The following is a 57671-nucleotide window of genomic DNA, read 5'->3' on the forward strand; positions in this document are numbered from 1 at the left end:
CTCCAGCTACATCAAATGTTCCAAAAAAATATAGAAGAGCTAATGCAAATTAGCCGCTATCGGTTGAAGGATTACATCAAAGGACAAAGAGCAATATCGCTTGCCCTATCTACCTTCTAGCTCGCTTGTCCCCCTCTCAGGATAACGAGATTTGGGACTATTTTCAATTTCCCGATGGGGATAAATGATCACCCCTTGCCAATTGTTATTACTTTCACTCTGATGAAAATAGAGAAATATTTCACTAAAAAAGCGGGAGTAAAACCGTTCATCTTTTTGAAATTGTACCTCAACAAAGTAAATCGGGTCATTGAGGTTATCGGGAAGAAAGACCCCATCTAAACGAAAAGCGAGTTGTTTAACTTCTAGGGAGGAAAATTGATAATGATTGACGGTTTCCGGGGGAAGATTGAGCAAATCAAAGAAACTTTCAGGAAAAGTCTCAAAGAGACGATAGAAAATACTGTCCGTTTTCACTCAATTTTGTCCCTCAATGACTTGTGGTACTTGTTCAATCTCTAAGTCTAAAGCTTGGGGATAGGAAAGCCAGCAGATAGCATTTTTAGGGCAATTTGTCGAGATTTCTCTTCTTTGCCCTTTTCCTCTCCTTCCTCTAAAATATCTCGATTTAGAGGATTTTTTCTAAACCGTAAACGAGGGATTGCAGCTGAGTAACTTTGCGGATAGAAAGGAGAACCCCCGGCATATAACAGGAGCGATCGCTGGTATCATGACGAAGGGTATAGATTTCCCCGGGGGAACCGAAAATGACTTCCTGATGGGCAATTAAACCGGGTAAACGCACGCTATGAATACGGATGTTCTCGGCAGTTAAACCACCTCTAGCGCCGGGGATGGTTTCTTTTTCGGAAACTTGAGCAGGATTAAAGGTTTTACCTAATTCTGCCAGTAATTCGGCGGTTTTAATCGCTGTGCCACTGGGTGCGTCTGCTTTTTGATTGTGATGCAGTTCGATAATTTCTACATGATCAAAGTAGCGGGATGCTTGCACGGCAGCCTGTTGTAGTAAAACCATGCCAATGGAAAAATTGGGGATAACTAAACAGCCAGTGCTGGCTTTTTCGGCAAATTCGGCTAAATCTTGCAGTTGTGCCGCCGATAATCCCGTAGTTCCCACCACCGGACGCACTCCATAGGCGATCGCACTGCGGGTATTGTCATAAACACCGTCGGGATGGGTAAAATCCACCATCACCCCCTGCACTTTTTCCTGAGTTGCCAGGACTAAAACACTCTGTAAATCGTCGAGAATCGGCACTTCTAGGGGTTCACAACCGGCCACTTCTCCCACATCCTGACCTCGAAAAGCTGGATTTCGATCCACTGCACCCACTAAGATCATATCGTCGGCACGAGCAACGGCTTTAATGACTTCCCGTCCCATTTTGCCGGCTGCACCGTTGACAACTACGGGAATCGGGCCTCTATTTTCGGTCATAGTTAATTATTCTCCTTAATATATGGCGATTATAGATTGTAAATGGGTAATCCCTTGTTTTTAGGGAAAAAAATCAAGATTCAAATACTGCCCTAACACACCAAAAAAAAGTTTTTGATGTGTTACGCTTTTGTCAACCCACTATTTATAACAAAGCCATTTCTCCCACCACTTCCAAGCGGGTATAACTGCCGATTGTCAGGAATTTTTCCGAGAGAGATTCGGCCACATTGGGAGTAATCCAGCCTAACTGTTTGAGAATTTGCAAAGCGGCGGCATATTTAGCCCGTTTGGAACCATCTAAAGCTTTTATTGCTAATCCTAAACCTTCACCGACGCGCCCAATACATTGAATCCCTTCGGCCCCGGCTTTACTGACGATTTCCCCTTGGCTAACCCGCATTAATTCCGTATCAAAAGCCCCTTCTCCTGCTACCATGCGGGGATGATAGGTCATCGCCCGGACGATTCTTTCTAAGTCTAAACGGTTGCCAGAGGCTAACTGGGCGTAGAGATGGGCCATTTGCCCCAACTGCATTGAATAGGTGGGCGCGCCGCAGTCATCGTGGGCGCTGATTAATTCATCCCCCGGCATCCCCAATAATTCGGCAATTTTGCTTAAAATTAGCTTTTGTATCTGACTAGAACGCCGCAGATAGGTATTTAACGGCCAGCCACGCTGTTGACACACTGCTAACATCCCAGCGTGTTTACCAGAACAATTGTACTGTAAGCGACTGGGTTTACCTTCCGGGAGAGGACATTGCAGGGCATTAGGATCGATATCGGCACGCCAGAGAATATTAAAGACTTGACGGGCGTGTTCCACCGTGCCTTGGTGAGAACTACAGATAATGGCTAGATCCTTATCGTTGAGATCGTAGCGTTCGAGGGTGCCGGTACTGATGACAGCCAGTGCTTGAAAAGGTTTCAGGGCCGAACGAATAAAGGCGCTAGTTTCGGCGCTGCCGGCGGTGGATAATACCCGGCCGCGGTCATCGCAAATAGCGGCCTCGACATGATGAACCGATTCAATAATGCCTTCCCGGAGGAGATGAATTTCTAAGCGGTGGGTTGGTGAACGTTTTACCCTATTCATTCAGATTGGTGATTGGTTGCGGTTAGTGAGTGAAAAATAGCCAGAAAAGACCACTGATAGCGACAATTGCCCCTAAAATCAGGGCGGTTTTTTGTAAACGGCGGAGAATGGGCTGGATTTGATAGGAGACGATTAAACGATCACGGGTTAAAATGGCGGCGGTTTTTGTCCAGATTTGGCCATCGTACCAACCCGACTCTTCATAAAATACTTTCTCCGATTGCAAGCGATCATAGACGTAGATCCAGCCCAGATACAAGCGCAATAACACCAATCCTACCAAAATTGTCGAGCCAAAAATCCCCGCGCAGAAGAAGAGAAAAGGGGCTTTTTTAAGGGGAAAACTAGCGGCGGCAATCGGTCCGACAATTAACCATGTCCACAACCATAACCAGACAATTTTTTTTGTATAAGAGGCTACATCTAGCGTTGCCCAACGGAAAAACCAAGATTCTTTTAATTGTTCGTACTCGTTAACCGGTTGCTGTTCTTCCGGGACGGGACAGAAATCAAGGGAGGATTTCATGGATTCTACTCCTCTAAATGGTCGCTAGGTAGAGGAATACGTTGGGCATGACCCCAAAATGCTTCTAAATTATAAAATTCTCGCTCTTTTGGTAAAAAGATATGGACAATGATATCACCATAATCCATCAGGATCCAGCTACCTTCGCTTTTTCCTTCCACTTGTCGGGGGGATTGTTGCCATTCTAGTTCCATAGCGGCTTCGATCGCATCCTCGATCGCTCGCACTTGGGTGGTAGAATAGCCGGTAATAATCAGAAAATAATCGGTTAAATAACAGATATCGGCGACTTTCAGGATGGCGATGTCCCCTGCTTTCTTGTCCTCGGCAGCGGTAACAATTGTCTCTAGAAAATTTTCGGTCTTGAGATTTTCGGCGACAGGGGTAATAATTCCAGTGGGATTGGTCATTCAGGTTGTAGTTATCCTTTGGCTGAGGTGGTTTTAAGCGAGTCTTGAGATTATGTTAATCAATGGTTTTAGTTTCTGTTGGTTGTTCTTTAACAATTTGTAACGCCCAGTTGCGTGTTAGCACGGTGCGGGGATGAATGGGACAATGGCTACTTAAAAGATATTTTAGGGAATAATCGCAGGTTTGTTGAACGCTTTTATGGAGATTTTGATAGCTGAGTTGTCGTAGGGCGTTTAATTCGGGTGTATCGCCGCGATTGGGTTCTAAGGCATCGGCAATAAAGACTATACAGCTAAGATCGCTCATATTGGGTTTACCGAGGGTATGATTGCGAATCGCTTCGAGAATTTCCTCATCGGTAACGTTAAATTCTTTTTGGGCGACAACTGCACTGACATCGGCGTGGAGTAAGTGGGGATGGGATGCACAGATATTATCCACGTCTATTCCCGCCGATTCCGCCATTTTTAGCAGTTTTTTGGGCTTGAAAAATTTAGCCAGATCGTGTAGTAATCCCGCTTGCCCTGCTTGGACGGGATCGAGATCGTGATGACGAGCTAAATCAATACACATGGTCTCCACACCAAGAATATGGCGCAGACGGTGTTCGTTGACGTTTTCTTTTAACCAGTCGATAACTTGCTGTCGCATCTTTTTTTTGCCCTTGCTGAACCCCAAAACGATTGTAACAATTACTATACAATTTTGCCTATCGCTCCCGGGTTCGATCTTTACCAATCATCCTCGCGACTAGCTTCTAAAACTTCTTCTTGCTGCCAATCATCCTGAAAAGGTTGTACCACTTTACCGATCGCATCGGCCACAAAAGACTTAATAAATTCTTCCTTGCGACTGAGTTGAAATTGTCTTTGTACCACTTCCGTCATACCACCATCACCCCAGTCTTGATCCTGACGGAAATATTCAATAAAACTTTTGCCAGCAATGCGGGTTAAATAGGCGGCACTGACCCCTTGAATTGCCTTACCGACTATATAGGTAGTAAAATTTAATTGTAGGATTCTGGCTAATAATTCTACCGCTCCTTTCACTACTCCCAAACTAACTAGAGTTTTGCCCAAAGATAGAGCCAATTCCTTGCCTCGATCGCTGTTAATTTCACAGCCATAAACTTGACCAATTTCCCTGACCATTTGAGCATTAACCGCCGCCGTTGCTAACAGATCGAACACTGGCAAGGGAGTCACTGCAATCACTCCCGCACCGATCCACTGATAGCGATCGATAATTTTATCAGCTTGGCGACGACGTTGGCGATCGATAATTTTCCTAGCTTCTTCCCCCAATCTTTGGGATTGTAAGAGTATATTATCCGCCACTAAATCCTCCCCTTCGGCCCGTAAAACTGAAGCTAAACGTTTAATTAAAGCTAAAATATCCGGTTCTGGTGTGATCATTTGTCCCCCGGTTAACTGTAGGGGTTGGGGATTAGCGGCGACGGCAATAATATCGGCTGAAAGAACCACTCCTTTAAGACGTTCTCGTAATTGTTTTAAAATAATGTCTCGATCTTCGTCGCTATAGAGATCGATTTTATTAAAGACTAAGAGAGAACGTTTACCAATATCAATTAAACGCAATAAAGGGCCGTATTCCGATTGTCGAATATCGTTATCAATGACAAATAAAAGTAAATCTGCTTCCGTGGCTAATTGTCGCGCTAACTGTTCCCTTTGACCTCCGGCCGCACCAATTTCGAGAATGCCGGGGGTATCGGTAATTTGAATTTCCCGATTCACACCTTTCATTTTTAAACTATAGGTTTCCCCTTTTTCCGTGGTTCCCATGGTTGCCTCCACATTGCCCACCATTTGACCGATGAGGGCGTTAATTAGGGAGGTTTTTCCCGCCGATCCTGTGCCGAAAACAATGATTTTAACTTCTTTTCTGACTAAACTTCGCTCAATTTCTTGGGAACGATTAATAAAAACCTGTTGAGTTACTTTATCTTGAATTTGCTCCACTTGTTGCCGGATAGCTTTTAAGGTTTCCCCGGCGGCCTCGGTTTTTTCTACTGGTAATTTTAGGGGTGGACGGGAGGAAGAACGCAATCCGCGGCGACTTTTTTGCTGCTGGGGCAGCAGATAAAAGTAGTACAAAAGAACGTATATTAGCAAACCCAGCAGTCCGATAATCAGCAAAAGCAGAATATTAGCTAAGATAGGAGCGGTAAAGGCGATCTGGATGTAAAGACGATAGATAGAGTTGACTAACCACAACATTAATCCGAAAATAAAGCTCAGACCAATGATTAAAGTGGCAAGACGGGGTAATTTCATCAGCTTTAACGGTAGGGGGTTCCTTAATCTTGATCTTAGTTCTTTGCTGGCCGATTGTCGGGAACTAGAATAGACTATTATCTATAGTCATAATTGTTTTTATTCATCAGCCAATTTCTGTAAATCTACTAAGTTGGGATTTTTAAAGGGAAACTCTCTGCTCAAATTGGGCGTTACTTGCGATTTTATCGCTCAATCCCAGCTTTTGGGGGGTTCTACCCCCCAAACAACCCCCCGCGCATTAGTTTTTCGGTGGGATGCTTACAGGCAGCTGCTGATACATTTGTCGTCATCTAAGAGTCACTGACAATTGCTGATTGTCGGTATTCCTGCAAATGTGAGATGCAGCCGTATTCAGGGGTCAGGGGATAGCTTTTTATTTATTCTCCCTTCTCCCCACTTCCCCACTTCCTATTCCCTCGGGCCAGAAAAGGGGTAAGATAATAAGTTTAGTGATAAGATGACCGAATTGTAAGCGGGGACTTGATATGGCAGAAACCCTATTATTTAATGCTTTGCGACAGGCGATCGATGAGGAAATGGGCCGCGACCAGACAGTATTTGTTTTGGGTGAAGATGTGGGTCATTACGGTGGTTCCTACAAAGTTACCAAAGATCTCTACAAAAAATATGGCGATTTAAGGGTTTTAGATACTCCCATCGCTGAAAATAGTTTTACGGGCATGGCAGTGGGGGCAGCCATGACGGGATTGCGTCCGATTATTGAAGGCATGAATATGGGTTTTCTTCTGCTTGCCTTTAACCAAATTGCCAACAATGCTGGGATGTTACGTTATACCTCCGGCGGTAATTTTAAAATCCCCATGGTTATCCGTGGTCCGGGGGGTGTGGGGAGACAATTAGGGGCGGAACATTCCCAACGTTTAGAGGCCTATTTTCACGCAGTACCTGGCCTAAAAATTGTCGCTTGTTCCACTCCCTACAATGCCAAAGGTTTATTAAAATCGGCGATTAGAGATAATAACCCCGTGCTTTTCTTTGAACACGTTCTTCTCTATAATCTCAAGGAAAATTTACCTGATAGCGAGTATCTTTTACCCCTCGATAAAGCGGAAATCGTTCGCAAGGGAGAAGATATAACTATTCTCACCTATTCGCGGATGCGTCATCACTGTTTACAGGCATTAAAACAGTTAGAAAAAGATGGCTATGATCCAGAAATTATCGATTTAATTTCCCTGAAACCCTTTGATATGGAGACGATCGCCGCTTCGATTCGCAAGACTCACAGGGTGATTATCGTGGAAGAATGTATGAAAACTGCGGGAATTGCTTCTGAGTTAATTGCTTTAATTAATGAGCAGTTATTCGATGAATTGGATGCCCCCGTGTTAAGATTATCTTCCCAAGATATCCCCACACCTTATAACGGTAATCTAGAAAGATTGACGATTATTCAACCTAATCAAATTGTCGAAGCTGTCCAAAAAATGGTCGGTGATCGCATTTAAAAAATTCTCCTTTTGATACTGAAGTTATGCAGAGACAAAATTGGTTATTGTTACTGATCATCGGCCTGGTTGTTGCCTCGATCATCACCCTGATTAAGTTACCCCTACAATTAGGTTTGGACTTGCGCGGTGGTAGTCAATTAACCATTCAGGTTAAACCCACGGAAACCGTCAAAACCATTCAACCTAATGATTTAAAAGCCGTACAAAATGTGATTGAAAATCGCGTTAATGCCCTCGGTGTTTCTGAATCATTAGTGCAGACTGTGGACAGTAAAAATCAGGTAATCGTGCAACTGCCCGGGGTTACAAATCCCAAAGAAGCTGAGAGAAACCTAAATGTTCAGGCCCAATTAGAATTTCGTCAGCAAAAACAAGGTACAGAAGGAGAATTTCGGGCTGAATACTCGATTTTTCAACAAAAAAAAGCGGAATTAGCCGCCCTCAAAACTGAGAATAAACCCGAAAATGCCGCTAAAATTGCCGAACTAGAACAATCTCTGCAAAAATCTCAAGAGGCAATTTTAAATTTATTTGAATCGGTGGACTTAACCGGAAAAAATCTGCAAAATGCCACTATTAGTTCCACCCAAGGCACTAACTGGGAAGTGGCCATTACTTTCGATTCGGAAGGGGGCAATAAATTTGCCGAACTGACTAAAGCGATCGCGGGTACTGGTCGCAGTATTGGGATTTTCCTCGATAATGAATTAATTAGCGCCCCTGTGGTTGATGTGCAGTTTGCCCAAACGGGAATTACAGGAGGCCGGGCCGTGATTACTGGTAATTTTACCGCCGAAACTGCCAACGATCTAGCGATTCAATTGCGCGGTGGTTCTCTACCTTTCCCCGTTAAAGTGGAAGAAATTCGCACCGTCGGGGCAACTTTAGGCCAGGATAGTATCCGTCGCAGTATCTACGCCGGTTTAGTGGGTTTACTGTTAGTTTTAATCTTCATGGCGGTTTATTACCGTTTACCCGGTATTATTGCCGATATTTCCCTGATTATCTATACTATTCTCTCTCTGGGGGCTTTTGCCTTAGTGGGAGTCACCATGACGTTACCCGGTATTGCCGGATTTATCCTCAGTATCGGCATGGCAGTTGATGCAAATGTACTGATTTTTGAGCGTACCCGGGAAGAATTAAGGGCCGGAAAATCCCTATTTCGGGCGGTGGAGTCGGGATTTTACCGGGCTTTTTCCAGTATTCTCGATAGTAATGTCACTACTTTAATCGCCTGTGCTGCCCTATTTTGGTTGGGTTCAGGATTAGTCAAGGGTTTTGCTTTAACTTTAGCCATTGGGGTAGCTGTGAGTATGTTTACCGCTTTAACCTGTAGTCGTACTCTCCTGTTAATCACCGTGTTAAACGTCCCCAGCGTCCGTCAAAAACCCGAACTTTTCTGCCCCAATTTACCGGTAAATCAGTAGGGTGGGTTAGGCGACGACAAGTTATGCTGTTAACCAATAATTTCATATTCGCCGTAACCCACCGATTGCCACTCCCTACTCCCCAAATTCCTTTTTCCTTTTTACTTTTTACTTTTTACTTAATCAATATGGCATTTAACGTTACAAAACAGCGTAATTTTTGGTGGACAGTCTCGGCCTTGCTGACGATTGGCAGTATTTTGGCCATGGTAATTTCTTGGTTCACTATTCAAGCACCTTTACGACCGAGTTTAGATTTTGTTGGTGGGACGAGAATTCAGATAGAATTAGCCTGTGCTAAAAAGAATACCTGTGAGAAACCTTTAACTACTGCCGAAGTGCAAGCAATTTTAGAAGAGGAAGGATTGGGTAACAGTAGTGTGCAGGTGTTGGATAAATATACTTTATCGGTGCGGACGAAAACCCTCGCAGAAGAACAGAGAACGAAATTACTCGACACCTTAAATCAGAAAATTGGCGCCTTTGACCCCGAAACCAGTCAAATCGATACCGTCGGACCGACCATCGGTCAAGAATTATTTAGGTCGGGATTTTTAGCTTTATTAGTGTCATTTTTTGGCATTGCTGTCTATCTAAGCTTCCGTTTTCAACGGGATTACGCTTTTTTTGCCATTGTCGCCCTGCTGCACGACGTTTTGATCACTTTAGGGGTCTTTGCGGTTTTAGGCTTAATTGCGGGGGTAGAAGTGGATAGTTTATTTTTGGTTTCCCTCTTGACAATTGTGGGCTTTTCTGTTAATGACACAGTGGTAATTTATGATCGCGTGCGGGAAAATTTTGCTAATACCCCCGAATTATCCGTGGATGAAATTGTCGATAACGCGGTGAGTCAAACCCTAACTCGTTCGATTAATACCACCCTGACTACTTTATTGCCTCTGGTGGCGATTTTTCTCTTTGGTGGCAGCACCTTAAAATATTTTGCCCTAGCTTTAATTATTGGCTTCGTAGCCGGGGCCTATTCGAGTATTTTTATCGCTAGTACCCTACTAGCTTGGTGGCGCGGTCGTTCCCATCGAACTAAGATAGTACAAGCTTAAAAATAGCTTTTAGTTGTCACGTCAAATTACTTCAAGAGATTTGATTACGAACGCCACTAAAAGCGGCGTAGGCGATCGCTATAGCATCTACGGCATCATTAATAGGCATTTTTGTCAATCCGAATAAATACTTAATTTGTTCGGACACCTCAGCTTTAGTAGCCCTACCATGGCCCAGATGACATTTCCAACTAGCTTGATGGAGGAAAATCGGTTCAATTCCCCCATCGCGACAACTAACTAGATTGATAATTCCCAATGCTTGCAGGACTCCACCAGCTGCCTTGATTTGCCGGTTAAAAAAGGGCATTTCCACGGCAATTTCCCCCGGTTTATATTCTGCGATTAACTCCTTTAAATCCCGTTCAATTTCGATCAAACGCTGGGCAGTAGAAAGATTTTTAGAAGTTTCGATCGTGCCATAATCGACTAAAATCGGCATTAACTCACTATTATCCCGGAGAATAGCCCAACCGACAATCGCTAATCCGGGGTCGATACCCAACCAAGTAGTCATAAATTAAGCCAAAAAATCTTGGACGATTTGGAGGATTCTTTGGGATGCTTGTCCATCTCCAAAAGGATTAATGGCATTAGCCATACGATCATAGGCGATTTTATCCCCTAATAATTCTCCCGCTGCGGCTAAAATTTGCTCGGGATTAGTCCCAATTAATTTCGCTGTTCCCGCTTGTACTGCTTCCGGTCTTTCCGTGGTTTCTCTCAATACTAAAACCGGTTTTCCTAAACTCGGTGCTTCTTCTTGAATGCCTCCAGAATCAGTTAATAATAAATAACAGCGTTGAATCGCGCCCACTAACTCGGCATAATCGAGAGGTTCAGTTAAAAATACCCTGGGATGATTGCCCAAAGCGGACTGAATTGGTTCTCGGACGGTGGGATTGCGATGGAGGGGTAGTAATAGGGCTATATCGGCATATTTTTCTAACAACAAAGTGAATCCTTTGATAATATCCTGTAAGGGTTCGCCCCAATTTTCCCGGCGGTGAACCGTGGCTAATAAAACCCGATAATCTGACCAATTTAAGCCCGCAATTTGACATTCTGGCGCGGTTTTGGCTACGGTTAATAAAGCATCAATAACCGTATTGCCGGTGTGGTGAATATTTCCTGTCACCCCAGATTTTTGTAAATTTTCCACGGCTAAAGTAGTGGGAGCAAAATGTAGGGTAGTCAGTTGAGAAATTAGGCGACGATTAGCTTCTTCGGGATAGGGATTATAGATATCATTAGTTCTTAATCCTGCCTCTACATGGGCGATAGGAATTTGTTGATAAAAAGCCGCTAAAGCAGCAGCAAAAGCGGTAGTAGTATCACCTTGCACAATAATTAAATCTGGTTTTATGCGCTCAAAAACTGTTTCTAAACCGCGTAAACTGCGGCAAGTAATATCAGTTAAGGTTTGACGGGTTTGCATAATATCGAGATTTTCATCTGCTTTTAAAGCAAATAATTCCATCACCTGCGCTACCATTTCTTTATGCTGTCCCGTCAGAACTACATGGGTTTGAAACTGTTCCGATTCTTGAAAAGCACGAATAACGGGAGCTAATTTAATCGCTTCGGGACGAGTTCCAAGAGTAATACAAATTGATTTCAACATATTATTATCAGTTATCAGTTATCAGTTATCAGTTATCAGATGTGAGTTTTCAGTTCACTGATTACTGTTCACTGAAAATCGCTTGAATTGTGCTGTTTTGTCATTTTTCACTCGTGGGTGGTTGTTGAACGATAAATTGGGGATAGAGTTGCATTTGCTTAGGATTTAAAGGTCGAGAGATGGTCAAAACTTTTTGTTTAGCTAACTCTTGAGTCATGGTATCTAAAGTTTGAGCGATACGCAAATTATATTCTAATTGTTCCCCGGAAGAAAGCAGATTACTTAAGCCATCGATTAAACGTCTTAAATTCTCGCGAAATTGGGGATCACCGATTAACTCATCGATATCGGAGGTGATTTTTTGAGTATTTTCAAAAGTCACCCTAGCGGATTCGAGAGTTTTTTGCAGCACGACAATTGTAGCAGGATCGTTAATAGTTTTAGTAATTTCTCGTAAATTATTCGATGTTTCCACCGCATTATTCAAAATAGTCTCGATATTTTGCATGACTTGTTTAGTATCAATTTCATCTAAACCTGCATTCAACCTCATGGCGGTATTATTGAGATTATTAGCGAGACTACCAATACCTAAACTAGCTTGATTAATATTATCGAGAGTATTAACAATTTGTCCCCGATTTTCGCTGAGAACAGCATTGAGATTAGCGACTAATTGGGAAGATTGTTGAAAAGTTCTGCTGATTTGACTGCGATTTTCCTGAACGGTATTATCTAAAGTATTGACAAAACGGGAGGCATTATTAGCCGTATTAGTGACCGAGCGACTGGTGGTAGCTAATTCCAAAGATAGACGAGAGATTTCTCTTTGGGCATTACGGATAGTCTGGGAGGTATCATCGGATAAACGGGCGATTTTTTGAGCTGCTATGGCGGTATTTTTGGTGACATCATTGAGATTACCCACAAATTCAGGACTGGTAAAAGTATCAACTAAACGACCAACACTAGACATTAATTGTGTTCCTGTTGTCCCCTGTAAACGAGTATTATTACAGAGAATTAACTGTTGATCACAGTCGGGACCCAGAGGGTCGAGATTTTTGGCCTCAGCACTTAAAGAAACTAAGGGAGTGATATCGATGGCTGCCTCCCCAATTAATCCGGAAAGATTGGTAGTAACAGTTACCTTCCTAGGCATAACTAAAGTAGCAGAAGCGATCTCGGCAATAACTTCCACTTGATTACTTCCCGGGATAAAACTCGTAATTCTTCCCACTCTCACCCCGCGAAAACGCACCGGCGCCCCGACTTGTAACCCTTCCACGTCGGCAAACTCGAAGATTAATTGATAGGTTCTTTGACCAAATCCCCCCCCGCGAACCCAGATAGCGAGCGCCCCAAAGACCAATAATCCGCCTAGGGCAAACAAACCCAGTCTTCCTTCCCGTAAAGCTCGCGAACTCTGCATGATTTTTCTCTCATTCTCGATAGTTCTTAATTTAGCTTAATCTAGCTTAAACGATTGTCCTAATCGGGCCTTCAATGCTGGCGCTAAAAAATTGCCGGATCATGGGATGATCGGTACGATCGATATCTGCCACTACTCCCTGCCATTGCACTTTTCCCTGATAGAGAAATACTACTCGATCGGCGGTGCGTCGGATGGTACTTTGTTGGTGAGAAACCATTACATAAGTGTTCGCAGACCCCGATTTTTCATGGAGAGTCCGCACTAGATCCTCGATAATTGTGGAAGCTATCGGGTCTAATCCGGCGGTAGGTTCATCATACAGCAGTAATTCAGGATTATCAGCCGGATTATCGGGATTAGTGATAATAGCGCGTGCAAAAGCCACCCGTTTACGCATTCCCCCCGATAGTTCCGAAGGATAAAGGTCACTAATTCCCTGTAAACCGACCATTTCCAGACTTTTTTCCACTAATTCCCTAATTCTGGCTTTTTTTAAATTAGTTTGTTCATAAAGATAAAAACCGACATTTTCCCCGACGGTGAGAGAATCAAACAGGGCCGTTTGTTGAAAAACTAAGGAAGTTCGCATCGCTTCTCGACCATCTTCTAGCAATCCCTGACGCAATTGACCTTTAATACGAATTTCTCCAGCATTTATCCCCGTTAATCCCGCAATTAACCGTAAAACCGTTGATTTTCCCGTTCCCGACGGCCCGATAATTACCAGGGCCTCCCCTCGATAAATGGTTAAATCTAATCCGTCGAGAATAACATTATCCCCGAATCTTTTCGATACTCCTCTCAATTCAATTAACGGTTCTTTCATCGTCGCTTAATTATCTTATAACCTCTGGAATTTTAGGGAGATGGGGAAGTGGGAAGTATTTTCAGTGAACAGTAAACAGTAATCAGTGAACTGAACTCTGATAAGTGATAACTGATAACTGATAACTGACTCGATTCTGGCTGCTATAGTAGAAAAGCACCCATTGCTGACGATATCTGAGGTAGATTGCCGTGACTATTGCTTTAGACCAACTGCTTACCCCCGACATTTTTCGACCAGCGCGTTATTTGGGCAACGAGTTAGGCGCTAAACATAAAGAATGGGCAAGTGCTGTGGTTCGTTGGGTGTTAACCTATCCGGAAGTGTACGAAGTGGGGGCATCTAACCTCGGCCATATTATCCTCTACAATATCCTCAATGCTCAACCCCGCCAACTCTGCGATCGCACTTATTTACCCGCACCGGATTTAGCCCAAAAACTCAAACAGACAAAAACCCCCTTATTTGCCCTAGAATCCCGTCGTTGCCTCACAGATTTTGATATTCTGGGTTTTAGTCTCAGTTATGAGCTAGGAGCCACCAATATTTTAGAAATGCTCGACCTAGCGGCAATTCCCTTGACTTGGAGAGCAAGAGATGCGGGTAACTATCCGCTAATTTTTGCCGGGGGACAAACTGCCACCTCTAACCCCGAACCCTACGCCGACTTTTTTGATTTTATCGCCCTCGGTGATGGCGAAGAATTATTGCCAGAAATCGGTTTAATTTTAGAAGAAGGTAAACTAGCTAATCTAAGCAAAGAAGAACTATTACTAGATTTAGCCCAAATTCCGGGGGTATATGTCCCGCGTTTCTACGATGTCACCCCAATCGGTGCAGTTATCCCCAATCGTGACGATGTACCGAAAAGAATTTTACGCCGGGTAGCCACTCCTATCCCAGCCTATTCTATCGGTTTAGTTCCCTTCGTGGAAACAGTCCATGATCGCCTAGTGGTGGAAATTCGTCGCGGTTGCACTAGGGGATGTCGTTTTTGTCAACCGGGGATGTTAACCCGTCCTGCGCGGGATGTGCAACCGGAAGCAGTAATCGAATCGATTGAAAAAGGAATGCGAGCGACAGGATATAACGAATTTTCCTTATTATCTCTCAGTTGCTCCGATTATCTAGCTCTACCTGCCGTGGGTATGGAGATTAAAAACCGTCTCCAGAATGAGAATATATCTCTATCCTTACCCAGTCAAAGAGTCGATCGCTTTGACGAAAATATTGCTAACATAATTGGGGGCAATCGTCAATCGGGTTTAACCTTTGCACCGGAAGCGGGAACCCAACGAATGCGCGATGTGATTAACAAAGGGTTAACCAACGAAGAATTACTCAGAGGGATAAAAACCGCCGTCGAACAGGGTTGGGATAAGGTTAAACTCTATTTTATGATCGGTTTGCCGGGGGAAACCGATGTGGATGTGATTGGTATCGCGGAAACGGTGCGCTGGCTGCGTCGGGAATGTCGTTTACCAAAGCGGAAACCCCTCGATTTTACCCTAACTATCTCGAATTTTACCCCTAAACCCCATACCCCCTTCCAGTGGCATTCCGTCTCCACGGCCGAATTTATCCGCAAACAGGAGTTATTAAGACAGGAATTCCAAGGCATGAGAGGGGTAAAAGTCAATTATACCGATGTCCGCATCTCGGCCATGGAAGATTTTATCGGTCGCGGTGACAGAAGTTTAGGGAAAGTGGTGCTGCGCGCTTGGCAATTGGGAGCCGGGATGGATGCTTGGTGGGATAATACGGAAAAAGCCTATCAAGCATGGTCACAGGCGATCAAAGAATCCGGTTTAACTTGGAAATATCGTCAGGTAGAACAGGGAGAATGGAATATTTTTGCCGATACAGACAAAGATATTTTAGAGCGTCCTTTGCCCTGGGATCATCTCGATACTGGTATCGATAAAAAATGGCTAGAGGAGGACTTAAAACGCGCTCTAGACGCGGCAACGGTTCCCGATTGTTCTTTTGAGGGTTGTTCCCATTGTGGCGTTTGTAGCGTCGATTTTGGTCATAATATCGTCATTGAAGCGCCTCCGATTCCCGCTTTTGCCGGACATTTTCAACCTAATCAAGAACGCACCCAAAGAATTCGGGTTTGGTTTGGCAAAATTGGCGAAATATCCCTAGTTAGCCACTTAGATCTCGTGCGTTTATTTGATCGCGTCGTCCGTCGGGCTGCTATTCCCATTTCCTTTACCGGTGGATTTCACCCCGGTCCGCGCATTTCGATCGCAAATGCCTTATCCTTGGGAGCAACCAGTAGCGGTGAGATTGTCGATTTTGAATTGACAAAAGTGATGGATTTAGAGACTTTTAAACAGCAGTTAAGCGCGCAATTACCCGCAGATTTGCCAGTTTATCGGGTGGAAGAAATTCCCTTAAATGCCCCTGCTGCCACCCGTTTGTTAGAAAAAGCTGAGTATTTGCTCACTTTTAATAGCGAGGGAATTGACTGTCAACAGTGGCAAAATTGGATCGAGGCAATTAAGCAAGCAACGGTGATGGAACGGGAAAAAACCACCAAATCCGGCAAAAAAGTCACGATTAATCTGCGAGAACAATTATATGAATTAGAGTTAAAAACTGTTGACAAACAAGCCGTTTTGTGCTATGTGGGCAGTTGTCGCAATGATGGCACTTTACTGCAGCCCGATCATATCGTCGAGATGTTAGAAAGGGTTTCTGGCCAAGAGATTTCGCTGCTTAATTTTCATCGTCAGCGTTTGATTTTAGGAGCTTAACCATCGTAAATTGTTCCCTTTATGCTCTAACCCCAGAGAGTCAGCTAATCTTGATCGACTAATTCCAAGGAATCATCAACCAAAGCTGGCCGGTAATTTTGAACAACCAAAAGTTTCCTAAGACACAGATTCACCTAATCAAATAAAAGGAGATGAAAATTAAAATCTGGCTGATTTCAAGCTACCAGCAATAGTCACTGATAACTGATCACTGATAAACTTATCCCAAGGCATCGAAGATTTTAAACATAGGCAGGTACATAGACAGAAGAATAATTCCCACCATCCCGGCAATACCGACCATCATCAAGGGTTCAATGATACTGGTTAAAGCTTTAACGGCCTGTTCCACCTCATCTTCGTAGAAATCCGCTACTTTCATCATCATGGCATCTAATTCTCCCGTTTCCTCACCAATACTAATCATTTGAATGGCCAAAGCTGGGAAAACATTGGCTTTTTGTAGGGCCAAACTCATCATTCCCCCCTGCTGAATTTCCGTCTTGGCACCAGCGATCGTATTAGCAATTACCTGATTACCCACCGTATTACAAACTATATCAAGGGAACTCAAAATCGGGACACCAGAACGCATCAGAGTCCCAAAAACCCGGCAAAATCTAGCCACAGCCGATTTTTCATTCAAATCACCAAAAAGGGGCATTTTAAGGAAAAACCAGTCAATTTGCAGACGACCTATCGGGGTTTTGTAATAGCGACGCAGTAAAAAAACCGTGGCAGCAATGGTGACAATCGGAATTAAAATTAACCAACTACGCATCACACCACTTAAAAAGAGCATAAATTGCGTTAAAGCTGGTAGTGGCACCTTCAAATCGGTGAAAATTTTCGCAAACACGGGAATTAAAAAGATTGTCATCCCGAAAAACACAATTACCGCTAAAATTGCCACTGCTACCGGATAGGTCATCGCTGATTTAATCTGGTTTTTCAAGCGGGCCATATCTTCCAAAAGTTTCGAGAGACGGAGCAGCACTTCATCGAGTACCCCCCCCGTCTCTCCAGCTTCGATCATACTGACATAAAGTTCATCAAAACATTCGGTATGTTTGGCCATGGCTTGCGATAACTGACTCCCTTGCTGTACGTCGGCACTAATCGCCTGTAGTGCTTTTCTCATCTTGGGATTACTGGATTGATCCCCCAAAACTCCCAAACATCTCACAATCGGCACACCAGCATTAATCATTACAGAAAATTGACGGGAAAAAACCGCTTTATCCTTGATGGAAATCTTGGCAAATATCAACTCTAAACTAGAAAGATCGATCTCTCCTCCCGCTTTTTTGACTTTACCGACGGCAGCATATTTCGCCTTCAGCATCATTCGGGCATGATCGGGAGACATAGCTTCAACTTTCTCTCGGAAAACTTTTCCAGAGCTGCTTTTAACTTGTGCGACAAAAGTAGGCATAGGACAAATCAGTTATCAGTTATCAGTTATCAGTTATCAGTTATCAGTTATCAGTTATCAGTTATCAGTTATCAGTTATCAGTTATCAGTTATCAGTTATCAGTTCACTGTTTACTGAAAAAACTTCCCACTTCCCAATCTCCTATGCTTTTTAAACAGTATTTATCATTAGAAACGGGCTTTAGTTTTGGCGTTAGCACTGGCCCCGGCGACAAGACGTTGTAATTCATCGGGTTTACTACTTTTAGAAATTGCCTCTTCAAAGGATATAACACCGCTAACAACTAAATTAGCTAATCCCTGTTCCATAGTTTGCATTCCTAGCTTCATTCCCGTTTGAATTGCTGAGTAAACTTGGGGGGCTTTTCCTTCGCGAATTAGGTTAGCGATCGCTGGAGTTACCACCATGATTTCCTGTACCATTGCCCGGCCAAATTCCCCCGGTTTAGGATTTTTTTTCTTGACTAGGTTTTGACTAAAAACTGCTAGTAAAGAATTGGATAACATGGCGCGAATTTGTGACTGTTGGTTAGAGGGGAAAACGTCAATGATCCGATCCACTGTTCCCGCTGCCGAGCTAGTGTGTAGGGTTCCGAAGACTAAGTGACCGGTTTCCGCCGCCGTAATTGCCAAACTAATTGTTTCTAAATCCCGCATTTCTCCCACAAGGATAATATCAGGATCTTCTCGTAAAGCTGATCTTAATGCGTTAGCAAAACTCTTGGTATCTTCTCCTTTTTGTCGTTGGTGAAACAGGCTTTTGATATTAGGAAAAACGTATTCGATTGGGTCTTCTACAGTCAAAATGTGTTCAGACCTAGTCCGATTAATTAAGTCTAAAATTGATGCCAAAGTGGTAGTTTTACCTGAGCCTGTTTGTCCAGTTACGAGAATTAATCCCCTCGGTCTTTCCGATAATTCTCGGATCACTTCTGGTAAATTTAATTGTTCAAAGTTAGGAATTTTGGAGGACAAAGCGCGTAAACAAGCTGCATAGGCTCCCCTTTCTTTATAAACATTGATCCTAAATCTTGCTAATCCTTTCACCCCGTAGGAACAGTCTAATTCCCAATTCTGCTCTAACTCTTTTATTTGAGTATTATTGAGCATACTAAAAATCAATTTCTGACAATCTTGCGGGGTTAAAGATTCTTCATTAATCGGGGTGAGTTTGCCACTAATGCGAAAATAGACCGGCGCACGGGACTGAATGTGCATATCGGAACCGCCCATCTCCACCAATTGTTCCATTAAATCTTCGATCATTAAGTCCATAAGTTAAACTCCATCTATCGTATAAAGTAAAAACTGAAAAGGAGATAGGAGCCAGTCCCGATGAAAAAATTTTCACCCCCACAGATGAAAGAGGTTTCTTTCCCTACACCCCACACCCCACACCCTACACCCTCTTTTCCGTCAGGAGACAAATTCATAACACTTTTGCCTGTTCCGGACTTCCCCGATCACCGATCACTGAAAAACTGTCTTAATAACTAAATCGCGGTCTCATACAATAGGGACAATCGAGCCATTCTGGTTGTAGTTCGGCGCGACAACCACTACAGATTAAACCGCTTTTCCGTTTAGCTTTTAATTCCGCTTCCAGACCAGAATCGCTAAATGTCACCCGTTCCACTTCTTCGAGGGTGGTGTAACCCTCGCGCACCAAATTTAAACTGTAGGCTAGGAGTGTCATCATACCCTCATCGACGGCCGCCTCCTTAATGCGATCGGTGGTTGCCCCTTGGTTAATTAATTGCTGTAGTCGTTCACTATTCTGCATCACCTCATAAACACCGATGCGACCTTTATAACCGCTGCCGTTACACTTGACGCAGAGATTACCCTGTCTTCGCGCCTGTTGAATTTCCGCTATGGTCAGGGTATTAGCCTTATAAAAGGTCACTTCCTGTTCATTGGCAGCGGAAAGACCAAAACGAGCCAATTCCTCTTGGGTGGGGTGATAGGCGACTCGACACTCGGTACAGACGCGCCGCACCAGACGCTGGGCCAAAATTCCCAACAGAGAACCAGAAATCATAAACGTTTCAACCCCCATCTCATCGAGACAAGCGATCGCACCTGCGGCATCGTTGGTGTGTAGGGTAGTTAAGACCAAGTGACCGGTTAAGGCGGCCTCGATCGCTGTTTTAGCTGTTTCCTTGTCCCTAGTTTCCCCCACCAGAATTATATCTGGATCTTGTCGCATGAAGGCCCGCAGAATCGAGGCGAAATCCATGCCTTTTTCGCGAATTACCTGCACCTGGGTGATGCCCGGTAGAGAATATTCGATCGGATCTTCGGCGGTACTGATATTGACCCCAGGGTGATTTCTTTCGGCTAACACCGAGTATAAAGTGGTGGATTTACCCGAACCGGTGGGGCCTGTCACCAACAACAGACCAAAAGGATGACTGGCCAAGTCTCGGACGATTTGCAGGGTCTTTTGATCGGTGATTAGTTTATCTAAACCCAACTGGGTAGAGGAGTTATCGAGAATCCGTAAACAGACTTTTTCCCCGTAGCGACTGGGCAGGGTATTAACCCGAAAATCCACTTTCCGCCCTTGATACATCCGCCGAATTTTACCATCTTGGGGAAGACGACGTTCGGCGATATCGAGATCGGCCATGATTTTAAAACGGGCAGTGACCGCCGGGGTAATTCTTTTCGGCAGTGGATCAAAAGCTTGATGAAGAACTCCATCTTTGCGAAAGCGAATTTTCAGGAATTCGTCTTGGGGTTCGATGTGAATATCGGAACTCCCTTCCTGTAGGGCTTTAGCTAGAATTTTATTGACCAGGTTGATGACGGGGGCTTGATTAGCGTCTCCTTCTCCGAGATCATCGGCCACTTCATCGTTAGCACCAGAGACCACCTCAATACTGGCGACAATATCGGTGAGATCCGAGAGTTTTTCCAGTTCTTTTTCTTTTTCGAGTCTGGCTTTTTCCCTTTCTAGTTCCGGTTGGGCCCAGTGGAATTTTTCCAGTAATCTTTCATAATCTTCGCTGGTAATCACTAAACGCTGTAAACCTAACTCCCTGGGGCGAAGGATACGATTAATATCGTCCGTAGCCTCTAGGTTGTCGGGATCGACCATGGCTATCAAAATTGAAGCTGGCTCTCCTTCGATTCGACGCAGGGGGATGAGACGATAGCGACGACAAAGATCGATCGGAATCAAAGAATCGATTAGCCTGGCTATTTCCAGTCCATCCACATCGCTCAATTCGGGATCGAGCGATTCGACTCCGTAGAGAATTTTTAGTTCAAATAACTGGTTTTTCTTATACTGTCGCCGTAAATCCGGGGGCAAAGGTCGCCCGGTTAGTTTTTGTAATATTTCTACTAACGATCGTCCCGATTTCCGTGTTTCCACCAGGGCCTGTTGCATTTGCTCGGCACCGATATAGCCCGACTGCACCAACTTGTTACCAAAGGGGGAAAAGTAATTGCGTAGGGCAACAGCACGGGTTTTCTTGGAAGAAAATGTCATAGACGATTCCTAACCTCTCCACTACCCTTTAATTTCTCCAATTCTACCGAGAAAATTGCATTCTAGCAAAAATTTTTCCAGATCACTGATTATTTATCGGGGCTGCCTATATCTAGTTACGGATATTGTCCACAAAATGTTACATTAAGGGTTAAACCTTGATTATTAGCTGGTACTTAAAGACCAAAATCAGCATTAAACGGTCATATATTGCCAAATTCCCCACTAAAATCCTATACCATGAGTGCAGAACCAAATACCTCAGCAATTTTCGACGAAAACCAGGAATCCTTTTCTAATTCCCCTGAATCTCTTGCAAACCAATCGGAAGCTACTGTCACTGATCAAGCCAAAACGGTGAAAGACCAGGCCGCCTCTAGCGAGGGAAAATCCCTTCTGGAGGGAATGACTATCGATTTTCTACAAGAGGAAATCGACACTCTCAAACAGCAGTTAGAGGAACAAACCCAACAGGTTGATGCCTACAAGAAACGCTATATCACTCTAGCAGCCGAGTTCGACAATTTTCGCAAACGCACAGCCAAGGAAAAAGAGGAACTGGAAACAAAAATCAAGGGCAAAACCCTGATGGAAATTCTTGGTGTGGTGGATAATTTTGAGCGCGCCCGTACTCAAATTAAACCAGCTAATGATGGCGAGATGGGTATTCACAAGAGTTACCAAGGGGTCTATAAAACCTTAGTGGACAGTCTCAAGCGTTTAGGCGTTTCCCCCATGCGTCCAGAAGGTCAACCCTTTGATCCCACCTACCACGAAGCGATGATGCGGGAGTACACCGATGAACATCCCGAAGGCACGGTGGTGGAGCAGTTAGTGCGAGGATACACTCTCGGAGAACAGGTTCTGCGTCATGCTTTGGTAAAAGTGGCTGCCCCCAAAGAGACAGACCCTAATGCTGATCAGTCAGAATCTACTTCCATTCCATCCCAGGAATCGGTCTAAAATCCCGATGGGGATTAAACTGGTTTGAGGGTTAGGTATTAGCCGGTAGGGTCTGTATTCCCTCCCTATCCCCTATCCCCACTGACTTGAAAGTGGGAAGTGGGAAGTGGGGAGAAGGTTTTTAGATTTATTCAGCAAACCCTCTGGCTCTTTTAATTAAAAATGCTTCTATACCCAAGACTTTTGCCCCTTGGTAGTCCTCTTTTTTACTATCGCCAATATGCCAAGCTTGTGCGGGAGGACAATCATGTTTTTCCAGGGCAATCTGAAAAATTTCAGGAGCGGGTTTAGCTGCTCCTACCTGAGAAGAAATCGTGATCGATCGAAAAAAATATTCTAAGCCTAATTCGGCCAAAACTTGATAGATACGACTATCAAAATTAGAAATAATGCCCAACTCGATCCCCTGAATCTGCCAGAGTCTTAAAGCGGGAATGACATCCTCGTACAGGACCCAAGGCTCGGCCGTGGCAAAATGATGATAAAGTTCGCCAAAAAAAGCCTCAAAATCGGGAAATCGTTCCAGATAACCTAAATCATTAAAAACTGCTCCAGTCAGCGATCGCCACCAGCGATACTCTAACTGAGGAATTTGTGCCAGTTCAACGTTAGGAAAAGCTAGGGGGGGAGAAGTGGGGAAAATAGCGGAGAAAGACTGTTCTAGAGGCTCGGCCGCCACCTCTACCCCAAAATCAGCTGCTATTTGACTATAAATTGCTCCGACACTGCCTTTTACTCCAAAAAGAGTACCCACAGCATCGAGAAAAATAACTTGCGGTTTCTGCATGAGAGTTTTGTCTATAACGGTCGAACTGAGGTTTTTAGGGTCGGACTTTTAGCTGGCCTAACACACCTAACAATCGCTCATTTTAAAGGATTATGGCGAAAATTCTCGGATCACTTGCCAAACCCTTAATACCTCTGCCACCGTCCATGCTTGGGCAAAAGCTCCCCTAGGGGTAAAAGGAGCATTACCATCGAAAATTTCACTTAAATTACCGATACAGCTATCCCGAAGATGGTCAATCATCGGTGTTAAAAAACTCTCGGCTAGGATGGGATCGCGATAGACTTTTAGATGGGCTTCGATAAATGCCCCTAATAACCATCCCCAGACTGTCCCCTGATGGTAGGCACTATCTCTTTTTAAGCGATCGCCACTGTAAACGCCACGGTAATCAGGATGATCCACATCTAGCGATCGCAAACCGCGAGAAGTCAACAATTTTAAAGCACAAATATCGACAATGGCCTTTTTCTGTGGGGAATTTAATAACTCCTCCACCGACAAAGACACGGCAAAAAGTTGATTCGGTCGTAAACTGGCATCATTACCCTTGTCCGTATCTAAAACATCATAACAATACCCCAGAGAATCGTCCCAAAAGCGAGAAAACCCTTGTAAGGTCATTTTTCTCATTTTTTCGTAATCAGTGGCATCCATGCTCAAATACTGGGCAAATTGAACCATAATTTTTAGGGCATTGAACCAAAGGGCATTAATTTCTACGGGTTTGCCGATGCGGGGAGTAATCACCCGATCATCAACTTTGGCATCCATCCAAGTTAACTGTACTCCCGTTTCGCCGGCATAGATCAAACCATCATCATCTAGGTGAATATTGTAGCGAGTACCGCAACGAAACCAAGCGATCACTTCCTTTAAAGCGGGATAAATAGTTCTGAGAAACTCAAAATCTTGGCTTTGGTTAAAATAGGAACGAATGGCTTCAAAATACCAAAGAATAGCATCGACAGCGTTATATTCGGGTATTTCTCCGCCATCGGGTAGCAAATTCGGCAATAAACCCCGGTCTAGATAACGGGAAAAAGTTAGTAAAATCTGACGCGCGATCGCAGGTCTGCCTGTAGTCAAAGTTAATCCTCTTAGGGAGATCATCGTATCGCGACCCCAATCACCAAACCAAGGATAACCCGCGATTATCGTTTTGCCCTCTGGTTCATCGGGGAGAGGACGACTAACGATAAACGGGTCGGCAGCGAGGGTAAGTTGTTGAATCCATGGCGGCTGCTGGGGATTAATCAGACTACTCTCGTAGCGATAGCGAGACTCTAGAGAAGATTGACCGTTTAAATTCGGATCGGGACGGGTACTAGCGGCAATTGTCACCGATTCTCCCACTTTAAGAGTAGCCGAAAAACTAGCCCCATGGAGATGATTTTCCCGATCGATTAAACCACGATAACGTTCCACGGCCAAATCAAAGCGATAATACCAGATATGAGCGGGAAAAACCTCTCCTTGACTGATTAATAGATAAAAAGGTACAGCATGGTCATAGGCAATCACTCTTACTCCTTTTTCCAGAGGAATAATATCCATTTGCCAGTTAAAACCCTGGGTATTGCCGTGAAAATCACGATAATTGACAAAAGCAGTCAGATTGAGAGTTAGGGGAGAATTGCCACGACGGTAGGTATAGTGAGTATAGGTGGTATTTTCTCCCTGTTCCATCCAAATGCGCTTTTCTAGTAAGGCATCCCCACAGGTAAAAGTCCAGACGGGAATTGTGCCTTCCAGATGAAAACTTTCGATATTAATATAGCCTTGCGGTTCGATCGTAGCACCTAACCAGCGATTGCTGGCCAGATGATAAATTTTCTGGTTATATTGTACCGATTCATCGATTTTAGTCACAAGAAGCGTTCTTTTCGTCGGTGGAGCCAAAGCAGCGATCAACAGGCCATGATAACAGCGAGTTAGCAATCCGGCCACAGTTCCCGCAGCAAAACCCCCAATACCATTAGTGACTAACCATTCCCGCTTTTCAGCCACCGGGAGACAATTACATATATCTCGACCAAAACGGAGCTTGACCATGGGCTTCCAAATTCCTAGTAATTTTGTTATAATTAAAAATTGTGTCTTTATATCTATAGAGTAACTCTATCTTAAGGAGAAAAATCACCAGTGAGTAAACGTACTTTAGAAGGAACCACGCGCAAACAGAAGCGCACTTCCGGATTTAGAGCGAGAATGCGTAGCGTCAACGGACGTAAAGTAATTAAAGCTCGTCGGAAAAGAGGGCGCTATCGTTTAAGTGTTTAGGTTATTCTGGGAACCGACTAATTTTCGTGGGACTACCCCAAGTTCATCGCTTAAAACATCGACAGGATTTTCAAGCTGTCTATGGAAAAGGGAGGCGTTATCACGGTTCCCACTTAACCTTAATTAGTTTAGAGGATTCTTGCCCAGATGCCCCCGGCCCCAGTCGTTTTGGTATCTCGATTAGCAAGAAAGTTAGTAAAAAAGCGGTGGTTCGTAATCGACTAAAAAGGCAAATACGAGCGGTAATTCGGCAGTTATTGCCAGAAATAGCGGCAGGATGGCGAGGGATAATCATTATCCGTCCAGGGGCGATCGAGTGCAATTATGAACATTTTTTGCGAGAATTAAAGCAGTTGTTAGTGAAGGCGAATATAATTCATGGGCATTAAAGAAGAAACTTTTTATGAAGGCGGTCCGCACATCGGCGACCTAATCATCAATATCCTGCTAGGATTTACGGTGATTTGTTTGCCTTTAACCGTTGGGGCAGTGGTACGGGCAATCTGGTTAAGATATAAGATAACCGATCGGCGGATTTCGATCACCGGGGGTTGGATGGGACGCGATCGCACGGATATTATCTATTCAGAAGTGGCAAAAGTGGCAAAAATGCCGAGAGGAATTGGTGTTTGGGGGGATATTGTCGTAACTCTCAAGGATAGAAGTCGTTTAGAAATGCGCGCGATGCCGAAATTCCGGGAAATTCATGACTATATTGCCGAAAGAGTCGCCGATAAAACCGGTCGTCCCCTAGAATCGATCATCAGTCAATAAAACAAAATAATCGATCGCCGCGATTCGATAAATTAGATTTGTCAAAGTGAACCCCCATTAAACGAGAAGGCATAGATTAAACCCATGGATTTTGGAGTCGGATTTATTTCCACAAATATCATGTTGCCAATCCTAGATTTTTTCTTTCGGATTGTGCATAGTTACGGTTTCGCCATCATTGCTTTAACGCTAGTGGTGAGATTTGCCGTCTTTCCCCTCAGTGCCGGCCAGATTCGCAATATGAGAAAAATGCGAATCACTCAACCCTTGATGAAGGAAAGACAGGCAGAAATTCAACAACGCTACAAAAATGACCCGCAAAAACAACAGGAGGAAATGGGCAAATTAATGCAGGAGTTGGGCAATCCCCTAGCCGGTTGTTTACCCCTGTTATTACAAATGCCGATTCTTTTGGCTTTATTTGCGACGCTGCGGGGTTCCCCTTTCTCGGATATTAACTATACCGTCGATTTACAAGTGCTGCCAAGCGAACAAATCGCCCTCGTCCAGCGCCAACCCTATGGCACCAAACCCCAAAACGTCTATATTGACGAGTCTCTCCACTATCCCATCACCGCTTTTTTACCCCAAGGCAATAAAATCGCCCCGGGAGAACAGGTAAAAATCGACCTGCAAAACGACCAGGGCAAGTCTTTAAGCCAATTAGCCACGGAAGCACCCGAAAATAACCTAAAACCCACCTACGAGGTGGTTAAAGGTCAAGAACTGGTGCAAGTTAATGAAGACGGTTCCATCGTCGCTTTAGCCCCCGGAGATGCCAGTATTAAAGTTATCGTGCCGGGGATTGCCGCTAATACGGGTTTTCTCTTTATTGAGGCCCTGGGAAGAATTGGGGCAACCGGTGCGAATGGTGAAATTCACTGGGATATCTTGGCGATGGTGATCGCTTTCGGCATTAGTATCTATGTTAACCAAGAGTTATCCGGCGCCGGTGCGCCTTCGGGGGGAGCAGCCCAACAACAGCAAACGGTGAATAAAATCACCCCGATAATTTTTAGTATGATGTTCCTGTTTTTCCCCTTACCGGCGGGGGTATTGATGTATATCTTAACTGCGAACATCTTCCAAACTATTCAAACGGTGATTTTGATGCGGGAACCGTTACCGGAAAACCTGCAAAAATTGGTAGCGGAACAGGAAAAAACGGAAAAATCCCGCGATGCTCTCCCCTTTGAAAAACGTTCTAGCAAGAAAAAGGAAAAAACATCGTAATGAGTATATGGGAGCAAAATAGCGAGAAAGCTAAACAATGGCTGGAAAAACTGCTAAAGTTGATGGCCATGCCCGCAGATGTCCAGATTGGTGTGCAGGAATTGGGAACTGGACCTTCCTCCTGTTGGTTGATTATTGATAGCAGTCAATTGAGTCCCCAACAAGTGGAACTCCTCCTCGCTAACAAGGGTGAGGGACTAGATGCGATTCAATCCCTAGCTAATACGATTCTAAATATTGGTGTCGAGTCAGCAGAACATCAGTTCTATATTGTCGAAATCAACGGCTATCGTCAACAAAGACAGTCAGAACTCTTCGACTGGGTGAATCAAGCGGCGACGCAAGTGCGGCAAACAGGGCAGGAAATAGAATTAAAAGCCCTATCTTCGGCGGAACGTCGCCAAATTCATGCCTTTTTTCAGGAAGAAAACGATTTAACCACGGAAAGTCGCGGCGTGGAACCCGATCGCAGATTAGTGATTCGTTTAAAGTAGGATCAAAGGGTGGGGTAAAACCTGCCCTCTTTTTTATTTTAGGCTTTAGCCTTCTTGCTCACTCTAAAATTGAGTTGAGAATTACCACAGCCAGGGAGATATAAAATTAGAAAATCCGACCACCTCGACGGTTGGGGGCTAAACCACGATTACTGGGTGTAAAGCAGTAGGCATCGCGATTGATTCGTCGAATATTCTCTTGTAAAAATCGATCACAATTGCCCTCTGGAACGATAATTGTTTGATAGAGCGATTTTCCCGATAGATTACTATAGTAAGGAATCCAAAGAATACCCAGATTTTGAAATCCATATTTGAAGTGTAGTTCTTCCCCGCGTTTCTTTGCTTCGTATTCGGTCTTCCAAGCTGACTCGGCAATTACTCGCAGACCTTCAAAATCGGCACTGTGCCAGTCAAGACGTGGAGCAGCGAAAACCTCACCGAAAAATGTACTCGAAAATGCCATGCACATCATCAATAAAGTGATTTCTTGTCTGATATTCATGAAAAATTGATAACTGAAATATTTTTTATTTTAACCTCAGTTCAAGATAAGCCGAAACCCTAATTTTACCTTAGCCAGTCAGTCCTATTCTTTCCTGAAAGTCATGGTAAAATCTGCCTAACCCGAACTGACGTTATTTTAGCCAGATATCTCCTTTCTCTTCTGTCTTTTCGCCTGTTTTTGCTCTCAAAGCTCTGGCAGCCAAAATTTTGTCATCGATTGACGTTGTTAATAGTGGGATTAACTCCCTATTCAACTTTAAAAACACCCCACACCCACGCAAAACTTTTTGCCGCAAACCCTAGTTAATAACTTAACTTCAGAGCATTTACTGGTACATCATCCCAGGATTCTACGGTTCTTAAAACTGCCACCCATCCCGCTTGTTTTTGTTCGTCCGTAAGATTGGTTAACCAACTTTGATGACAATCTTTTGCTGCTTGTTCATCTTGACAGGCAATACAAGCTTGTACTAAACCGCAGGGGTCAATCTGTTCATTTACCCAAATAATCATAGTTAATAGCCCTACTTAACTTTACTATTATAATCCATTGATCGCCCACAGAGAAACTTTTGATATTCATAACCTGTTACATAATTGGAGGATAACTCTGAAGGTTGACAGTCCGATAAATCTATTGAAGAATGGAAATTAATTAACCATAATTCAAAAGGAAGAGAAGATGACAGATTAAAATTTGGCTTTTGTTCTGGGTTAACTAAGATAAACTTAGGGTTTTTATCGGGAAATCTTTGGTTAAATTCCCAAGCAATTCCCATCATTTCTCCCACCTGCACCAAACTCCTATAGCTAGTGGCAATTACTAACGGATAACGGCTATTATTTTCGATGGTGGTAACTAATTTATCTGGGCGATAATACTTACGATAGCCTAAATTAAAAGTCACACTTAGGGAACTAACTAAAGCCATGATAATGACAATAATTACTATTCTTTTCTGCTTCCTTTGCCAACAATTATCTAATAAAATTGCCAGAATTAAAATTACCGAGGGAAAGTAAACAAAACTATATCTAGCTCCCCGGGTAATATCGATCGAAAGCAGATAAGTGATGACAAAGAAAATAGCAATTGAACTGAGAAAAAATGCCGAGAGAATGCCTAATTCTGGTTTATAGGAGTCTAGCCACGCTGTTTTTAATTGTGGGATAATCCAGAGAAAAAACCCGATCATTATTGCCCCAGAAATCAAAATAATTATTAAAGATTCTGATTCAACGGGGAGCAGGGAAAGCATAGTAATTAATGTTCCCAGCAATTGAAAAAAGGGGCTAATTACGGACAAAAAACTATCATTGTCTCTCTGAATCCAACCAGTCATCTGATTGCCATAATCTTTGGGGACAAACGTGATAAACCAAATAATAATAAAGCTCAAGTTACCTAAAAAAACTAAACTTAAACGCCACCAATTAGTTATCCAAAAGTTTTTTTGTTTGAATTGATTGGATAAAATCAATAATAAAGTTATCGCTTCCGCGAGGATAGTTAAACTAAAAAAATAGTGAACTAATAACCCGAGACAGTTGACAATTAACCAGAAAAAAACCAAAGTATGGGATATTCTCTTATGGTCGATAATTTTGCTGCTTGCCTTAAGAAAACAGCCTAAAGATATGAGGACAAATACAACCGCTAAAGTATAATGACGCGCTTCTTGGGAGATAAAAACCCCATAGGGAGAAACCGCCATTAAAATCGCCGCCAGAAAAGCGATCGAGCCTGATTTAAAGACCAATTTACTGATAAAATAAATTAGAGGAATCGAAATAACTCCCCAAAAAACTGCCAGCGATCGCATTCCTTCTAAAGATACATATTCTCCCCGATCAAAGAATAATTTATTCCAGAGATAGGCGAAAATAAAATATAAAGGTGGATGATTGTCCTCCTGAATAACTAATTTAATTACATCGGCAATAGTTGCCTGATGGTTGCTCTGGAGAGGTGCTAATAAAGTGTCTAGGGAAATTATTTGATTTAACGGCACTATCTGGTAATTATTGCCAATACTAAAAACCATAGTGGCAAATTCATCCGTCCAGGGAGGTTTGCTCGTTAATTGTATTAACCTAATAACCAGTCCCAAAATTATTACTAATCCTAACCAGCAAAAATCAGACCAAGCTAACCGCTCCTTGCCTTTTTGTTGTAGATTAGAAATGACTGTAGATAAATTCAATTTAATTGTTATCTCCAAAAGATTCGATTATTTTAACCGCTTCCGATGGGGAAATATCTTGACGGCAATTAGGATAATCATACTCCTCCCGGGCAATTAATGCCCCACTGAGACGATAAAAATATTCTCCCATTTTCATCCAATCGGAATACAAATCGGGTTCGGGAAATTGTTGCCTTAATTCCGAGTCTTTGGGTGTACCATAATTAAGCCAGTATCCTTCTCCAAATAGTGGGGAATTGAGCGCTAGGGTTCCCTCTAATTCTAAACCATCATCGCCCCTGGCGTTTTCGATTCCTTCCACCAAAAAACAGCTATTCTCGGCATTTTCAAAGAGGACTGCGTATCCTTTCCCCTCTTCTGCGAGGATTTTAATCTCGCTGGCCCGAAATCCGGGGGGGATATAGTTAGGTAAAATAATCTTAGCATCTAGCGATCGCAGTTGTTGCCGTTGACTGGCGCTCAAAGTTACCGTTTCTGCTCTCAAATATTGCCCATTGTCAATAATAACAATAGATAATCCTAAAACTAAAGGCCAGAAAAATTTTATGGTCATAATCGCTGTTTCTAGGGTCATATTCTGGAGAATATGTCAGTTTTTAGGCAATTTACTGATTATTTAACCAGATTAATGACGAATATTGCCCTTTTCCTGTTCCCGATTCCCTATTTACCGATTCTAATCGACAAAAAATCATAGCTTGTCTGTGGATTCCACTTTTTTCCACTTCTGTCACCCGGAATTATGGGACTGACATCACCCCAAACCCTCTCGTATTCTAAGGTTATCGACAGGAAAGAGAGGTAACAACCATGTTAGTCAGCCACCAAAATCCAACTTTTGTCCGTAACTACTTAATCGCAGTTATCTCCGTGGTGATGATGGGTGTGGGAGTTGCCGATCTCGTCAATAATCCCTCCCGAATCGCTCAACAAAACCGTCTTGATGGTTATGGTCGCTATGTTAGCGCTGGTTTGGTTAGTGGTGCGGTCAATAATATGCGTTAATTTGCCTCTGATTCTCAATCCTGTTGAAAAGGTGTGGGGGAGTGGGAAGTTTTTTCAGTGATCAGTAAACAGTGATCAGTAAACAGTGAACTAATAACTCAAATCTGAAAACTAATAACTGATAATTGATAACTGAAAACTGATAAGTAGCTGGTTATAATTAAATTAAAAATAGATTTTAGGTTCGATCCCCCCTTAATCCCCCCTTAATAAGGGGGGCATCTGATAATTTTTAACGCCTACCTACTCAACTGATAACTGATAACTGATAACTGATAACTGAAACTGCCTAAACCCAAGAATGGAGAGCGCGTAATTGGGGCGTTTTTTTAGCTTGGTGGCTCTGCATTCTTTGTAAAACATCATCGAGAATTGCCACCGCTTCTCGGATATATTCCCCCTTATTCAGCATGACACATTCGGCCCTTTCGGCCATAGCGGCATCGGTAATCTCGGCCCGGGAGGGAATACTTTTCTTGACCAGATTTTCTAGGACTTGGGTAGCCCAAATTACCGGAATATGGGCCGCTTCGCATAACCAGAGAATTTCCTCTTGAATTTCTGCGAGTCTTTGATAGCCAATTTCTACGGCCAAATCACCCCGGGCAATCATCACCCCAAAAGGTTGTTTACCGGCGGCATGAATGATTAATTCCGGTAGATTTTTTACGGCTAAAGGTGTTTCTATTTTGGCCACGATTGCTTTTTGTCGCCAAGCATCCCCCAAACGACTTTGTAACTCTAGCTGTAGTGTCTCGATATCGCTGGCTTTTTGTACAAAAGAGTAACCGATAATATCGGCATTTTCGGCAATAAAATCTAAATCTTGCCGGTCTTTTGCGGTCAAAGGATCGATATTTAAGACGGTATCGGGGAAATTTAGGCCCTTATCTGCTTTCAGTTTTTCCCCTTTCTCTCTGGCGTGGGTAATTTTTAGTAAAAGACCTTCCGGCATTATGGCAATAACTTCAGCCCCGATATGACCATCATCAATCCAAACTTTCGCCCCGACGGGAATTTGGGGAATAATTTCCGGTTGGGAACAATTAGCCTGAAAATACTGAGGATGGGCAGTATGGGGCGGTTGGGTGGTTAAGAGGAGAAAATCCCCTTGATATAGTCTGGTTTGGGACTGGGGGGCTAAAATCTCTTCTAAACGGATTTTTGGCCCAGCTAAGTCCATATAAACTTTACAGGTATGTCCATTGATTAAATTTTCGGGATTTTTGACCGCCTCGCGCAGATTTTCGATCATTCCCTGCCACTCTTTCGGGCCATCATGGGCGCAATTAATGCGAATACAGTCCATCCCGCAACGCAGTAATTGAGCGATAAAATCGGGGTCAGTTGCCGCCTCCGTCGGCATTGTCACCATAATTCGCACCCGACGCCGGGGGGAAGGCAGACCGAAAACTTCGGCGCTATGGGAGGCTAAAAGTTGATCGCCTTGAAAAAATGCCTCTAAAGGCGGATGTTTTGGCAATAATGAGGCTTCTTGATGACAAACCGCCCCTAAAGTGGCAATTACGGCATCGAGGGTCGGTAAAACTTTCGATTCAATCCGACCTAGGGAAGATAATCCCCAGGGCATTAAAGCTAATTGTAAATCCCGGATATCTTCTTGTCTCAGGGCGAGATAATAGGCTAAATTACGGGTGCTAGGTTGAAAATTCTCCTTTTCAATCAGGTTTTTCCACTGCTGCAATTTCTCCTCTCCTTCTACTGTCACAAAATGCCGTAACTTTTGCAGATGATGGAGGAGAGTTTGAGGGTAGGATAATTGTTCTCGTTTGAGTTGTTCTGAGAGAGTTAAAGACATAAAATTGAGTAAAAAGTAAAAATCGTCAATTACTCGCCTAGAAAATGATCACTTTCGCCGCTTATATTGCTTTTGGGCGGTTATGGGGTCAGTTCTTAGGTATAATCTCTCTGTTTCTATACTAAGCAAATATCTCGTCTCTAGAAGTTAATTTTTGCTACGATTTATGTCGGTTATCTTCATGGTGAGTTGGGAAGTTTTCGTTTTCGGGAGTCGGTGGTCGGTGGTCGATACTAGAAAGGCTAGGTTTATCGGTGAAAAATTATCGATAAGCTTCTTTAATCTTATGCCTTTGATCAAATTAAAAATAATGGCGGACATTGGTTGAATAAATTATCTTTTTTGGGCTATATTAAAGGTGACTAAAGTGATTAGTAACTACATTATTAAGTTTTATGAAGGGAGGGAATGCTCCAGAATCGCGACTATAATGATTAAACAGATCATTCCTGTGTCGGCGAGAGCGAGAAAATATGTCTGCCACTGAATACGAAGCAATTATCGGTTTAGAAACCCACTGTCAACTGAACACCAGAAGCAAGATATTTTGTTCCTGTCCCACCAACTTCGATAGTCCCCCCAATACTAACGTCTGTCCCATCTGTTTGGGTTATCCGGGGGTATTACCCGTCCTTAACCAAGAAGTCCTGGCCAGTGCCGTTAAACTGGGATTAGCTATCGATGGTAAAATTACACCTCATAGCAAATTTGATCGCAAACAGTATTTTTATCCCGACCTGCCGAAAAATTATCAAATTTCCCAGTATGATCTCCCTATTGTCGAACAGGGTCAACTAGAAATCGAGATCGTCGATAAAAAAACTAAGGAAGTTAGCCGCAAAATTATCGGCATTACCCGTCTGCACATGGAAGAAGACGCGGGAAAACTGGTTCATGCTGGCAGCGAACGTCTCTCCGGTTCCACCCATTCCCTCGTGGATTTTAATCGTACAGGTGTACCATTATTGGAGATAGTCTCGGAACCGGATTTACGCACTGGGGCCGAAGCGGCGGAATATGCCCAAGAATTAAGGCGTTTAGTGCGTTATCTAGGCATCAGTGACGGTAATATGCAGGAAGGTTCCCTGCGCTGCGATGTCAATATTTCCGTTCGCAAAAAAGGCACTGAAAAGTTCGGGACTAAGGTAGAAATTAAAAATATGAACTCCTTTAGTGCTATCCAAAAAGCCATAGAATACGAGATCGATCGACAAATTGAAGCGATCAAAAATGGGGAATTGATCGTACAGGAAACCCGTCTTTGGGAAGAAGCTACTCAACGGACGATTAGTATGCGGAAAAAAGAAGGTTCTAGCGATTATCGCTATTTTCCCGAACCGGATTTACCCCCCCTAGAAGTCTCCCCCGAACAGTTAAAAGCTTGGGCGGAAGAATTACCGGAATTACCCGCTCGTAAACGTCGTCGTTATGAAGAAGAATTTGGTCTTTCCGCCTACGATGCCAGGGTTTTAACCGATGATCGCACCGTGGCCGAATATTTTGAAACTGCCGTAATTGCGGGGGCAAATGCGAAATTAGTTGCTAACTGGATCAGTCAAGATATCGCCGCTTATTTGAATAATAATAAGCTGACGATCACAGAAATCGCCCTGCAAGCGTCAGACTTAGCTGAATTAGTTAAACTGATTGAAACCGGAACAATTAGTGGCAAAATTGCTAAGGAAATTTTACCCGAACTTCTCACCCAGGGCGGTTCACCCAAAGCGCTGGTGGAAAAGAAAGGATTAATACAAATTTCTGACAGTTCTGCGATCGAAAAACTGATCGAGGACATTATCGCCGCCCATCCAAGTGAGTTAGAAAAATTCCGTGCTGGTAAAACCAATCTTAAGGGATTTTTTGTCGGTCAAGTCATGAAAAAAAGCGGCGGTAAAGCCGATCCTAAATTAACTAGCCAAATCTTAGATCAAAAACTTTCTGGTTAGTTATATTCAGTGATCAGTAAACAGTAATCAGTAATCAGTGGGGAGCTTTTTTTCAGTGTTGCCAAAGGCACGGCGTAGCCGTCCAGTAAACAGTAATCAGTGAACTTAAAACTCAAATCTGATAACTGGTAACTGATAACTGATAACTGATAAGTAGCTGGTTATAATTAAATTGAAGATAGATTTTAGGTTCGATCCCCCCTGCCCCCCTTGATAAGGGGGGTGCCGGTAGGCGGGGGGATCCCCCCTTAATAAGAGGGGCATCTGATAACTTTTAACGCCTACTTACTTAACTGATAACTAATAACTGATAACTGAAAATGACCTCGCAATTAAAGCCTAATAGCCCAAAAATTCTCGCTGTTGTCAACGGTAAAGGTGGTGTGGGTAAAACCACCACTGCGGTTAATTTAGCGGCAATTTGGGGACAGAATCAGCGTGTTTTGCTGGTGGATGCGGATCCGCAGGGTTCCTCCACTTGGTGGGTAGAAAGAAATCAAGCGGGTATGGTATTTGATTTAGCCAAGCAAATTAATACAGAGAAATTAGGAGAATTGCGTCAAATTATCGAGTATGATCTGATCGTGATTGACACACCACCAGCTTTGCGTTCCGAATTACTTACGGCAGTAATAGCAGAATCAGATTATTTAATTTTACCGACTCCTCCCGCACCGATGGATTTAATGGCTTTAATTGACACGGTACGCACGGCAGTTAAACCCCTAGGAATTGCCTATCGGGTTTTGTTAACAAAAGTGGATTCTCGTAGTCTTAAGGAAACTTTGGAAGCACAAAATACTTTATTAGAATTAGGTATTCCCGCCTGTCATGCTTTTGTCAGAAATTATAAGGCTCACGAAAAAGCCGTTTTAGACGGGGTAGCTATTACCAATTGGCGCGGTAAAAACGCCCAAGAAGCCAGCGCCGATTATCGTCGTGTAGCCGAAGAATTAGAACGGGATTGGTAGATTTATGGACAGGTTTTCTAAGGACAATATTTTTGCAGTAAAGAAATCACTAAATCTAGACCATCGGGCTGAACTTGAACAGTATAGGCTTCCGCTTCAATTTGTCGGCTAAAACCCTCATAATTCATAAAAAATCTTCTGGTCATTGCTGGGGGTTCTATGCCTAAATTAAGCGCTTTAACTGTTTTGCCTCCATGACAAAGTTGAGCGGCATGGACAGCTTCATGAATTAATGTTGGTCGGGCAATACCTAAGTCAAAAACTAGGGGATGAATCCAAATAATTCTAGTTTTACTATCAAATAAACCATAGGCTCCTCGCACTGGTGGCGGGGCAAGTTTGACGATAAAATTGTGTTTTTCTAGAGCTTTTTGCAGACGTAAAAAATCAGGATTCGCCGCTGATAAATTCTCTTCTGCAGCTAATTGCATTCCTAGGAAAACAGCAGCGATTGTGTAATAAATGCCCATCCGGTGATAGTTCCTATTAAAGAAAAATCAAAATTAGCAAGAGGTTATTCATTGATGAATCGAACCATCGGGGAGAATTGTTCCTGTTAAAATTGCTCCAGTTAATTTCACCATAATACGCTTACCAAAGCCAATTTTTGCCCCGCGTAAATCCGCCGCCGACAGATCCGCCCCGCTTAAATCTGCCCCGATGAGATTGGCTTCCTGTAAATTTGCGCCTTTAAGGTTAGCTTCGAGGAGATTGGCGCGAAAAAGATTAGCTTTGTACAGATTAGCCTTTTCTAGGTTAACTTTGTGCAGGAAGCTATCGCTTAAGTCGGCATGGCTTAAATCTGCCCCGATGAGACTGCGACTAGAGAAATCTTTTTCCTTCAGGTTGGCTCCCTGTAAATCGGCTCCGTTTAAATCCCGATAGTGAGGGCGCCAGGCGGCATGATTGTGGACCTGATGGTTATTCTGGGAGTGGCTGTGTTGACTGTGGGTTTGTTGACTGTGGGTTTGTTGACTATGGGTTTGGGAATTTTGGCTGGGTTGGCTAGGGTGAGGCTGATAGGGGGACGCAGTTTTATAGGCGTGGGCGGGCTGTTTTTCAGTTTTAGGGGGGGAATTGGAGCGTTTAGGAGAATTTTGATGAATTTGCCGCAATTGTTCCCTAGCGTGGTTAATTTCTTGCAGTTTAGCGGTGGCTTTTTCCAAAAGACGCTGATTATCTTTGGGAATGCGATCGGGATGCCAAATAAACACCAAATCTTTGTAGGCTTGATTGATCTCATCGAGAGATGCCCCATGATCTAACCCTAAAACTTTATAGTATCGCTCCAATTCTTTCATTATCGAAGTCCTAATACAAGGATAAAAGCATTAATGGCTACAATTTCTCTGAGTCTTGTCGGATTTTCTAGGAGAGGATTTCTTTCAGGATAATTTGACTCTGGGAGAGTTGCCATAAAATTTGAGAAAATGTCTGGTAATTAAGAAAATCTCGTTTTTCTATCCTGTTTTGATGCGTAACTGTATAGCATATAACAGCAAAATTAGCAAATTATTGATACAAAACTTAATTTATGCTATTGGGGGTTAGGGAGAGGGAAGTGGGGAAGTGGGGGAGTGGGGAGAGAGAATTATTAATTATGAATTATGAAGTGGGGAAGCGGGCAGGGTGAGAGCATCTCAAACGCTATTGACAATTGGCCAATTTTGTGATCCGCTTACTGCGTAGGCATTTCAAATGATACCAGTCAATTAGAATAGTTAGGAAATCGACCCATTTGGTCTATTTTTGCTTAACAATTGAGATGGTAAATTCGACTCAAATATGCTTGAATCGTCCTCTGGGTAAGCAACTCACATAAAGTTCATTTTGTCAAGGATTGTTAAGATGCGCTTACCCTGCCCGTTGATAGTATCAATCTTATACTAAATCCGTTGAGTACAGGCTACTTATCAGGAGAGGCACTCATGCAAAACGGAAAATAAATAATCACTTTTTAATAACTGGATTTAGTATTAATTGAAATGACCATATTAACCTCTCACAATAAACCGCGATAGCGGATAAAAACGAGGATTACTGCCCAGGAACCTAAAGCTACTTTAACGGCGACTAAAATGTTTAGTATCGGCAAAATACCGCCACTAAATAGCGCACCTAATTCCCCGTGGGGTAACTCAAATCCTGAGAGAGTAATGGCGGCTAAAACAATAAAAACTAAGACGGAAATTTTCTCCCATGTTGCCGCTTGCCAACGGCGATAAATTGCTTGCATCCATTCGGGAGACGAGGTAATGGCTATTAAACCAATTGCCGTACCTCCAGCGACTCCGGCGGCAAAACCTCCCCCCGGACTTAAATGTCCGCGGATAGCTAATTCAATGCCCACTAAAGCGGCAATTGTTGCCCCTAAACGGGCTAAAATAATTGAAGGTTGGTCGGTAAATTGATGGATTTTACTGGCGGGTTTTTCTGTGGCTAAAAGAAAATTCGCCCCCATAATGGCAATGGTAAAAACAATCACTTCATAGATGGTATCGTAGAGACGATTACGAAAAATAACCACCGAAACCGCATTAGGAACACCGCCGTCGCGCACCAGGGATTCAACAATGTCTAGGGATAATATAGAGGAAGCAGTATTGGGAATAATTACCATTTTGACAGCGAAGGCAATGGCGGCTAGAGTGTAAATCCATTTCATTAGTGTTTCTCCTCTAATTTTGGGGTTTCAATACAAGTTAAAATCGTGTTGGCTGCCGTTAATTCATTTTTAAAAATATCGTAGAGATAGGGTAATCTAATTGTGGTTTCGTAGGGGATGGTTTCTGGATTGTCTTGACGGATACAGACGGCATGAATATCTTTATCCCTAAGTGCCTGTTGCAAAGCTTGTTTATCACTGTAGGCAACTAATTCTAAACGCATAAAACGCTTACTTAAAACCGTTTGTAGTTGAGTTTTTAACTGTTCTAAAACTGTATCGGTTTCCTCGGCAATTACTCCTAAACGCATCACTAAAGAAGAACGAATCGCCACCGCGTAGAGAGTTACGGCTAACATGGTTCCCATCAAAGCCTCGGTTAAAGATACATCTGCCGCCCCTAATAAAGCATAAACTAAGGCTGCTATTGCCCCTAAAACCCCGCGAATTACTAAAGCTTGATAGGGATTAGATTGTAACATCACCATCGCCGCAGTTAAAGGCAAGAGGGCAACAATAACATAGAGATAACTTTCATTCATCTTTAATTCTACTCTCGATCGCTAGAAGTATAAGCTAAAACGTAGCCTAACATGGTGTTCCAAATTGCTAGGGAAATTATTGCCAATAATAATAAAGGCCAATTTTGGGGAACTTTCAAAAGTAGCCCGAAAATAATCGCCATCGAACCCAAAGTATCAGCGACAGATAGACCATGTAATTTATATAATACCGAGCGCTTGTCTAAAAGATGCGCCGTTCCCCAAAACCAGAAAAAAACTCCGATAGCGATGCAGATATAACTGAAAATGTCAATCATGATTCGTTCAGTCGTTTAAGAATTTGTGCTAATAACATAAAGCCAGCATTACCGACACTGAGAATAATCACTGCTACCACTCCAATCATCCAATCATCCCGCAGAACCGACACCACTAGAATAATAATCGATGATTTACTGGAAGCACTGGCAAAGGCGGCCATTTTTTGCCAGATGTCATCATTTTTTGCCACTTCATAAAGGGGAATTAATAGGGCGACAATCATGGCAATGAGAACAATATTCATCCCTGGGTACTCCGTTTAATTACATGAACTTCATAACCCTCATTTTCCTTGTATTCGGTGACGATAGTTTTCGGGGTAAAGGTAATCAGAAATATATCCCAAAAAGCCAATCTGGGTGAACGTTTACCCGAAATTCTCTCGAAAATAATTTCTTCTTCCTTGTGGGGACGAAAGATAATTTCAAACGCTTCTTTATAAGCTTGGGGAATAGCTATAAAGACTTTAATTATTACCTTTAACCAATCGCCTAAAGTTTCGCTAGAGGCGAAATTACGGGGCAAAAGAAAAGCAATAGCCACCCCGATCATAATATTAGCGGGGGTAAAATTAGCGGTGAGCAAAAACCACATAGTTAAACGCAGAATTATATGTCCGATCATGCTAAGACCATCCAAAATAATAGAACTAACATTATACTCATCATACCGACGAGATTATCAAATTGTTCCCAGGCTCGCGATAATTTTAGGGATAACTTTTTGAAAACTCCCAGATATAACCACCACCCGGCACCAATGACAGCTAAAGCTTTGATAATATTGGGGATATTATAAGCTTCAACATAGACGGCATTGGATAAAAATAGGGCGGCAAGGAGCAGAATTATTGCTATCCAGAAACCGATAGTTAGCTTCTGTTTACTTTCGCCACCGGCGTGGGGTAAAAAGATAAATTTAGCAAAGGAAATCGCCGTCCCCACCGCCACAAGATTGATCATAATTTCTTGCCAAGGAACTAAATTTTTCATCGTTAACGCTTTCGCCCCAAAACCAGATAATAGGGGGAATCCAGAGATAGAAAAACTAGCAACCACTAGGGCAATCCAGAGGGAATTAGGGATCGATTGTTGCTGTAATTCTTTAAAATTGCGACTGGGTAAAACTCCCGCTAACAGAAATAGGCAAGATTTAACTAAACCGTGGGTAAGGGTATAAAAACCACTGACTACCGGGGCGGCTAAAATAAAACCTAACTGGGAAATAGTATGGAAGGCTAACATCCGCTTGCTATCCTTTTCAAACACTGCGTATGACACGCCAAAAATCGCCGTTAGCACCCCGAAAAGCCGAATTAGGACATCCAAATCCTCTAGGATTAAAGCACAGCGCAGGAGGGGAAAAATGCCCGCTTTTACCACCACCCCCGACATCAGCGCCGAGACGGAGGTTTCCGATTCCGAGTGTGTCATCGGTAGCCATAATCCCGAGACAAAGATTCCCCCTTTGACTAATAATCCCATGAAGATTAAAGCCAAGGCTTCGGGAGGTGCGTCCTTTAAACCAGCAAAAGCAAAGGAATTATTGGCTTTATAGACTAAAACCGCGCCGATTAGGTAAAATAACATCGCCACATTGCTGATAAACAGATAACGCAGGGCAACCCAGAGAGAGCGATCGCTGCGAGGATAGGCAATCACCAGAAAAGCGGCAATACTAATTACTTCTAGGGCAACGTAAACGCTAATAAAATCCTCACAGACGAAGACAGAATTAATGCTGCCGTGGAGAATGATAGCTTGAGCGTAAAAAAAGGCGGTTTTGCTACTTTCCCAGTTATAAAAAATAACTGCCATCGTCACCAGGGCATTGGTGAGGATAAAATAGGCACTTAACTGATCGGCTACCAGTCTCACACCATAATTATCCAGTAGGTTGAGGGTTATGGGGGAGGATTGGCTAAATAAAAGGAGAGAATAGGCGAGAGAGATAATAGTGGCGGCGAGAGCCAGATATTTGTCTAATCGCGGCAATAAATAGATGATAAAGCCGATCAAAAAGGGTAAACTTATCCAGGCGATCGTTAAAGTATTCATGGTGTGTTATTTTTTTCTATCTCACTGCTGTCGAGGGTGGGGTTATCTTTGGCTAATTTCATTACTCCCACCAGCATTAACGCCTGAATGGAAAAACCGATGACGATCGCTGTTAAAATCACTGCTTGGGGTACAGGATCGGCGTAATTTTGCTGTTTAACTGTACTGAGGATGGGAGTAAACAAACCGTCACGGGAAGAAATCACCACATAGTAGGCGATAACGCCGGTACTCATGACATCCATGGCGATAATCTTCATGATTAAGTTTTTTTTCAGGAATGTTCCTAAAAATCCGCACAAAACGGTGGCGAATACAAATAACTCTAGCAGGGGAATCGTCACTGGGCTTCTTGATTAGATTTGGTTATGAGTCAAAATACTTTTTCTAATTATCCTCGATCGAGTCATCGAGGCCTAGGGTGTTAGGAGGAATTTGCCCTATTTCCCAACACCCTAACAACTTAGATAATTAACCCCTTTGTCGAGTATTAATCACCTCACCGGCTGCATTAACTAACTCTAGCTGTAGCGGCATTTGTCCCATCGCGTGAGTGGAACAACTTAAACAGGGATCATAGCAACGAATACCCGCTTCCACGCGGTTTAACATCGCTTCGGGAATTTCGCCACCATGGATATAATGTTGGGCGATTTGTTTCACCGTTTGATTCATGGCTAAATTATTATTACCCGTGGCAATAATCAAATTCACCGTTTCAATCAAACCATTTTCATCCACTTTATAATCATGGAATAAAGTACCCCGGGGCGCTTCACTAACTCCCACCCCTTGCAGATTATTAATTCCTGCTTCGGCCCGGCAGCGTTGAGAAACTATATCGGGATCGTCGATTAAAAGTTCGATACGCTCTAAACAGCCTAAAATCTCCACTAAACGAGCATAATGATAGTAAAAAGAAGAGGTGGCTACACCACCGACCCGATGGCGATATTCGCGTAACTCCATATCCGCCCCCTCCGTGCCAAAATGGGAACAAACATTTAACCGGGCCAACGGACCAACTCGATAGATACCGTTGGGATAACCGAGGGGTTTATAGTAGGGAAACTTCAAATAAGACCATTTTTCCACTGATTCGCCGATATAATCGCGATAATTGTCTTCGCTCAGGTTATCGGCCACGATATTGCCTTGACTATCGGTAAAACGAATATGGCCACCGTAGTGTTCCCACTCGTCCCGTTTACCCACCAATCCCATAAACAGGGAAGGGAAATTACCAAAAGCGGCGATTTCTGTGGTTAAATTGTCTAGAAGTCCTTTAAAAAGGTTTAAAGCCGTGTAAAGAGTCGCTTTAGACTCCGGCAGTCGTTCTTTAATCCATTGTCGCCCTTCTTCGCTTAAGGGAGAACGCACACCTCCTGGGACAGACCAAGCGGGGTGAATTTTTTTCGCCCCCAAAAGTTCAATAACTTTCTGTCCAAATTGACGTAAACGGATGCCTGCTCGCGCTAGGTCGGGATCGGCGGCGATTAAACCGAAAACATTCCGTTTGGCGGGGTCACTTTCCCAACCAAGCAGAAAATCGGGACTGCTAAGATGGAAAAAGCTTAAAGCATGGGATTGGGTTAATTGTCCCAAATTCATCAAGCGCCGCAGTTTTTCACCCGCAGGGGGGATTTGCACCGCTAGAATTTTATCGCCGGTTTTGGCGGCACAAAGTAGGTGACTAACGGGACAAATCCCGCAAATTCGGGCAGTAATTCCCGCCATCTCCCACATCGGCCGTCCCTCGCAGAATTTCTCGAAACCGCGATACTCGACCACATGAAAACGCACGTCATCCACTTCCCCCCCATCGTCAAGGAAAATCGAGATCTTGGCATGGCCTTCGATCCGGGTGACGGGATCGATAACGACGGTTTTAGTCATAGTAAGTCCTCATTGTTCAGGAGTTCCACAGAACGGTATTGTGGAGAGTGCGATCGAGCTTGGTTTAAACGATAATTTATCCCGATCTCCGCCCTGCTGTTTCTATGATAGTTATTACCCTCCTAGCAATCCTAATTTTTATAACAATTTTTCCCGATTCTCAATCGCGGCTAATTTGGCATTTTGTAGCAAATACTACAGAAAATAGTTCGGAAATCCGCAATGATTACATCTCCCTTTGCTGGTGTTGATCGGCCATTATATATATAGGAGTCGGTTCTCGGCTGTCAGTTTCCCTCTCAAAGCTGAGGGTGGAAGGGTCGGAAGTCAGCCGGATTGTTGAAGGCTAATCGGGAAAACCACCTTTTTGTCTTGTAATCTTACCTAACAGTATAAGCGGCACTACCGAGGATTCAGGAAAAAGCGACCCAAAAACAAGCGATTGTAGTTGATAGTCCTACACTATAATACTTTTGTTCTGGATGTTGAGAAAAAAGCATAAACTTAACATCATACCAAAGAATGAATTAACTATGAACCTTTAGGGGGTTGTCTGCGTCTAAAAGCGCAGGATACAATCAAAAGAATTCCGAATCAAACTCATACCGACTTCAGATAAGCCAGACTCACCCGCGAGTCGGAATAGTAACAGACTTTTTCTGTGTCAAGGAGTCACCACCAAACCAATGCCCACCGCAAAAACCAACCAAACTCAATCACAGCCCACCCTCAATGCCGATATGGTGCGTACCTATCTGCACGAAATTGGGCGAGTTCCTCTCCTAACTCACGAACAAGAAATTATTTACGGCAAACAAGTCCAACGGATGATGAGCCTGTTAGAAGCGAAAGAAGCACTATCGAAGCAATTAGGACGGGAACCACAGCGCTTGGAGTGGGCGGATTCGGTGAATTTAAGCGAAAATGAACTGGATCGCGCCTTGAAAACTGGCGATCGAGCTAAACGGAAAATGATTGAAGCTAACCTCCGCTTGGTGGTTGCGATCGCCAAAAAATATCAAAAGCGGAACATGGAATTCCTAGATCTAATTCAAGAGGGTAGTCTGGGATTAGAAAGGGGTGTAGAGAAATTTGATCCCACCAAAGGTTATAAATTTTCTACCTATGCTTACTGGTGGATTCGACAAGCGATTACCCGTGCGATCGCTCAACAGGCCCGCACTATTCGTTTACCCATCCATATCACCGAAAAACTGAATAAAATCAAAAGAACCCAGCGCGAACTCGCCCAAAAACTGGGGAGAAGTGCTACCCCTGCCGAGATTGCCCTGGAATTAGATCTAGAACCCGCTCAAATCCGCGAATATCTCAGTATGGCTCGTCAACCCATCTCCCTTGATGTGCGCGTCGGCGATAACCAGGATACGGAATTGTCGGAATTATTAGAAGATAGCGGAGTTTCTCCCGATACCTTCATCACCCAAGAGTTATTACGGCAAGACTTAGCCAATCTCCTGGCCGAATTAACTCCCCAACAACGGGAAGTAATTACTCTCCGGTTTGGTTTAACCGATGGTAAAGAGTTATCCTTAGCCAAAATCGGCCAGAGAATGAACATCAGTCGGGAACGAGTGCGACAATTAGAACATCAGGCCCTGGCTCATTTACGCCGTCGCCGGGCTAACGTCAAGGAATATATTGTCGCTAGTTAGTAAAATTAGCAAATAATCAAAAAGGAGAGCTTGCGCTCTCTTTTTTTTGGGTTTATTAACTAATCTTAACAAAAAAAAAGGGGAGAATTCTTCAAGTTTCGTTAACTGCAAGATCGATAAAATGTTAATTTTTATATCAATTTTAACCCGTCTTGAAAAAATCTTTAAAAATATGTCCAACTTTGTAGAAAAAATCTGAGTAGCTTTGTTAACTTTTGTCTATTTTGTTTCATAAAATATCTCTAAAAAAAGATTTAAATTTAAGCCAAAATAGATGAATACGATTGACTTTCAAAATTCAATTATCTATATTTAATGTAAGTCGAGTGAAAAATATTTAAGGAATAAATTGAGTCCTTAAATCTCTTTATTTCAACGGTCAAATAAAGGGATGACTGGCGTATAAACCAGACTCAACTCTTTGCAGGTTTCGACATCTTCTCCGTAAGCGATTTCGCTTTAATTGGACACAAAAATCATTAGGGAGATAGTTATGATAAATGAAAAATATGACTCTTCTGGGCGAGTGAGTCACTCAATCAAGATCGCTCTAGGTTTTGCTCTAGCAGGTGCTGTCGCTTTCCCGGCAGCAACGCAAGCGGCGACTAATGCCCAAAAACAAGCGGCGATCAACAGTGGCTTGGCCTGGCTGGTAACCCAACAGCAAGCTAATGGGAAGTGGATTTACAACGGAGGTAGTGGAGATGTTGCCGCAACTGGCGCTGCCCTGCTGGCATTTATCGAGGAGGGAAACACCCCGACATCGGGGACCTATAGCGCCAATGTGACTAACGGACTGAATTACCTGTTCAGCAACGCCCAAAGTGCGGGTGTGGGGCTGAGGTTCGGTCCCAACGATTACAATCAGGTTTACAACACTGGGTTAGTCCTGCCTGCTATTATCAAGGCGGCTCCCCTGAGTACGGTGATTAGCTCGACAAACCCCCTCGTCAACGGCAAAACCTATGGCCAGGTGGTTCAGTCGGCGATCGATTACCTGGCTGACGCACAGAATGACACTGGCACTGGGGGTTATGCTGGCGGCTGGCGCTATACGCCCAACTTTGGCAGTTCCGATAACTCGGTCTCCCAATGGCCGGCCCTCGCGGGATTGTATGCTCAAGGGGCAGGTATTACCTGGCCTACCAGTGTGAAGAATCTGCAACTGAACTGGATCGACTACAGCCAGAATGACACGACGGGCGGCTTGGGCTATACTGACCCTAACAGTACAACTCCCCTGCGGACTGGATCGGGACTGGTACAGATGTCCGCTGCTGGCCTAGATACTAGCAGTTCCCGCGTCCAGAATGCCCTAACCTATATCAACAATAATTGGAAAACCTCTGGAACTGGTGGTACTTTTGGCGACTACTATGGTATGTGGGCAGTCTATAAGGGGTTAGAAAGCACTATCGGCCTGGACGATACGACCAGGATCACTAACCTTTTTGGTCAGGGAACGAATCCCCTCGATCCGGGGAGTACCTGGAACTGGTAGGAGGAATTTTCCCAATACCTTGTTGACCACCAAAACATTTCTGATTATTGGTCTGGCGGAACCTTTGGCAGTGTGTCCATGCAAACAGCCTGGGCAATTAATATGCTGCAAGCAACCCAGATTCCAGGACCTGAAAAAGTTCCCGAACCTGCGTCAGTCCTAAGCTTACTTGCAATCGGTGCTTTGGGTGCGGGTTCGGCTTTAACGCGCACATTATTAAAGTAGGAATCTGACTCAGAAATTCGCTACTTAAACATTGATAACTAAAAGCGATCGCACTCAATCAATGCAGTGCGATCTTTTTGAACCCACATTCCGCACCCTAAGTGTCACAACGTCTCAAAAGAGGAAGGGGCATGAGTCAAAATACTTATCTAGAGGAGTTATACCATTTCTCTAAATGAAAACTACACATCGAATTAAAGTCACCCTTTTTAAGGGGGATTTAGGGGGATTAAACTTCTGTAGTCAGACTTTGGAGAATTGGTATTAGTTGGCGGCAAGCTGCCGCCAACTAAGCCGAAAATTTCAGGGTTCCCCCAGTCATTCTCAATAAGCACTGTTTATTGAGAATGACTGGGCAATCAGACTTAATACCATTTTTCTAAAGTAATGGCAGAGATGGTTAATTGCCCTCACCCCCAACCCCTCTACCGTTCTGGGAGAGGGGAGTAGGATACCTGCCACGAATAAAGAAAAATGGTATAACATCTAGGGGGAGATGTTCCAGTTGCTCGCTTTGTTTTGTCACCCCTTGAAGTCAATCCATCTGGTCAAGATAAGAGATAATATTCCTGGCAAGGTTTGGGAAAAAATCTCAAAATGTTGCGCCTCTCATCCGTTAAGTTGCTAATCTTTTGATTGTCTTGAATAGGTCGGAGATGAATCCCTTGAAAGTTCTGAAATATCCAGCGTAATGTTGGTCGGTCAGTTAACTTACCCAACGGATTTTTCAGTCCCGTCTCCTGCTGTTTTAAGTTCAGACGAAGTTGTCTTTCACCAATAGTATAAACCAGCAGGCACAAGCCCATAAGCATGGCCATGACCTCGATTCTATGGGGAGATTTGAGAAAGACACTGTGGGCAAAAAAGCAGGGGTCTTTGAGAAAAGAAAATCCTCTTTCTGGAGCTTGTTGCCCTTTATATTTTTTGAGTATATCATCACTGCTTAATCGTTTTTTATCCAAATCGTTAGTCGCTAAAACGAATCTTCCTGCTCGTTTCTTGAGCTTCTCAATGGCTGGCAAATTCAACTCTAACTCGGCTTGAATTCGGTAGAATTGAGAGGGGGAATTGTCGGTCAGTTTGGCTTTTAATTTCTTCGAGTCAGCTTGAAAGTAATTCCCTTGAATCTCAGTTAACCGATGATATTTTAAGGAGTCAGATAATCCCTTGACTATCGCCAACGCCACCGCTCTATTCTCAAATTCTCCTCGGGATAGTTGGCGGATTTTTTCTTGGGCTGTTTTCTTTTCTTGCTCGATTTTTTTCTCTAATTTTTTCAAGTCTGATTCTTGTCTAGCTTGACTTTCAACTAGCAACCATCTTTGTTCTATCCCCCCATAGTTAGAGCTTGTTTCCCTCCAGGAATAACCTGGTATTTCTGAATCGGTTAACTCTTTTTCTGAGATGCTATCGACTAACTCTTGAGCCTCTTTAATGCTGAAGGGGACTCGAGATAACCAACGCATTTCTCTCATTAGTTTTAAATTCTCTTTGCTATAGAGGGCGCTATCGCTGACTATTAAACTGTCAAAGTCAACTTATTTTTTAAATTCTCGGGCGATTTGACCATCTCCCTCCCATTCCTCAATAACATCAAGTGCAATTAAAGCGTTCTCATTGTCGGCAAATTCAATACGGTACTGAGCAATTTTTTCCGGTGTTAACTGCGTTGCGTCTGACATAATACCATCCTTAAAGCCAAAACCAATTTTTTCCCATTATCTCACCTTATAATCGTCTCGTCGCTAAAGGTTTTGACTTTACCGATGGCAAGTTAATCCGGTCAAGATTAGCTTAGAAGACTAAGAATAAGCGAATTTTTTGGGGTGAGAATTTACTTTTGTCAAAAATTATTACATATTCGCAACAAAATACACTTTTTTGAGCAAATTAATGTACCATACTTAGACAAGGTGATCGATTATTTTGACCGCCGAGATTTTTAATCATTATAAGATTGTTTCCCTAATTGCCAAATTAACAATTACATACCGAAAAACAATGACAGCAGAATTTAAGTTTATTCCCCTGCAATTTCACTGGGTTGCTATCAATCCTAAACCGATTGGGGTTGTCTATTTTATCGGTGGTGCTTTCTTCGGCACTTTTCCCAATCTGTTCTATCGTTATCTGCTCAAACAAGTCTTTGAACGGGGCTATACTATTATTGCTATTCCCTATCGTTTTACTTTTCGTCATTGGAATGTTTCCATAGAAATGGTCAAAGATTTGATTGGATTGAGAAAGGCTATTTATGAAGAAGCTAAGTTTTTGGGCTATGAAGATAACCTTGAGTTGTATTTAGAAGATCCCACTGCTGGTAATCCTAATTATTTTTGGATGGGCCATAGTTTAGGGTGTAAATATATCTCCCTTTTAGAGGTTTTAAGTGATGTGGAAAACACAGAACTAGAACAGGTTTTGAGTGGTTGTGTCGGCAAAAATCAAGCCGAAGATATCCAAAAATCGCTGAATAATACCGATATCCATGCCGTATCCCTGAAAAATCAACCCTCGCTTTTACTGGCTCCTGTAATTGCTGGCATAGATAGCGCAATTCCCATAGCTGCCCTAGCTAAATTAGTGCAAAGTTTGGGTTTAGACGTACAGCCAAATGTGCAGGAAACCCGTTGTTTAATTAGCAATAGTAAGCTATTTCGACTCTTGGAAATTATCGCCTTTGCTAAGGATCTACAGGCTAAAGATACAGTAGCTTGGTTCATTAAAGAACTAAGTCAACAACTCTTAAAACCAGTAGTTCCCTTAGCCAATCGCACCCATCTAGCACCCCTTGGCTGGCGCAATGGCGACCAAGAATTAGCAGATAATGTGATTAAATCAATTCAGGAATTACGCGCTAAACTTATCTCCTGTTATCCCGAAAGTCAGGAAAAAGAGGAAGTCTTAATGAAAATGATTTCTGAACATTAATTAATTGAGGATGGGGAGAGGTTGCTAACGGTCAATATTGCCACATGAATCGCTTTTTCGATGGCTTGTTGTTTGCTTTCTAAACTAATCCCTTCCTCTTTGTTTCTTGCGGCAATCACAGCACAAATACAAGCGGCGGTAAATCCATAAACCCCCGCCATTTTCAATAAAGTTCCCGCTTCCATTTCATAATTGAGAATATTTAAACGTCGATATTCTTCCGTAATTCCCTCTAAATGGCGCTGAAGATAAGGGTTAGCAGAAGACACAATTCTTTCCTGTCCTTCATAAAAACTATCCACAGAAGCGGTAATACCTACATGATAATTTACTCCCAAAAATTGAGCCGATTTGACTAGAGCAACTGTTAAAAAAGGATCCGCCACTGCCGGATATTCCGGAGGAGCAATATCATTAGCTGCACCTTGCCTACATAAAGCCGCTTGCGAGATAATAATATCACCGATTTTTATTCTATTTTGAATTGCGCCACAAGTACCGATACGAATAATAGTTTTAATTCCCACCTGTATTAATTCATTAACCACAATACTCAAAGATGGCGCACCCATGCCACTGGTAGCCAGAAGAATTGGAGTGGAATTATCTAGGTAGCCAAGATAACTATTTAATCCGCGATAATCCGATAGTAAACGTGCATTTTGTAAATAAGTTTCAGCAATATAGCGCGAGCGTTCTGGTTCCCCCGATAATAGGGTGATAGTCGGTTTTACTGTGCCTAAATCCTCACTGCTAAAGTTGAGATGATAGGGTTTTTGGTGAGATAAGTTATTGGACATTGAAGTGAACTAAATACAGAAAAAAGGTAAGGAATTGATTTTCCTTACCTGATGATTGTAGCCTTTTGAAAACAAATTTACACTTTTGCTGACTCTTTAACTAACTTGTCCCAACCCAATTCCTTGAGGTTATTGTTGCGACGCAGGGGACGAGTAGCTAATTCTAAAATATCTCGCGCATTGGTAAAACCATGAATTTGAGCAAAAGTAAATTCTACCGACCATTTAGTGTTAATTCCCCGCGCTTCTAAGGGATTTGCATGGGCCATTCCTGTAATAACTAAATCGGGTTTTAAGTCGTAAATGCGCTGAATCTGATTGTAGTTATCAGGTTTTTCGATAATTTTCGGGATGGGAACACCCATATCATTACAGGTTTTTTCTAGTAATGCTAATTCGGCCGCTTGGTAGCGTTTATCCATGTAAGGAATACCGATTTCATCACAAGTCATCCCGCAACGAATTAGGAAACGTGCCAGGGAAATTTCTAGTAAATTATCCCCCATAAAGAAGACCGATTTACCGCGCACAAGTTGCAGATAATCCTCTAAACTTTCCCAAATTTTTGCCTCTCTTTCTTCTAATCCCTGCGGTTGTACTCCCAAAACAGAACAGATTTTTTCTATCCAAGCGCGGGTTCCATCCGGACCGATGGGAAAGGGTGCGCCAATTAATTTACACTTACGACGACGCATTAAAGTGGTGGCAGTTCGTGATAGAAAAGGATTGACACCGGCCACATAATAACCTTCTTCAATTACCGGTAATTCAGTAAAACGTTTGGCCGGCAACCAACCATCAATTTTAACTCCTTGTTTCTTTAATTCTAGGGTTAAATTAGTCACAATCGGGTCGGGAACGGAACCAAATAAAACTAAAGGAGGATGGTCTTTATATTCCGATTCTTCCTGTTTAATTTCTTCTTTTTTACGTCCAAAAGTTAAGAGTTTCTGGATGGCATTCCGTTCTTCTTTTTCATCTTCGTGCTTAACTTTTTCGGGACATTTATGCACCATAGAAGCGAGGACGGTATCTTCCCCTTGGGTAAAGGCATAATCTAAACCATTAGCGCGTGCTGTCACGATAGGAATACCGATTTCTGACTCTAGTTTCGGTGCTAATCCTTCTAAGTCCATTTTGATAATTTCGGTGGTACAAGTACCAATAAAAACGATAACGCTAGGGTTTCTATCTCGTTTAATTTGTAAGCAGAGGCGTTTTAGTTCTTCGTAGTCTTTTAGTTGAGCGGAAATATCCCCTTCTTCTAATTCAGCCATGGCATAACGCGGTTCGGCAAAAATCATGACACCCATGGCATTTTGCAGGAAGTAACCACAGGTTTTTGTGCCGATAACAAGGAAGAAACTATCTTCGATTTTTTGGTATAACCAAGCAACACAGCTAATCGGACAAAAGGTGTGATAGTTGCCGGTTTCACAATCAAATTGTAAAGCGCTCGGTTCTTGAGTGGCAGTCATGTTTTTAGGTTCTCCTTTAACTTGGTTTATTTAGGTTTTCTCGTTGTAACTCTTGGCGGATTTTTTGCAGTACAGGATCCTCAGTAGTATATAAAGAATTACTTAAGTCTCTTTCTTTCTTTTCTAGTTGTTTCTTCTCAGGATCAAAATTTAATCCTAAAACTTCTAGAAGTTTGTTTCCATCGGAATTAAGCTGACAGAAGGGATACATCCACACTGATAATTGAGATTCTAAAACGGTAATCGCACCTATAATGATGTCAGCACTAGGACGTTTACCACCGTCGGGAGTTTTTCGCCACGAATCTTTAGAATCCATTAAAGACTTAATCCACGGTTGATTGTTTTGGTAGTAATCTAACCATTTATCTGGTAAGATTTTTAGCAATTCCTCAAAAATAATTACTTTGTTTTTTTCGACTGATAATTGTTTTTCTCGGAATCCGTTGAGATATTCAGTGTGCGAATTAGAAATCAGTAATTCTTTTTCCGATTTTTCCAACTCCTTTTTTTCAGAATCAAAATTTAGTCCTAAGACTTCTACCAGTTTGTCCCCATCGGAACTAAGTTGACAAAAGGGATACATCCACACTGATAACTTAGGTTCTAAAGCTGTTGCTGCCGCTATAATTATGTCAGCACTGGGACGTTTACCACCGTCGGGAGTTTTTCGCCACCAGCCTCTAGAATCCATTAAAGACTTAATCCAAGCTTGATTATTTTGGTAGTAATCTAACCATCGCCTTGGTAAGGTGGCTTTTAATTCCTCAAAGTTGCTCATTTTGTCCCCTTGACTGAATAATAATGTTCTCTCTATTAGAATTCCCAATGAGAGGAAAAAATGATCATTATCAAGTCCTCGATAAAATTCGTGGGTAGGGTGGGTTAGGCGACGATAAGTTAGGCTATTAACTAATAAGTTAATTATTCACTGTAACCCACCCAGAAAAAGAGTTTATTGGTGGCTTTTGGTGGGTTACGCTGTCCCTAACCCACCCTACAAAATAATCTAAACCATCATTAGATCTAATTCCGCCTCGGCGTTAACTTTGGGTTTATCGGCATTAAGATAGAAATCCGATAATAAAGTGAATAATTCCCGGTCGGCAGATTCTTTGGGAATAACTCCTTCTGGTTTGGCTAAAATCTGATCGGCAATGTTGAGATAATAGTCACAAACATAACTTAACATCGGATCCTTGTCGGCCATTTCAAAGAGAGTTTGACCTTTAACTCTGGAGACGCGAATATCTTCAATTAAGGGTAAAACTTCTAACACTGGCATGGGAACATGATCTACATATTTATTAATTAAATCGCGTTTTGAGGTGCGATTACCAATTAATCCGGCTAGTCGCAGGGGATGGGTGCGCGCTTTTTCGCGGACGGAAGCGGCGATGCGATTGGCGGCAAAAAGAGCGTCAAAGCCGTTATCTGTGACAATTATGCAGTAATCGGCGTAATTTAAGGGTGCGGCAAATCCTCCACAGACCACATCCCCCAAAACATCGAACAAAATCACGTCAAATTCATCAAAAGCGTTCAATTCTTTTAATAATTTCACCGTTTCCCCGACGACGTAACCGCCACAACCGGCACCGGCCGGAGGACCACCCGCTTCCACGCATTTGACACCACCGTAACCGTCATAGATAACGTCTTCGGGCCAGATGTCTTCGTAGTGAAAATCTTTTTCTTGCAGGGTATCAATGATTGTGGGAATCAGAAAGCCTGTCAGGGTGAAAGTGCTATCATGCTTGGGGTCACAACCTATTTGTAGTACTTTTTTGCCTCTTTTGGCTAAAGCGGCCGAAATATTACAGCTTGTTGTCGATTTACCGATGCCACCTTTTCCGTAGACTGCGAGTGTTAAAGGCATGGAAGTTCTCCTAAATTTGCGCTTGAATGGTGAGTTTGTTTATCAGTGCTTTGATCGCCATTATTAACCATCTACCCACTCCTTGGAAAGAGGCTCAATTTTTATATGCTATAGCTAGAGTGAGATTAAACGCGCAAAAACTAGAAAGATAATTTTTTAGAGCTTATAAAATCTCTGAAATCTGCAAAAACTTATAAAAACAGCTTTATTTATACATTTACCTTAAATACAAACAATAAACAAAAAACGCCAAAGCTTTACAAAAACTCGATAAACAGGGTTTTACCGTGCCAAACCCAGACAAAGAAGGTCAAGATAGAGGCAGTCTAGAGACCGATGTCAGATTTTCGTGAATAATCATTACAATTTTCCCTGGCAGATTAAATAAATCGATCCTCAGAAGGATGCTGAAAGGCTGTAGTACAATTAGAACAAAGTACCTGTAGGGTTTCCTATGCGAGTTAAGCAAAAAACGCTGACTACACTCTTGTTAGAGAATAAGGCTCCTAAATATCGTCCTTTTCTGGGTTTTTTTCTGGCTGGGGTTCCCTTGCTCTTTTTAGCATATTTGGTTTCTTTCCAGCGCGCTTATCTCGACTGCATTAGGTTAGGCACAAAAAGGATAGATTGTCAATATGTCCAAGAGTATAATTTTCCCGTTTCTAGTCGGGAAAATTTTTCTTTGACTCACATTAAAGCTACGGCTGTCTATCAAGAAGTTTTTATCAGTGTTGAGCAGAAAAAAACTGTTAATAACACGGTTTTATTGGTCGGAAGAAATAACTATCTCTACATCGAGAATTTTCGAGATGTGCAGTCAGCTAGTGATTTTAAAACTCAATTTGAGAGTTTTGTGAATAGATATAAAACTCAGGAAATTATTGCCAAAAGTCCCCTAGATACCTTGTCAGCACTGCTAGAACACCACCATAATTATCGCTATTATCTTTGGGGTATGTTATGCTTATTGTCTGGTCTATTGTTACTTTATGATGCCAGCTATCGGGAGAGTTATGTCTTTAATCAAGGCAACGCTACCCTAACCCGTAGGCGACAACATTTAACTTTTAGAGGTGAAAGTTATTATCTTCTAGAGAGAATTGTTGAGGCAAAGATAGAAAATTACAAAGGCTTTTTAGGGTCTAATTGCCGACGGATTATTTTAACCTTATCCAACGGGGAAAAAATTATCCTCAATTGCCGGTTACTGGAATCTATCAGTAACGGAAAAAGGGAAGAAAAAATCCTGGCAATGATTGCCGAAAAGTTAAACTTAACTCAAGAGGAACTGTTAATCTAAGTAAATGCGCTCAAATTCTAGCTATTTAAAGTCTCTTTTTTTCGGTTTCCTATTAGTGACCGTGTTAGTTTATATATTGCGCGGCATGGGAATATTATCTTTTTTACCCGGAGGATTAATTTTGTTATTAATTCTCTCTTCCGTGGTGACGGGAATTATCTACGGAATCGATAAAACCCGCCGTTTTTAGGAAAATATTGGCTCTCCAGAGAGAAACGAGAAGAGCCGAACGGTTCTACTGATAATGGTAAACCCAAACGTCAATTTGTCAGCAATCCCACGGATAAAAATAACTGATGGTGAGCAATAGATATTTCTCCAAAATTGAGATGCGGCCATTGCCAAAGGTTAACACCTAGGCTAATTAACCCTGGACTAAAGAAGATTTGAGCGCAAAAATTTTCTCGATTACCTCTTCTACCACCTTATCGGGAGTGGAAGCGCCAGAAGTCACTCCGACGATAATTTTTCCCTCATTTAACCAGTTATCAGTGATGATTAAATCGTCCCCTAAAGGTTTATGTTCGATGCGATTACCGGGGAGAATGCGCTCGGCACTATCGATATGATAGGAGGGAATGGCACGCTCGATCGCTATTTCCTGTAGGTGAGTGGTATTAGAGGAATTATAACCGCCAATTACCACCATTAAAGAAAGTGGTTCTTTCACCAGTTCAAACATGGCATCTTGACGCTCTTGAGTGGCATCACAGATGGTATTAAAACTCATGAAATGATCTTTAAAATCGATCGGTCCGTACTTTCTCAACATAGTATGCTCGAAGAGTTTGCCAATTTCTTCCGTTTCACTTTTCAGCATCGTGGTTTGATTGGCAATACCAATATAATCTAGATCGCGATCGGGATCGAAACCCTGGGAATGAGCATTTTTAAACTTCTCTAAGAACTCGTTTTTATCGCCACCGTGGAGAATATAATTAGCGACATAATTAGCTTGAGCCAAATTTAAAACGATTAGATAAGTGCCGGCAAAAGAGCTAGTGGCGATAGTTTCTTCGTGATTATATTTGCCGTGAATAATCGAAGTATGGGCGCTTTTTTTGTGCTTTTCCACGGAATTCCACACCTTAGAAACCCAGGGACAAGTGGTATCCACAATCATGCAACCCTTATCGTTAAGTATTTTCATTTCCGAGACACTGGCCCCAAAAGCAGGTAAAATCACCACATCCCCCGATTCCACCACACTAAAGTCTTTTTGGCCATTTTCCACCGGAATAAAACCCACGGCCATGGAGCGCAGACGCTGATTAACCGAGGGATTGTGAATAATTTCGTTAGTAATCCAGAGACGTTCCTGGGGAAAATGTTGACGAGTTTCGTAGGCCATGGCGACAGCGCGTTCTACCCCCCAACAAAAACCAAAAGCTTGAGCGAGATAGATCGTCACGTCACCCCGTTGTAAACGATAATTATTTTCACGAATTTTTTGGATCAGGTCGCTTTGATACTCATTGGTCATCGCATCCATTACTTCCTCTTTATGACCGAATCCCTTGCGGTTATAGTTATCCGATTGCTGTAGGGTACGTTTAAAGGATTTTGTATCCATGATTCTCTGATAGGGGTATTGGTGGCGCTAAATTGGGTGAGACAGTAGCTTGTCATATATTAAACATACCTTATCTAGTCGGCGCGGGAGGCTTTTAGAGACTAGAGAGAAATTCCTCGTCGATATCGTAACCAAACTGTTGAGCGAAAAATTTTAAGCGAGATAAAGCAGGAATTTGCTGACTTTTCAGCCAATCAGACAAAATAAAGAGTTTTTGCATCACAAAAATCTCCAAAGCTTCGGGATTATATTGAATTCCTTCCCCGCGATGGAATTGATGGGGAACCAACATAGCAGCATAACGGGCGATTTCTCCCTGTTTTGGGTCAAGAATAAAGATTAGCCAGGGATAAACCGCATCTAAACGCAGAAACCACAGCCTAACTTCCGCTATCTCCGATAATTCCCGCATATCACCCTCCGCACGAGGATAATCTATCTCTAATTGTAGAGCTTGTTCCAGTTCGGCGATCGCTGCTCGCGACTGATAATCTTGAATAATAGTCTCTAAAGATGAGAGATCGAGATTTTGGATTTG

54 protein-coding genes and 2 pseudogenes (1 of these 56 running past the window's edge) are annotated in these 57671 nt (G+C 42.8%); 18 read left to right on the forward strand and 38 right to left on the reverse strand.

Features of this window, described 5'->3' with window-relative positions; translation table 11 throughout:
* Positions 1-135: 135 nt before the first annotated feature.
* From ACOCD9_RS05140 to ACOCD9_RS05170, 7 genes and pseudogenes are all read right to left on the reverse strand, one after another.
* Positions 136-477: pseudogene (locus ACOCD9_RS05140) on the reverse strand (Rpn family recombination-promoting nuclease/putative transposase); the annotation flags it as partial.
* Between the two features lie 151 nt (positions 478-628).
* Positions 629-1459 carry a 4-hydroxy-tetrahydrodipicolinate reductase gene (gene dapB, locus ACOCD9_RS05145; RefSeq protein WP_046661423.1) on the reverse strand — a complete coding sequence of 277 codons (831 nt, stop codon included), beginning with the start codon at positions 1457-1459 and terminating at the stop codon, positions 629-631.
* A 145-nt stretch (positions 1460-1604) separates the two neighbouring features.
* Entirely contained in the window at positions 1605-2558 is a 954-nt protein-coding gene (locus tag ACOCD9_RS05150) for an asparaginase (protein WP_287700215.1), read from the reverse strand.
* A 22-nt stretch (positions 2559-2580) separates the two neighbouring features.
* Positions 2581-3084 (reverse strand): CGLD27 family protein, encoded by a 504-nt coding sequence (locus ACOCD9_RS05155; protein ID WP_002752122.1) that lies wholly within the window; start codon positions 3082-3084, stop codon positions 2581-2583.
* A 5-nt stretch (positions 3085-3089) separates the two neighbouring features.
* Complete coding sequence (rsfS, locus tag ACOCD9_RS05160; protein ID WP_002739249.1) at positions 3090-3494, reverse strand: ribosome silencing factor; 405 nt, start codon at positions 3492-3494, stop codon at positions 3090-3092.
* A gap of 55 nt (positions 3495-3549) precedes the next feature.
* Positions 3550-4146, reverse strand: coding sequence for a bis(5'-nucleosyl)-tetraphosphatase (symmetrical) YqeK (gene yqeK, locus ACOCD9_RS05165; protein WP_419546626.1), 597 nt, complete (start codon positions 4144-4146; stop codon positions 3550-3552).
* Between the two features lie 80 nt (positions 4147-4226).
* Positions 4227-5795, reverse strand: a complete 1569-nt coding sequence (locus ACOCD9_RS05170) for a YcjF family protein (RefSeq protein ID WP_419546628.1) — start codon at positions 5793-5795, stop codon at positions 4227-4229.
* Positions 5796-6283: 488 nt separating this feature from the next.
* Here ACOCD9_RS05170 and ACOCD9_RS05175 point away from each other — a divergent pair, with 488 nt between their 5' ends.
* From ACOCD9_RS05175 to secF, 3 genes are all read left to right on the forward strand, one after another.
* Positions 6284-7267, forward strand: coding sequence for an alpha-ketoacid dehydrogenase subunit beta (locus ACOCD9_RS05175; RefSeq protein ID WP_002742584.1), 984 nt, complete (start codon positions 6284-6286; stop codon positions 7265-7267).
* 26 nt (positions 7268-7293) lie between these two features.
* Positions 7294-8700 (forward strand): protein translocase subunit SecD, encoded by a 1407-nt coding sequence (secD, locus tag ACOCD9_RS05180; RefSeq protein ID WP_419546630.1) that lies wholly within the window; start codon positions 7294-7296, stop codon positions 8698-8700.
* Positions 8701-8828: 128 nt separating this feature from the next.
* Positions 8829-9761, forward strand: a complete 933-nt coding sequence (secF, locus tag ACOCD9_RS05185; protein WP_419546632.1) for a protein translocase subunit SecF — start codon at positions 8829-8831, stop codon at positions 9759-9761.
* Between the two features lie 31 nt (positions 9762-9792).
* Here the strand turns inward: secF and ACOCD9_RS05190 are convergent, their stop codons facing one another.
* From ACOCD9_RS05190 to ACOCD9_RS05205, 4 genes are all read right to left on the reverse strand, one after another.
* Complete coding sequence (locus ACOCD9_RS05190; RefSeq protein ID WP_150977987.1) at positions 9793-10278, reverse strand: crossover junction endodeoxyribonuclease RuvC; 486 nt, start codon at positions 10276-10278, stop codon at positions 9793-9795.
* Between the two features lie 3 nt (positions 10279-10281).
* Positions 10282-11385: a non-hydrolyzing UDP-N-acetylglucosamine 2-epimerase gene (gene wecB / locus ACOCD9_RS05195; protein WP_287700219.1), complete on the reverse strand. Its 1104-nt coding sequence runs from the start codon at positions 11383-11385 to the stop codon at positions 10282-10284.
* Positions 11386-11485: 100 nt separating this feature from the next.
* A complete protein-coding gene (locus ACOCD9_RS05200; protein ID WP_287700220.1) occupies positions 11486-12817 on the reverse strand; it encodes an MlaD family protein in 1332 nt (443 codons plus the stop codon).
* A 46-nt stretch (positions 12818-12863) separates the two neighbouring features.
* Positions 12864-13646, reverse strand: coding sequence for an ABC transporter ATP-binding protein (locus ACOCD9_RS05205; RefSeq protein ID WP_002752097.1), 783 nt, complete (start codon positions 13644-13646; stop codon positions 12864-12866).
* Between the two features lie 191 nt (positions 13647-13837).
* Here ACOCD9_RS05205 and ACOCD9_RS05210 point away from each other — a divergent pair, with 191 nt between their 5' ends.
* Positions 13838-16408, forward strand: a complete 2571-nt coding sequence (locus ACOCD9_RS05210) for a TIGR03960 family B12-binding radical SAM protein (protein WP_419546634.1) — start codon at positions 13838-13840, stop codon at positions 16406-16408.
* Positions 16409-16628: 220 nt separating this feature from the next.
* Here the strand turns inward: ACOCD9_RS05210 and ACOCD9_RS05215 are convergent, their stop codons facing one another.
* The 3 genes from ACOCD9_RS05215 to ACOCD9_RS05225 all read right to left on the reverse strand — a co-directional run bounded on the left by ACOCD9_RS05215 (position 16629) and on the right by ACOCD9_RS05225 (position 21342).
* On the reverse strand, positions 16629-17843 hold the full coding sequence (locus ACOCD9_RS05215) for a type II secretion system F family protein (RefSeq protein WP_419546636.1): 1215 nt from the start codon (positions 17841-17843) through the stop codon (positions 16629-16631).
* Positions 17844-18011: 168 nt separating this feature from the next.
* On the reverse strand, positions 18012-19118 hold the full coding sequence (locus ACOCD9_RS05220; RefSeq protein ID WP_419546638.1) for a type IV pilus twitching motility protein PilT: 1107 nt from the start codon (positions 19116-19118) through the stop codon (positions 18012-18014).
* A 211-nt stretch (positions 19119-19329) separates the two neighbouring features.
* Positions 19330-21342, reverse strand: a complete 2013-nt coding sequence (locus ACOCD9_RS05225) for a GspE/PulE family protein (RefSeq protein ID WP_419546640.1) — start codon at positions 21340-21342, stop codon at positions 19330-19332.
* 240 nt (positions 21343-21582) lie between these two features.
* Between ACOCD9_RS05225 and grpE the strand changes: the two genes are divergently transcribed.
* The gene (gene grpE, locus ACOCD9_RS05230; protein WP_287700225.1) at positions 21583-22305 is read left to right on the forward strand and encodes a nucleotide exchange factor GrpE; all 723 of its coding nucleotides are present in this window, start codon (positions 21583-21585) and stop codon (positions 22303-22305) included.
* A 127-nt stretch (positions 22306-22432) separates the two neighbouring features.
* On the opposite strand, the gene ACOCD9_RS05235 is transcribed toward grpE, so the two are convergent.
* Both ACOCD9_RS05235 and ACOCD9_RS05240 read right to left on the reverse strand, forming a co-directional pair.
* A complete protein-coding gene (locus tag ACOCD9_RS05235; protein WP_287700226.1) occupies positions 22433-23092 on the reverse strand; it encodes an HAD-IA family hydrolase in 660 nt (219 codons plus the stop codon).
* Between the two features lie 90 nt (positions 23093-23182).
* Positions 23183-25147, reverse strand: a complete 1965-nt coding sequence (locus tag ACOCD9_RS05240; protein WP_419546642.1) for an amylo-alpha-1,6-glucosidase — start codon at positions 25145-25147, stop codon at positions 23183-23185.
* A gap of 90 nt (positions 25148-25237) precedes the next feature.
* On the opposite strand from ACOCD9_RS05240, the gene rpmH reads away from it, so the two are divergent.
* The 5 genes from rpmH to ACOCD9_RS05265 all read left to right on the forward strand — a co-directional run bounded on the left by rpmH (position 25238) and on the right by ACOCD9_RS05265 (position 27876).
* On the forward strand, positions 25238-25375 hold the full coding sequence (gene rpmH / locus ACOCD9_RS05245; RefSeq protein ID WP_002739276.1) for a 50S ribosomal protein L34: 138 nt from the start codon (positions 25238-25240) through the stop codon (positions 25373-25375).
* Positions 25376-25401: 26 nt separating this feature from the next.
* Complete coding sequence (gene rnpA, locus ACOCD9_RS05250) at positions 25402-25764, forward strand: ribonuclease P protein component (RefSeq protein WP_106909552.1); 363 nt, start codon at positions 25402-25404, stop codon at positions 25762-25764.
* Positions 25754-26149 carry a PH domain-containing protein gene (locus ACOCD9_RS05255; protein WP_002784373.1) on the forward strand — a complete coding sequence of 132 codons (396 nt, stop codon included), beginning with the start codon at positions 25754-25756 and terminating at the stop codon, positions 26147-26149. The genes rnpA and ACOCD9_RS05255 overlap by 11 nt, the downstream gene beginning before the upstream one ends.
* Positions 26150-26233: 84 nt before the next feature.
* Positions 26234-27382 (forward strand): membrane protein insertase YidC, encoded by a 1149-nt coding sequence (yidC, locus tag ACOCD9_RS05260; protein WP_002739053.1) that lies wholly within the window; start codon positions 26234-26236, stop codon positions 27380-27382.
* Positions 27382-27876 carry a protein jag gene (locus ACOCD9_RS05265; RefSeq protein ID WP_002742607.1) on the forward strand — a complete coding sequence of 165 codons (495 nt, stop codon included), beginning with the start codon at positions 27382-27384 and terminating at the stop codon, positions 27874-27876. The genes yidC and ACOCD9_RS05265 overlap by 1 nt, the downstream gene beginning before the upstream one ends.
* Before the next feature lie 106 nt (positions 27877-27982).
* Here ACOCD9_RS05265 and ACOCD9_RS05270 read toward each other — a convergent pair whose 3' ends face one another.
* The 4 genes from ACOCD9_RS05270 to ACOCD9_RS05285 all read right to left on the reverse strand — a co-directional run bounded on the left by ACOCD9_RS05270 (position 27983) and on the right by ACOCD9_RS05285 (position 31164).
* Positions 27983-28381: a hypothetical protein gene (locus tag ACOCD9_RS05270; RefSeq protein WP_002738634.1), complete on the reverse strand. Its 399-nt coding sequence runs from the start codon at positions 28379-28381 to the stop codon at positions 27983-27985.
* Between the two features lie 305 nt (positions 28382-28686).
* Positions 28687-28896 (reverse strand): hypothetical protein, encoded by a 210-nt coding sequence (locus ACOCD9_RS05275; protein WP_002752080.1) that lies wholly within the window; start codon positions 28894-28896, stop codon positions 28687-28689.
* 11 nt (positions 28897-28907) lie between these two features.
* Positions 28908-30587 carry a glycosyltransferase family 39 protein gene (locus tag ACOCD9_RS05280; protein ID WP_419546644.1) on the reverse strand — a complete coding sequence of 560 codons (1680 nt, stop codon included), beginning with the start codon at positions 30585-30587 and terminating at the stop codon, positions 28908-28910.
* Between the two features lies 1 nt (position 30588).
* Positions 30589-31164: a hypothetical protein gene (locus ACOCD9_RS05285; RefSeq protein WP_002738922.1), complete on the reverse strand. Its 576-nt coding sequence runs from the start codon at positions 31162-31164 to the stop codon at positions 30589-30591.
* A 236-nt stretch (positions 31165-31400) separates the two neighbouring features.
* On the opposite strand from ACOCD9_RS05285, the gene ACOCD9_RS05290 reads away from it, so the two are divergent.
* Positions 31401-31595: a hypothetical protein gene (locus ACOCD9_RS05290; protein WP_002738625.1), complete on the forward strand. Its 195-nt coding sequence runs from the start codon at positions 31401-31403 to the stop codon at positions 31593-31595.
* Between the two features lie 289 nt (positions 31596-31884).
* On the opposite strand, the gene ACOCD9_RS05295 is transcribed toward ACOCD9_RS05290, so the two are convergent.
* Entirely contained in the window at positions 31885-33414 is a 1530-nt protein-coding gene (locus ACOCD9_RS05295) for a pyruvate kinase (protein WP_287700230.1), read from the reverse strand.
* A gap of 473 nt (positions 33415-33887) precedes the next feature.
* Between ACOCD9_RS05295 and gatB the strand changes: the two genes are divergently transcribed.
* Both gatB and ACOCD9_RS05305 read left to right on the forward strand, forming a co-directional pair.
* A complete protein-coding gene (gene gatB / locus ACOCD9_RS05300) occupies positions 33888-35360 on the forward strand; it encodes an Asp-tRNA(Asn)/Glu-tRNA(Gln) amidotransferase subunit GatB (RefSeq protein ID WP_419546647.1) in 1473 nt (490 codons plus the stop codon).
* Between the two features lie 320 nt (positions 35361-35680).
* On the forward strand, positions 35681-36331 hold the full coding sequence (locus tag ACOCD9_RS05305; protein ID WP_002745320.1) for a ParA family protein: 651 nt from the start codon (positions 35681-35683) through the stop codon (positions 36329-36331).
* A 17-nt stretch (positions 36332-36348) separates the two neighbouring features.
* Here ACOCD9_RS05305 and ACOCD9_RS05310 read toward each other — a convergent pair whose 3' ends face one another.
* The 10 genes from ACOCD9_RS05310 to ACOCD9_RS05355 all read right to left on the reverse strand — a co-directional run bounded on the left by ACOCD9_RS05310 (position 36349) and on the right by ACOCD9_RS05355 (position 43773).
* Positions 36349-36801, reverse strand: a complete 453-nt coding sequence (locus ACOCD9_RS05310; RefSeq protein WP_287700232.1) for a hypothetical protein — start codon at positions 36799-36801, stop codon at positions 36349-36351.
* Positions 36802-36849: 48 nt separating this feature from the next.
* Entirely contained in the window at positions 36850-37632 is a 783-nt protein-coding gene (locus ACOCD9_RS05315) for a pentapeptide repeat-containing protein (RefSeq protein WP_194017704.1), read from the reverse strand.
* A gap of 701 nt (positions 37633-38333) precedes the next feature.
* The gene (locus ACOCD9_RS05320; RefSeq protein ID WP_287700233.1) at positions 38334-38996 is read right to left on the reverse strand and encodes a Na(+)/H(+) antiporter subunit B; all 663 of its coding nucleotides are present in this window, start codon (positions 38994-38996) and stop codon (positions 38334-38336) included.
* A complete protein-coding gene (locus tag ACOCD9_RS05325; protein ID WP_002783132.1) occupies positions 38996-39538 on the reverse strand; it encodes a DUF4040 domain-containing protein in 543 nt (180 codons plus the stop codon). Before ACOCD9_RS05325 ends, ACOCD9_RS05320 begins: the two co-directional genes overlap by 1 nt.
* Before the next feature lie 8 nt (positions 39539-39546).
* Positions 39547-39816, reverse strand: coding sequence for a monovalent cation/H(+) antiporter subunit G (locus ACOCD9_RS05330; RefSeq protein ID WP_002752066.1), 270 nt, complete (start codon positions 39814-39816; stop codon positions 39547-39549).
* Positions 39813-40064, reverse strand: a complete 252-nt coding sequence (locus tag ACOCD9_RS05335; RefSeq protein WP_002739224.1) for a hypothetical protein — start codon at positions 40062-40064, stop codon at positions 39813-39815. Before ACOCD9_RS05335 ends, ACOCD9_RS05330 begins: the two co-directional genes overlap by 4 nt.
* The gene (locus tag ACOCD9_RS05340) at positions 40061-40444 is read right to left on the reverse strand and encodes a Na+/H+ antiporter subunit E (protein WP_287700234.1); all 384 of its coding nucleotides are present in this window, start codon (positions 40442-40444) and stop codon (positions 40061-40063) included. The genes ACOCD9_RS05335 and ACOCD9_RS05340 overlap by 4 nt, the downstream gene beginning before the upstream one ends.
* A complete protein-coding gene (locus ACOCD9_RS05345) occupies positions 40441-41877 on the reverse strand; it encodes a cation:proton antiporter (RefSeq protein WP_287700235.1) in 1437 nt (478 codons plus the stop codon). Before ACOCD9_RS05345 ends, ACOCD9_RS05340 begins: the two co-directional genes overlap by 4 nt.
* Positions 41874-42221, reverse strand: coding sequence for an NADH-quinone oxidoreductase subunit K (locus ACOCD9_RS05350; RefSeq protein WP_002761414.1), 348 nt, complete (start codon positions 42219-42221; stop codon positions 41874-41876). The genes ACOCD9_RS05345 and ACOCD9_RS05350 overlap by 4 nt, the downstream gene beginning before the upstream one ends.
* Before the next feature lie 127 nt (positions 42222-42348).
* Positions 42349-43773: a Ni/Fe hydrogenase subunit alpha gene (locus tag ACOCD9_RS05355; RefSeq protein WP_419546649.1), complete on the reverse strand. Its 1425-nt coding sequence runs from the start codon at positions 43771-43773 to the stop codon at positions 42349-42351.
* Positions 43774-44459: 686 nt separating this feature from the next.
* On the opposite strand from ACOCD9_RS05355, the gene ACOCD9_RS05360 reads away from it, so the two are divergent.
* Together ACOCD9_RS05360 and ACOCD9_RS05365 are read left to right on the forward strand one after the other, a co-directional pair.
* Positions 44460-45446 (forward strand): RNA polymerase sigma factor, RpoD/SigA family, encoded by a 987-nt coding sequence (locus ACOCD9_RS05360; protein WP_419546650.1) that lies wholly within the window; start codon positions 44460-44462, stop codon positions 45444-45446.
* Between the two features lie 526 nt (positions 45447-45972).
* The gene (locus ACOCD9_RS05365; RefSeq protein ID WP_287700238.1) at positions 45973-46947 is read left to right on the forward strand and encodes a PEP-CTERM sorting domain-containing protein; all 975 of its coding nucleotides are present in this window, start codon (positions 45973-45975) and stop codon (positions 46945-46947) included.
* A gap of 773 nt (positions 46948-47720) precedes the next feature.
* Here the strand turns inward: ACOCD9_RS05365 and ACOCD9_RS05370 are convergent.
* Positions 47721-48740: pseudogene (locus ACOCD9_RS05370) on the reverse strand (IS1634 family transposase); the annotation flags it as partial.
* A 433-nt stretch (positions 48741-49173) separates the two neighbouring features.
* On the opposite strand from ACOCD9_RS05370, the gene ACOCD9_RS05375 reads away from it, so the two are divergent.
* Positions 49174-50103, forward strand: coding sequence for a DUF1350 family protein (locus ACOCD9_RS05375; RefSeq protein WP_419546652.1), 930 nt, complete (start codon positions 49174-49176; stop codon positions 50101-50103).
* Here ACOCD9_RS05375 and ACOCD9_RS05380 read toward each other — a convergent pair.
* From ACOCD9_RS05380 to bchL, 4 genes are all read right to left on the reverse strand, one after another.
* Complete coding sequence (locus ACOCD9_RS05380; RefSeq protein ID WP_419546653.1) at positions 50100-50903, reverse strand: nucleoside phosphorylase; 804 nt, start codon at positions 50901-50903, stop codon at positions 50100-50102. The two genes, ACOCD9_RS05375 and ACOCD9_RS05380, sit on opposite strands and share 4 nt — an antisense overlap.
* 77 nt (positions 50904-50980) lie before the next feature.
* Positions 50981-52381, reverse strand: a complete 1401-nt coding sequence (locus ACOCD9_RS05385; RefSeq protein WP_194013365.1) for a ferredoxin:protochlorophyllide reductase (ATP-dependent) subunit N — start codon at positions 52379-52381, stop codon at positions 50981-50983.
* Positions 52382-52397: 16 nt separating this feature from the next.
* Positions 52398-53162, reverse strand: a complete 765-nt coding sequence (locus tag ACOCD9_RS05390; protein WP_287700243.1) for a DUF5331 domain-containing protein — start codon at positions 53160-53162, stop codon at positions 52398-52400.
* A gap of 228 nt (positions 53163-53390) precedes the next feature.
* Positions 53391-54260, reverse strand: a complete 870-nt coding sequence (gene bchL / locus ACOCD9_RS05395; RefSeq protein ID WP_002773281.1) for a ferredoxin:protochlorophyllide reductase (ATP-dependent) iron-sulfur ATP-binding protein — start codon at positions 54258-54260, stop codon at positions 53391-53393.
* A 454-nt stretch (positions 54261-54714) separates the two neighbouring features.
* Between bchL and ACOCD9_RS05400 the strand changes: the two genes are divergently transcribed.
* Both ACOCD9_RS05400 and ACOCD9_RS05405 read left to right on the forward strand, forming a co-directional pair.
* On the forward strand, positions 54715-55560 hold the full coding sequence (locus ACOCD9_RS05400; protein WP_419546654.1) for a hypothetical protein: 846 nt from the start codon (positions 54715-54717) through the stop codon (positions 55558-55560).
* A 4-nt stretch (positions 55561-55564) separates the two neighbouring features.
* Entirely contained in the window at positions 55565-55750 is a 186-nt protein-coding gene (locus ACOCD9_RS05405; protein WP_002798718.1) for a hypothetical protein, read from the forward strand.
* A gap of 174 nt (positions 55751-55924) precedes the next feature.
* On the opposite strand, the gene ACOCD9_RS05410 is transcribed toward ACOCD9_RS05405, so the two are convergent.
* Both ACOCD9_RS05410 and ACOCD9_RS05415 read right to left on the reverse strand, forming a co-directional pair.
* The gene (locus ACOCD9_RS05410; RefSeq protein WP_287700245.1) at positions 55925-57133 is read right to left on the reverse strand and encodes a 4-hydroxy-3-methylbut-2-enyl diphosphate reductase; all 1209 of its coding nucleotides are present in this window, start codon (positions 57131-57133) and stop codon (positions 55925-55927) included.
* A 94-nt stretch (positions 57134-57227) separates the two neighbouring features.
* Positions 57228-57671, reverse strand: the 3' portion of a protein-coding gene (locus ACOCD9_RS05415) for a CRR6 family NdhI maturation factor (RefSeq protein ID WP_287700246.1). It continues 30 nt past the right edge of the window; the window shows 444 of its 474 coding nt (coding positions 31-474); its start codon lies off the right edge, out of view; it ends in the stop codon at positions 57228-57230.

The organism is Microcystis sp., from assembly GCF_048564745.1.
Classification (GTDB): Bacteria; Cyanobacteriota; Cyanobacteriia; order Cyanobacteriales; family Microcystaceae; genus Microcystis; species Microcystis ichthyoblabe_A.

Excerpts from the sequence above, each read along its gene's own strand:
- ACOCD9_RS05255 (WP_002784373.1), top strand. The coding sequence starts at position 25,754 with ATGGGCATTAAAGAAGAAACTTTTTATGAAGGCGGTCCGCACATCGGC.
- rsfS (WP_002739249.1), bottom strand. The coding sequence starts at position 3,494 with ATGACCAATCCCACTGGAATTATTACCCCTGTCGCCGAAAATCTCAAG.
- ACOCD9_RS05170 (WP_419546628.1), bottom strand. The coding sequence starts at position 5,795 with ATGAAATTACCCCGTCTTGCCACTTTAATCATTGGTCTGAGCTTTATT.
- ACOCD9_RS05355 (WP_419546649.1), bottom strand. The coding sequence starts at position 43,773 with ATGACTAAAACCGTCGTTATCGATCCCGTCACCCGGATCGAAGGCCAT.
- ACOCD9_RS05235 (WP_287700226.1), bottom strand. The coding sequence starts at position 23,092 with ATGCAGAAACCGCAAGTTATTTTTCTCGATGCTGTGGGTACTCTTTTT.
- ACOCD9_RS05310 (WP_287700232.1), bottom strand. The coding sequence starts at position 36,801 with ATGGGCATTTATTACACAATCGCTGCTGTTTTCCTAGGAATGCAATTA.
- yidC (WP_002739053.1), top strand. The coding sequence starts at position 26,234 with ATGGATTTTGGAGTCGGATTTATTTCCACAAATATCATGTTGCCAATC.
- ACOCD9_RS05175 (WP_002742584.1), top strand. The coding sequence starts at position 6,284 with ATGGCAGAAACCCTATTATTTAATGCTTTGCGACAGGCGATCGATGAG.
- ACOCD9_RS05340 (WP_287700234.1), bottom strand. The coding sequence starts at position 40,444 with ATGATCGGACATATAATTCTGCGTTTAACTATGTGGTTTTTGCTCACC.
- yqeK (WP_419546626.1), bottom strand. The coding sequence starts at position 4,146 with ATGCGACAGCAAGTTATCGACTGGTTAAAAGAAAACGTCAACGAACAC.
- ACOCD9_RS05265 (WP_002742607.1), top strand. The coding sequence starts at position 27,382 with ATGAGTATATGGGAGCAAAATAGCGAGAAAGCTAAACAATGGCTGGAA.
- ACOCD9_RS05305 (WP_002745320.1), top strand. The coding sequence starts at position 35,681 with ATGACCTCGCAATTAAAGCCTAATAGCCCAAAAATTCTCGCTGTTGTC.
- ACOCD9_RS05190 (WP_150977987.1), bottom strand. The coding sequence starts at position 10,278 with ATGACTACTTGGTTGGGTATCGACCCCGGATTAGCGATTGTCGGTTGG.
- ACOCD9_RS05375 (WP_419546652.1), top strand. The coding sequence starts at position 49,174 with ATGACAGCAGAATTTAAGTTTATTCCCCTGCAATTTCACTGGGTTGCT.
- ACOCD9_RS05220 (WP_419546638.1), bottom strand. The coding sequence starts at position 19,118 with ATGGACTTAATGATCGAAGATTTAATGGAACAATTGGTGGAGATGGGC.
- ACOCD9_RS05315 (WP_194017704.1), bottom strand. The coding sequence starts at position 37,632 with ATGAAAGAATTGGAGCGATACTATAAAGTTTTAGGGTTAGATCATGGG.
- gatB (WP_419546647.1), top strand. The coding sequence starts at position 33,888 with ATGTCTGCCACTGAATACGAAGCAATTATCGGTTTAGAAACCCACTGT.
- ACOCD9_RS05200 (WP_287700220.1), bottom strand. The coding sequence starts at position 12,817 with ATGCAGAGTTCGCGAGCTTTACGGGAAGGAAGACTGGGTTTGTTTGCC.
- wecB (WP_287700219.1), bottom strand. The coding sequence starts at position 11,385 with ATGTTGAAATCAATTTGTATTACTCTTGGAACTCGTCCCGAAGCGATT.
- ACOCD9_RS05345 (WP_287700235.1), bottom strand. The coding sequence starts at position 41,877 with ATGAATACTTTAACGATCGCCTGGATAAGTTTACCCTTTTTGATCGGC.
- secF (WP_419546632.1), top strand. The coding sequence starts at position 8,829 with ATGGCATTTAACGTTACAAAACAGCGTAATTTTTGGTGGACAGTCTCG.
- grpE (WP_287700225.1), top strand. The coding sequence starts at position 21,583 with ATGAGTGCAGAACCAAATACCTCAGCAATTTTCGACGAAAACCAGGAA.
- ACOCD9_RS05380 (WP_419546653.1), bottom strand. The coding sequence starts at position 50,903 with ATGTCCAATAACTTATCTCACCAAAAACCCTATCATCTCAACTTTAGC.
- ACOCD9_RS05325 (WP_002783132.1), bottom strand. The coding sequence starts at position 39,538 with ATGAATGAAAGTTATCTCTATGTTATTGTTGCCCTCTTGCCTTTAACT.
- bchL (WP_002773281.1), bottom strand. The coding sequence starts at position 54,260 with ATGCCTTTAACACTCGCAGTCTACGGAAAAGGTGGCATCGGTAAATCG.
- ACOCD9_RS05215 (WP_419546636.1), bottom strand. The coding sequence starts at position 17,843 with ATGCCTACTTTTGTCGCACAAGTTAAAAGCAGCTCTGGAAAAGTTTTC.
- ACOCD9_RS05360 (WP_419546650.1), top strand. The coding sequence starts at position 44,460 with ATGCCCACCGCAAAAACCAACCAAACTCAATCACAGCCCACCCTCAAT.
- ACOCD9_RS05285 (WP_002738922.1), bottom strand. The coding sequence starts at position 31,164 with ATGACCCTAGAAACAGCGATTATGACCATAAAATTTTTCTGGCCTTTA.
- ACOCD9_RS05410 (WP_287700245.1), bottom strand. The coding sequence starts at position 57,133 with ATGGATACAAAATCCTTTAAACGTACCCTACAGCAATCGGATAACTAT.
- ACOCD9_RS05275 (WP_002752080.1), bottom strand. The coding sequence starts at position 28,896 with ATGATTATTTGGGTAAATGAACAGATTGACCCCTGCGGTTTAGTACAA.
- ACOCD9_RS05270 (WP_002738634.1), bottom strand. The coding sequence starts at position 28,381 with ATGAATATCAGACAAGAAATCACTTTATTGATGATGTGCATGGCATTT.
- ACOCD9_RS05225 (WP_419546640.1), bottom strand. The coding sequence starts at position 21,342 with ATGACATTTTCTTCCAAGAAAACCCGTGCTGTTGCCCTACGCAATTAC.
- ACOCD9_RS05335 (WP_002739224.1), bottom strand. The coding sequence starts at position 40,064 with ATGAATATTGTTCTCATTGCCATGATTGTCGCCCTATTAATTCCCCTT.
- ACOCD9_RS05330 (WP_002752066.1), bottom strand. The coding sequence starts at position 39,816 with ATGATTGACATTTTCAGTTATATCTGCATCGCTATCGGAGTTTTTTTC.
- ACOCD9_RS05320 (WP_287700233.1), bottom strand. The coding sequence starts at position 38,996 with ATGAAATGGATTTACACTCTAGCCGCCATTGCCTTCGCTGTCAAAATG.
- dapB (WP_046661423.1), bottom strand. The coding sequence starts at position 1,459 with ATGACCGAAAATAGAGGCCCGATTCCCGTAGTTGTCAACGGTGCAGCC.
- ACOCD9_RS05205 (WP_002752097.1), bottom strand. The coding sequence starts at position 13,646 with ATGAAAGAACCGTTAATTGAATTGAGAGGAGTATCGAAAAGATTCGGG.
- ACOCD9_RS05390 (WP_287700243.1), bottom strand. The coding sequence starts at position 53,162 with ATGAGCAACTTTGAGGAATTAAAAGCCACCTTACCAAGGCGATGGTTA.
- ACOCD9_RS05295 (WP_287700230.1), bottom strand. The coding sequence starts at position 33,414 with ATGTCTTTAACTCTCTCAGAACAACTCAAACGAGAACAATTATCCTAC.
- ACOCD9_RS05290 (WP_002738625.1), top strand. The coding sequence starts at position 31,401 with ATGTTAGTCAGCCACCAAAATCCAACTTTTGTCCGTAACTACTTAATC.
- ACOCD9_RS05155 (WP_002752122.1), bottom strand. The coding sequence starts at position 3,084 with ATGAAATCCTCCCTTGATTTCTGTCCCGTCCCGGAAGAACAGCAACCG.
- ACOCD9_RS05400 (WP_419546654.1), top strand. The coding sequence starts at position 54,715 with ATGCGAGTTAAGCAAAAAACGCTGACTACACTCTTGTTAGAGAATAAG.
- ACOCD9_RS05405 (WP_002798718.1), top strand. The coding sequence starts at position 55,565 with ATGCGCTCAAATTCTAGCTATTTAAAGTCTCTTTTTTTCGGTTTCCTA.
- ACOCD9_RS05150 (WP_287700215.1), bottom strand. The coding sequence starts at position 2,558 with ATGAATAGGGTAAAACGTTCACCAACCCACCGCTTAGAAATTCATCTC.
- ACOCD9_RS05385 (WP_194013365.1), bottom strand. The coding sequence starts at position 52,381 with ATGACTGCCACTCAAGAACCGAGCGCTTTACAATTTGATTGTGAAACC.
- secD (WP_419546630.1), top strand. The coding sequence starts at position 7,294 with ATGCAGAGACAAAATTGGTTATTGTTACTGATCATCGGCCTGGTTGTT.
- ACOCD9_RS05240 (WP_419546642.1), bottom strand. The coding sequence starts at position 25,147 with ATGGTCAAGCTCCGTTTTGGTCGAGATATATGTAATTGTCTCCCGGTG.